The sequence below is a fragment of the Bacillus sp. EA-CB0995 genome (assembly GCF_055814245.1).
Map to the genome: position 1 here is coordinate 3,823,824 of NZ_CP169269.1, position 57,671 is coordinate 3,881,494.

The following is a 57,671-nucleotide window of genomic DNA, read 5'->3' on the forward strand; positions in this document are numbered from 1 at the left end:
CATCATTACCGTCTCCTTTTATGATAATTTTAATTATGGACAGAAAACTAATGCGCCGCTTAACGATTCATTTGCTCATTGTTTAATAGCTCAATCATTTCACACAACATTTCCTCTGTAAAAGCACCTGCGCTAAAGTTCACTAGTGCACGTAATGGCATATAGTTCAGCATGGCATCCATTAATTCGGAGGTATCGCTATCCCCTTCAGTCATACTAGCAAGCGGATTACCTTCTAATGCCTTTACCATAAGCTCTTTTGCAATTGGTGCTAAAATTGGATCCGCAAATAAGTCCCCAAGTAACGTATTACGGTGTACTGGTTTTCGAATGAAAGCCGTTGATTGAACATAAATGCTGTCATGTAAAACAATCTCTTTTGAAGACTTTCCTACCAAAATTTCAAACTCACCTGTTTCAACATGCCATTCCTTCAATTCAACGTTATAATAAGCAAATGCTCTTTTAGCTAACATAAAGGTAACCGTTTTTTCTTCGCCCGGCTGTAATTCCACTTTTTCAAATCCTTTTAGCTCTTTCTCAGGACGGATCACACTGCTTTCAACATCTTTTATATAAAGCTGAACAATTTCTTTACCTGCTGTACTACCAGTATTTTTCACGTTTACACTGACAGAAACAGTCTCCGTATCTTTTATTTCTTTCTTATTAATTGAAAGATTGCTATACTCAAAGTTTGTATAGCTTAACCCAAAACCAAATGGGAACAATGGCTCAATATTTTTCGTATCGTAATAACGGTATCCGACGAACACGCCTTCTTTGTATTCCACTTTGTCACCTTCACCAGGGAAGTTTAAGTAAGAAGGATTATCGTTTAAAACTTTCGGGAACGTTTCCGCTAATTTCCCGCTTGGATTCGCATCACCAAATAATAAATCAGCAATCGCTCCGCCCAGTGCTTGTCCACCTAAATAGCCTTCAAGTATTCCTTTTACTTTACCTATCCATGGCATTTCAATTGGAGCACCATTACTTAAAACTACGACAATATTACTTTGAACTTCTGCAATGGCTTCAATTAATTGCACGTGATTTTCTGGCATCTGTAAATGCTTCCGGTCATATCCTTCCGATTCATAACGATCTGGAAGCCCAACAAAAAGAACCGCTGTATCTGCTCCAGCTGCTACTTCTTTTGCTTCATTAATCATGTTTTCATCTAAAACATCGCTGGCAAGATCATAGCCTTGGGCAAATAATACGTTCGTATTTTTACCTGATACTGTTTCAATTTCTTCGAGAATGCTTTCAAGTTTTGTTGGGTTAATATGAGAGCTTCCGCCGCCTTGATAGCGAGGTGTCTTTGCGAATCCCCCAATCACTACTACCGTTCCTTCTTTTTTCAATGGAAGAATGTGATCTTCATTTTTTAACAACACCATGCTTTCGCGTGCGACTTCTCTTGCAAGCTGATGGTGCGCCTCCTTACTATACACAGCGTTTTCTCGTTGGTTATCAGCGGCTTTAAAAATAATGTTAAGAAGACGTTCTACTGCTTGATCAAGCTTTTCTACAGATAGCTGACCACAGTTAACCGCATCGACAATCTTCTTCTCACCAATTCCAAAGCTTGAAGGCATTTCTAGTTCCATACCGTTCGCTAAACTTGCAACACGCTCATTTACTGCACCCCAATCAGAAACGACAAAACCTTCAAATCCCCATTCATCCTTTAAAATATCATTTAACAAATAGTTATTTTCCGAAGCATATTCACCATTCACCTTGTTGTAAGCACTCATTACTGTCCATGGCTGTGCTTCCTTAACGGCATCTTCAAAGCTAGCAAGATAGATTTCACGCAATGTTCTCTCATCAATAATTGCATCCGTCGACATTCTGCGATGTTCCTGATTATTAGCAGCAAAATGTTTTAGTGATGTTCCAACTCCTTGACTTTGTACGCCGTTAATATGATTTGCAGCCATTTGAGATGATAAATAAGGGTCCTCTGAAAAATATTCAAAGTTTCTTCCACACAGCGGCGAACGCTTAATGTTTGCACCCGGTCCAAGGAGAACACCGACATTTTCAGCCTGACATTCCTCTCCTAATGCAACTCCTACTTGTTTTATTAATTCTTTATTCCATGTACTCGCTAATCCTACTGCTGATGGAAAACAAGTAGCTGGGACACTATTATAAATCCCCAAGTGATCTGCTCCCTCTGCCTGTTTCCTAAGCCCATGCGGTCCGTCAGTTACCATAATTGAAGGAATTCCTAATCGCTCAATCCCTTTTGTATTCCAAAAGTCTAATCCAGAACATAGACTTGCCTTTTCTTCTAGTGTCATTTGTGAAATAATTTGCTTAATATCCCTTTCCATGATAATCCTCCTAAATAAAAAGATTATTAAGTAAGCGCTTTCTTAAGACCATTATAGTTTTTATTTTTTGGATATTATGGTATTTTTTTTAGAATAATTGTAAAAATTTTAGCTGATGTTATATATTTGCTGAGTTTTAAAGAATGGAGGTTAAAATAATGAATTTCTCCAAACTAGAGGATTTATATTATATTTGTAATTTGGTCTTTGACATACATAAAATACCTATCTTTTTTATTGATAACAAGGGAGATTTAGTATTTGAACTCTCCCGTAATTTTCAGCATAACCCCTTGTATTCTTCAAAAGAAGAGATATTTCGTCAACTATTTAGGGAGGAAAACTTCTATCGTTTTCCAGTACTAAGGGAGACCTCCTGCCTTGAAAACTTTTTCTCAATTAACTTGCGTTCAAATGACCAACTTAGCGGAAACATCATTGTCGGTCCTGTCCTTTATTCGAGGCTATCAGAAGTATCAATTAAAGGAATCATCAATGATCTTCATCTAAAAATAAACAAAGATGAAATGGTTCACTATTATCATTCTCTCCCTGTTTTAAGCAATTTGAATTTTTTAAATGTGAGCATGGTTCTTTATTACATGCTGTATCAACAAAAATTGGACATGGTTGATATCCTGCAAAAAAATATACTGCTGGAAAATGAAAAATTTGAAATGGAACAGCCCGATATACATATATCGGAACGCCGTCAAAATTTACTGACTCATATCGATCCACTGGCTGAGAAGAAAATCTTTGAATGTATTAAGGAAGGGAAAAAGGATGATTTAATTCAAAACCTAAGGGGATTACTTGAATCAGGGAATCTGGGAGTGTTATCGAAAACGAGTCACCTGCGAAGCCAAAAAATTCCGTCATCGCAGCAATCACACTTGCGACTAGAGCTGCCGTAGATGGTGGCCTATTCCCTGAAATCGCATATACCCTTAGTGACTTACTCATCCAAAACCTCGAAGAAATAAAAGAAAGTAAAGCCATTAATCCATTTTTAGAGAATGCTTTACTTGAATTCTCGGAACGAGTAAAAAATGGGAAGATGCAAAAGTATTCAAAACCAATAAACACATGCCAAAATTATATATTCACTCATCTCTACGAAGATATTACACTTTCCCATTTAGCGAAAATAGCTGAACTAAACCCTAGTTATCTATCTGTTCTTTTCAAAAAAGAAGTAGGGATTTCACCAAGCGAATATATCCAACGTGCCAAGATAGATGAGGCAAAAACCTTAATAACCTATACAACACATTCTTTGTCGGAAATTTCCACGCTATTAAACTTTCATGACCAAAGTCATTTTACGAAAGTCTTTAAAAAATACACTGGTGTTTCACCTAAACAATTTAAAAATGGGTGTGTTAACTAGTTTAGAAAAGTTTATCATTTCTAAACTAGTTTTTTGTTTTTGCTGCAAAAAGCTCTAAGGGAAGTGTAAGTGTCATCTATTTCGTTATAAATCTGGACTTGAGAAGCTAACCCAAATGTATGATATTCTCCGTCTCTAAAGGATTTTGACGTGTACGAAGAAAGCATAAAAACGAGAAAAAATCTAACGTAATACTCTTTTAGTTACAAATAGTTTGTGCTTGTGACTTTACATAAATTCTCGGCACCCGCTTCCCAATCAAACAAACCACTTCGTAATTAATAGTCCCCATCAACCTTGCAATCTCGTCCACAGATTGAAACGAAGAACCATTATGTCCAAAAATAGTTACTTCATCACCGGCACTGCAGCCCTCAATATTCGTCACATCAATCATTGTCTGATCCATGCACACACGCCCGACGATAGGGGATAACTGCTCGTGCATCAAAACCATCCCTTGGTTTGAAAGCAGGCGTGAAAGGCCATCCGCATAGCCGAGCGGAAGTGTTGCGATAAGGCTTTCTTTTTCGAGTTTATATGTACAACCGTAGCTGATTGGCTGGGAGGCAGGAATAGTTTTCAGAGCCGCGATTTTTGTTTTGAAATTCATGGCTTGCTTGAGTTTGATAGAATGCCCTTCAAATGTCTCATTAGGGTATAAGCCATATAAAGCAATGCCGATGCGTACCATATCCAGATGCATGTCAGGGAAATTCATCGTGCCGGCACTGTTGCAACAATGCCTGATCGGTACATGAATATCGTGTGTTTCCAAAGATTCAATCACATCCAAAAAGTGCTGAAACTGCATGAGTGTATAGGCAGAGTCTTTACTGTCCGCATTGGCGAAATGCGTGAATATGCCTTCGAGATATACAGAGGGAGAGGTAGCCGCCTTTTGTGCAAGTTCCAAAGCTTCTTCCGCAGAAGTGACGCCGATTCTGGACATACCTGTATCAACTTTTAAATGAACGGAAGCTGTTTTTTGTAATAGAGAAGATTGGATGATGATTTCATCCAATACTTCGTGAGAGAATACGGTCAGCGTAATGTCTTCCGAAACGGCCTTTTGAACCGAGCGTACTGGCGTATACCCTAAAACAAGAATCGGATGAGAGATACCTGCATTCCGCAGCTGCAGAGCCTCATCTAAAAGAGCGACAGCCAAATAATCCGCCTCTGCTTGCATGAGGGTCTTCGCAATTTCAACTGCGCCATGCCCGTAGCCGTTCGCTTTGACAACAGCCATAATTTTTGTTTGTTCCTTTACATATCCCCTGAATTGCAAAAAATTGTGATGAATGTTGTCCAATACAATTTCTGCCCATGTGTCACGATAACTGTTACGTTCCATGTGCTTATCCCCTTTGTATGAAAACCCCCTCAAGAGCTGCTCTTAAGGGGAGATTGAAATCTTAATTAGATAGCGGCAACTTCTTTTGCGAGAGCGTCTTCTACGGATACGTAAGTATAGCCGAGGTCTTTTGCGACTACTTCGTATGTGATTTCGCCGTTCGCCGTGTTTACGCCAAGTTTCAATGCGCCGTTTTCAGAGATTGCCTTTTGCACGCCCTTGTTGGCGATTTGCAATGCGTAGGGAACTGTTACGTTCGTCAAAGCCATAGTGGATGTTCTTGGAACTGCGCCCGGCATGTTCGCAACAGAGTAGTGAAGAACGCCGTGCTTTTCGAATGTCGGGTTGTCATGCGTCGTTACATGGTCGCATGTTTCCACAACGCCGCCTTGGTCGATCGCTACATCTACGATTACGGAGCCAGGCTTCATTGTTTTTACCATTTCTTCCGTGACAAGCTTAGGAGCTTTTGCGCCAGGAATCAATACGGCACTGATTAAAAGGTCTGCTTCTTTCACCGCTTCCGCGATGTTGAACGGATTGGACATCAATGTTTTGATTTGAGTGCCGAAAATGTCATCCAATTGGCGCAGACGATCTGCGTTCAAGTCGATGATTGTTACGTCGGCGCCGATGCCGATTGCCATTTTCGCAGCGTTAGTTCCTACGATGCCGCCGCCGATGATGGCAACTTTACCGCGACTCACGCCAGGAACGCCCGCAAGAAGGATGCCTAGGCCGCCGTTCGTCTTTTGTAGAAATTGCGCGCCGATTTGTACAGCCATGCGTCCAGCTACTTCGCTCATCGGTGTAAGAAGAGGAAGCGTACGGTTCACTTCTACTGTTTCGTATGCGATTGCAGTAACGCCATTATCTTTAAGAGCTTGAGCTAAAGCAGGCTCTGCAGCCAAATGCAAGTATGTGAATAGAATTAAGCCTGGACGGAAGTATGTGTATTCGCTGGAGAGAGGTTCTTTTACCTTCATGATCATTTCCGATTGTGCCCATACGTCAGCGGCACTTTCAATAATTTCGGCACCAGCGTTTGCGTAATCTTCATTTCTAAATCCGCTTCCAATACCAGCGTTTGCTTCAACCAATACTTTATGACCAGACTTCACGAATGAGATAACTCCTGCAGGCGTAAGCGCAACACGATTTTCGTTATTTTTTATTTCCTTCGGTACTCCGATAATCATTAGATTTTCTCCCCCTTAATAACCTTTAATTTATCTTGTCGTAATCCGAGTATAGAATGTTCGAAATATTTTTTCATCGTTAAAAAAGGAGAAAAACGCATCATCCTTTTGTGGAATTCCACAAAAGGATGATGCTACATCTACATGAATTTTTGCAGCTTGAGATCCAAGTACAGAATCATTTTTTGGTTGGGGTCCTTTAAATTGATTTCACTGATTTCACAAATGCGTTTAAGCCTGTAGCTCAGCGTATTGACGTGAATATTCAAAGCCTTGGCCACGGCGCTGACATTGCTGTCTTTATTCAAAAAGACCTCCAGCGTTTCAACAAGATTGCAATTATACTTTTGGTCATACTCATGCAGCTTTTGCAGCGTCTGATTTTCATACTCTTCATGCTTTCTCTGCTCAAGCAGAAGATCAATCAGCTGATAAATCCCCATGTTTTGATAACTGTGAATACTCGCTGTTTCGGAAGGGAATTTTTCCTTGATGGATAAAACAGTCAATGTTTCTTTGTACGCTTTGCCGATTTTTTGATAGTCACAGTATATACTACTGAATGCCGGTCTGATAAATTTGATTCCGAATCGCTTTTCCATCTTGTGCACAAATGTCTCGACGAAGCGGTTGATTTCATGGAAAGGCTGATCGACATCATCCAATGAAGTGAGAAGGATCAGCTGGTTACAATCAATCGTATAAAGCAAAACTTTCAAATGCTGACTTGTTTTTAACAAATAAGAAATTTGTTTTTCTTCCTCACTCGTAATTTCTTGTTCAAAATGGAATACGGCGACGGCAAATAAGGAAGCGGGAGTAATGTGAAGCAGGTGAAAGTTACTAATAATTTCCTCGTTTATCTGCATATGACCGGTGAGCAGCTTCCAAAAAATTCTTGCGATCGTTCTTCCTGTTTGTTTTTGCGGGTTTGCAGCTGCAGCAGTTTGCTTTTCACAGCTTCCGCAGCTCTTTTCAGCAAGGTGCAATCCTGCTCAGTCAAAGATTTCTCGATTTCCAAAGCCCAAATGAACCCCAGGACGTCCTCTTTGTTCCAGATGGAAATCGCGACCCTGTCACCGAGACCGATATCATCTATCCTTTTTATGCGAATAGGCTCACAATCTTTTAAAAGAGCGGGAATAATTCCTTCTTTCCATAAGCTATTGATTACTTTTTCAGGTACGCGGCGTCCCATAATAGTCGCGATTCTCGCGGGTCTGTTCTTTCATCATGGGTGCTGTACGCAAGAAGGCGATGATTCGCATCCTCAATCGTAATCGAGCATTGCAGAACCTCACTGATCATATCAGCAAATTCTTCCAAACTATCGAAGGCGGCTCTAAAAGGATTGTTTTTCATATATGTCAAGATTCATCCCTCCCATTTGAAATGTATTTGCATATTTACTGCAGGCGACAATTTCCTTTGTGTAAATCAACAAAATAATCTCATAATTTTTTTAAATCTTATACAAAAAATAATTTTCACACAAGTGTCAAAATGCTGTAATATAATTTTTGTAATATTCTGATCAAAAGGCCTATTTATTGTAAGCGTCAACATCGGGAGGGCGGATCGACAAATTCTGTAGAAATGTCAATGGGTTTATATACATCTGCATTCCGAAAGACGCGGTATTCTTGCTTTATTGATAAAAATTAATATGTAACAAAAACGTTATATAATAGAAATGATCTTTCCTTTTTATATCAAAATGAAAAATGGGGGATTGGATATGAGTGAATTAATTGGGAATGAAACAGGACAAAAACTAGATATAGGTGGTATTGAATTATACTATGAATTGTTAGGAGAAAATAATGAAGGTCCAACTCTAGTTTTTGATTCTGGATATGGAGCCACTTTAGAAAGCTGGAATCCTATTAGAGATGAGGTTTCAAAGTTCTCAAAAATGTTTATTTATGATAGAGCTGTTATTGGCAAAAGTGGAATGGATGAAAGACCTCGCCATAGTCAACAAAGTGTCGAAAATCTACGTATCTTACTTAATAAAGCAGGTATAAAACCTCCGTATATATTAGTTGGGCACTCATTGGGAGGTTTGAATACAAGATTATTTGCAAGCACATATCCAGAGGAAGTAGTAGGAGTAGTTCTCTTAGACTCAACTCACGAGGATCAAAACAGAATATTACCTGCTCTATTTACAAAAGAAGTTCAGGAGGCTTATTATAACCAATTTACTTTGGAAGGTTCTCTTAATGAGGTAGAAGAAAGTTTAGAACAAGTTCGTACTTCTAAATCTTTTGGAAGTATTCCACTTATTGTCGTAACAGGTGGTTTGCAGCCTTTTCATACAGTAGAGTCTATGGCTGCTTGGATGAAATTCCAGAGAGAGCTTGCTAACTTGTCGACTAATAAAAAACATATTATTGTTGAAGATGCTGGACACACAATACATATTGATCAGCCTCAAGTTGTTGTTGATGTAATAAGGGATATATTAGATATGGTGAAAAATAATAACAAACACTCTACTCTGTAATAATTTAGTTTACATTCATATTAGGTATCCTATCGCCACATGTCCATCAACTTAAGAAATCGCTTGTTCCCCAAAATAAAAAAATGAACTGAATCTTCGTAGATAATTATGGAGAGATAAAGTGAACCTTCCATCAGGGGGTTCTTCATTCCCCACTGATGGAAGGTTGAACCAATCAATGCGGGATAAAACTTCCATTTTGGGGATACTCCAAAATATTAACTTGATAGTGATGTGTTGTGACTCCGTTTAGTAAAATAAGCTTATCTAACAATCCCTCATTTAAATGTATTGTTAACTAGTTCCTCCCAATCTACGAAGGACAACTTATCTGTAATATGTTTTAATTCATTAGGAACTTCAACATAACATATTAATTCTAAACTGTTACCATCTAGGTCATTGAAGTATACTGAAGCATTCCCTTGATGTGGGCGAATAAATGGCTCAATAGATTTTCTATTACCAAATGGGACAGCTTCAACTTGAATAGAATCTAGCCACTTTAAAGATTCTTTTAAATCTTCATATGAAACTCGAAAAGCAATATGTCGTAAGGAAGGGCGGTATCGAGTCTCATACTCATTTCCTTCCCATAAACCCAACCAACTTTTCCCCTCTTCAATCCAAAAGAAAGCCGTGTTTTCATCACACCAAGCAAGTTCCAATCCTAATTTCCGGTAAATTTCAATTGAATTTTGTAAATTACTAACTGGTAAGTGCGCTTCATATAATCCTTTAATCATATGGTTTCCCCCTACTCTCTATTCTTGAATATTAACTATATCAATGTAAAAACAATATTAAATCCACTAATAGTATTAAAGTTCTATACATCTTTAGAGGTAGTGTACTAGGGGCACCCAACAATTCAAGAATATTCACTACACCATCTTCTAATAATTTACTAAAATGTTGTGTAACTTCTCAGCAAACTCTTTATAATGCATTGTGTTATAGCCCACATGATGTCCAGGGAACTCCACAACTTCTGTTCCTAGTTGTTCCGTTAATGCGACTGTGCAGTGGTAAGCAAAAAAATCTCGTGATGCACTCCCTGCGGCTGGAAGTATCTGCATCGATGAAGACTTTAATGCGTTCTTCAATCCATCGATATCTAGCGAATAGTTAAGAATTCCTGGGATTTCATACTTAACGAAATACGTTGAATTCCCCAGAAGACGCTCTGTTAGTATATCCTTCGATTGACCGGGCTTCATAGCGTCCATTTCCAAATTCGACAATAATTTAATGACCTCACTTCGATGATTTTTCTTAAGATCTTCCATGAATTGCTCGGCTTGTTTTAACTCATTTCCAAATAAAAATTGCAATAAGATTGGTTCGTGTGGTATCAGTAACTTAATCTGTTCTGGATGATGTATGCACAGATCAATTCCGATGACAGCACCGGAGCTGCTTCCGAATACGTACACCGGTTCATCAGTCAGTTCGGCTATTAGGCGGTGAGCGTCGTCGCTGTGTGTTTCTACGCAATAATCCTCAGTGCGATTGGCGAGATCGCTACGGGAATGGCCACGGCGGTCATAGGTAACAACTGTATACCGGTCAGCAAGGTGGTTTGCAACCTTCAGAAACTTATCAGCATCACCACCTCCTCCATGAATGAAAAGAAGTACAGGTCCCTTTCCACGTACTTCATAGTAGATACTCGCTCCATGCACTTGCAATATTCCATTCTTCACTACAGTCATTTACAACCCCTCTCCTCTCTTCTTATCCATCATAATAATTATTACTTTTTAATAGATCCTAAGAATGGTCATACTCATAAATCGCTGGTTTCCTTTACTTTATATGATTTGTAAATTATATAAAATGCAGGAATTAACTAAGAAACAAAACCGCCATATTTAAAAGCACTGATCAAAATGTGATTGAATAGCATTTTGAGCAATCTTTTTTATAAATGTAGTGCTATCCTAAGGGGAAGTAAAAAATCCCTCTTGGTAATAGCACTATTTTTATACCGTAAACAGTTGTTTTGTGTCCTTTAAAACACTTACAGGAAATTAGTATTTTTTAAGTCTTAATCTACCCCTGTTTCAATTTAACGCGGATTGTTTGCTTTTCGCGGCTACGCTTTCCTGAACACGATAGCAGCACCAAGCGCCGAGCCCGCCGGTACGAAGAGGTCGCCCGAGTTCGTCTCCGCTATCGGTAAACCGTTTTCTTCGAGATAACTTCGAGTGTGGGAGATGTCGCTCACTGCTACCGCGTACCCGGCGAATCCCGGCATCGGGGGTGCCATCTCTCCTGGTAGCAGCTCTGACAACCGCGATCCGGGAACGATTGTGATACGAGCCGCCCCTTCCAAGTTGAAGATGTGTGTCACTCCATCCGTCCGAACCTCACAATCCAAGTATCGGCCGTATCGCCTAGTGAATTCGTCCAGCTCGGAATCGTCTACGCATAAGATTGATTCGACTAGATCCGTCGCCCCATTCGGATGGTTCGGAGGTATTTGCTCCTCCATTATGGCTGAGGGTGGGTTTTCCGCTGCAGCCAGACGACCTTCGTGCACGTTGTCCCCGTCAATTTCCAAATAGCGCACAGGAATAAGTTGAATTCCCCGGACATCTCAAGAGGTCGCTGCACGGTGTTAACGCCGCCATGACTGATTCCACTCCGTTGGAAACGGTCCGCTGTCTGGTCGGCATCCTCGGTACCGAAACAAAGAATATGCGCTCCTTCATAACGGGACAGACATCTGGAGACAGTATCGACAGTGCGTTTGATTTTTCCGATTATTGCTTGGAGCACATCCGGCGATGCCTGCAACGGAACGAGTTTTGCATTGATCGGAATCCTCGCACCTTTCTCGGCAACCGTTACGATTTCGATGAAGCTGCCTAAAAACTCGACATGCGAATTGGCTGCTCCGAATGGCTTCGGAGGTTCTCCTTCATTTTCGGCCATCGCCGGATAGGACGGCGGCGAACAGACAAATCCCAGTTTTCTGTACAGCTCGAGTGCAGCTTCCATATCGGAGACTATATGGCCGACGTGATGAATGAATTTGATTTCAGCATGCATCTGCATCCACTCTCCTTGAATTCAATAATTGTGACAAAAGAAAAGTTTATTTTAATTCCATTGAACAATTTGGGGTAAAGACACATAGCCATCAAGCTAAAGTTTTATTGCACCCCTAGAACGAAATTTTTAGGCTTTCTTGTAACGAAGAAGATTATTTATCATTTTTGGGGTGACTTGTTTTCTTAAGTTGATGGCAATGTGGTGGTACCCCAATTTATAATCCTTTGTTTAGTTGATTATTCTTATTTTTAAGAACCTCGATGCTTTACATCTGCGGATACGCCTCCCGCTATAGGCTGTGTCCTCCTCCAAAACCAAGCGCTGCTTTTTCCCATTATTGGTGTTTATCATATAAACATTGTATGAAAGTTTGTTATCCCTATTAAAGTAGAAACTTGCTATATAGAATAATTTTTTTATATGATAAAGTGGACTTATGCTTAAATGAAAAAAGGAGAGTGACCCAGATGACAAACCAAAATGAAACGAACGCTTTACCGCCAAAAACATGTACGATTGAACGTCTCATCACGATTCAGGAAGACATTGAAAAAGTGCTTGCAGGACAGAAAACGGCTACTCGCCGCAACGGGAGATATGCGGATGTTGGGGAAGTGATGGAGCTTCAAGATCACCGGTATGTTGTGGAGAAGGTCTATTCGCAGGCACTTGGCGAATTGACTGATGAGCATGCCCGTCAAGAAGGCTATGCGAATGTGGAGGAATATAAGCAATCTATCCTGTCTCTTCACCCTGGCATGCCGTGGCTGCCAAAGATGAGAGTTTGGGTTCATGAGTTCCGTCCCATCGAAGGTTAATGTGATATAAGGATGGACATGTTGTATCGACTGCTTCTGTATGTACATATTTTCAGTGTAATCTTATCCATCGGCCCGTTTTTTGTATTGCTTCCGCTCATCAAAAAACTGCGGGCTTCAGAGGCTCGAATACAGCAGGCTTATCTGGATGTATTCCGATTTTCGGTCAGGCTGGCCAAGCATGCCGGGCATGTGCTGGTTGCATCCGGGGTTCTGCTTGTACTGGCGGGCCCTTGGACTTGGAAGACCCCTTGGATAGTGATGACCCTTATTCTCATGGCGAGTTCATTATTTTTCCTGGCCCGCGCCTTTTCGCCGACCATTCGGAAATTCAGCGAAACGGGCCAAGACAAGGACGCCTTGATTCAATTGTTGCGGCGTTCTGTTTGGATTTACATTGTTCTTTTAATGGCGATGTTATGGTTCATGGTGACAAAGCCTGCGTTGTGGCAGGGGTGATAGATCTAAGGCGAATAGCGGCTTTGTGTGATTACCGTTTGAATTCGCCGGGCGGCTTGGAACAAGGACAAGCCAAAACTGGCTTGTCCTTATTGTAGTTACGCTTTGAAGAGGTGATGGAATAGCATTTTGATTAATCTCTGATAAACTAGAATTGTTTCTAAAGAATCCCCTCATCACCTATTCCCTTCCACAAACCGCCCGTACTCCTTCAAAAACCTTAACTTCACAACCCCAACAGGCCCATTCCGATGCTTTGCCACATGAATTTCTGTAACATCTTTGTCCTCTGTTTCCTTATCATAATAATCATCCCGGTACATGAGCATAATTACATCCGCATCCTGTTCAATCTGTCCTGTCTCTCGCAGATCAGATAAGAGCGGACGCTTATCTTGGCGCGACTCCACTGCACGGGATAGTTGCGACAGCGCTACGACGCACACATTCAAATCACGGGCCATCAGCTTCAGCTTGCGGGAGATTTCACTCATTTCTTGAAACCTATTTCCCCTGTGTTTTGAATCACCTGTAATGAGCTGCAAATAATCAATGATAACGAGCAGTTTTTTATTTGGATGCTTTCGTTTCAGCTTTCGTGCTTGCACCCAAATCTCCTGCGTTGTGACGCCCGCTTTATCATAAATCTCGAGCGGCAAATCGCCAATTTCCGCAAATGCTCGGCTTGTTTTCTCCCAGTCTTCGATCGTAAAACGATGCTTCGGATTTTTTAGCCTTTTTCCTGATACTTCCCCGATGCAGGAAACCATCCGTTTCAGCAGCTGTTTATCACTCATCTCCAAAGAAAACAATCCAACTGCCGCACCCGATTTTGCCGCATGAAGAGCGATGTTTAAGGCAAACGCCGTTTTCCCCATAGAAGGCCGTGCACCAACCACCACAAAGTCGCCTTCCTGCAAACCGCACGTCATCTTGTTTAAAGCAGAAAAGCCGGTCTCAATTCCTATAAGCTCTTCTACGTCCTGATGAAACTCTTCGTACAATCCAACTAAAGAATCCTTCAAATCAAAATCGAGCGTACAATCGTACTCTTCCAGTTCACAGAGTGCCGTAATCGTCTCCCCGATTACTTTCTCATCCTTCTCCGCCAGAAGCCGTTCACTCATGCTTTGTGCCATGATTCCCGCATGTTGCATTTTCCATGCGCTCCGAACAAGCCCCTCGTAATAGGAGAAATTAGCAGTATTCGGAACACTCTCGATGATATTTACAAAGTATTCAATGCCGCCAATTTGCTTCAAAAAAGAAGGATCCATTCTCGAAACAAGCGTAACAAGATCAAGCGGCTGTCCATCTTCCTCTATTTTCCGTATTAACTTAAATATCGCTTGATGCACAGGCATAGAGAAGTGCTGCTCCGTTAGCCGGCACTCCTTAATCAATTCACCATCGAGCAGTAAAGATCCTAATACGGTCTGTTCAGCTTCAACGTTTTGAATGCTCATGGACGCCACCCCTTTTCCTGCAAGAACTTCTGCAGCTCTTCTTCAGATGGTACGTTTTTCTCCCACTCTTCACACTCCTCCAGAAACTGCTCCGTCTCATGCACAACAGACGATTCCTTCTTTCGAAATTTCACTGTCGCTTCCTCTACTTCACTAAGTTTCGTATACCCTTTTCCGTGCCAATCTCGTAAAATACCCTTCACATAAGCAAGCGTCCGCTTGTTGTTTTCATGGGCAATCTGGAGTGCTTTGAGTACGAGCTCCCCTGATAGATCATCAATCCATCCACTCAGTTCCTCTGCCGTATACGGCGACAAGCTGCCGAAGTTTTGTTCATAAAATGTGAATACATTACGGTCGGAATCTATTTCTTCTACTTTTTCATCTATTTCACAGCTTTCAATATCTTCAGCCAGAGACTCCCCAGACGGCATGCCGAAATGCTCCAGCAATAGCGGAATGCTTAGCTCTTCCTCCAAGCATTTTTGAAGAAACATATGGACAAACTTTTTACTTTTCACAGTCTTTAGCTCACGCAACACACATTTCTCAATGTTCGTGTTCGTAACTGGGTTATAGCGCACCCAGTTCTGAATGTATATCTCCTTCGTTTCTGCATCATATAATATTTTTCCATAATCGATAAACCGCTGCAGCAGCTTCTCGACAGTCTCTCTGTTGTAGCCTGTTTCCATCTCCGCCAAACGCTTCGGCAATGGATAAATGCCGCACTGCGTAGTTTTAGAACATGTCAGTAAGTATATGTAAAAATATCGCTCCTCCGGCGTTAAGTCCAATACAAAATCATCCTGCCAAAAATTCACCTGTACATTCCGGTATACTGCCATATATATATTCCTCCTATCTTTGATGACAAATATGAAATCGCCGTTTCTTTCATATATATAAGGATGAGTGAGGAAATTTGGCATTTTAATTTTATAAAAAATTACTACTACGGTTTTATTTCCTTCGAAGCGATTCTTGTAGTAGTAGTTTTTTTGTTTTGTTTTTGTAATGATTTATTACTTGCAAGGGGCTTGGTAGGGGCTTGGTAGGGGCTGTTTTACATTCGTCATTCATAAAAAACGACATTTAATCAAATGATAATACCCCTTTCGAACCGCCTCTCCATTTCGTCATCAGCATTGTCGCGATTCATTTACTAATCTTTTCTTCATTATATTCCCACATACGCTGCTTCTTGCTTGCAGCGAAATGGGATGCTTATCTTTACTTCGTGTAGCATCCCTAACAGCAACACCACTTTACAACTTTTGTTAAATTTTAAAATTATTTAACAAATTTATTTATCATAAATTCCATACTCTAAATGTTGCATTACAGCTCAATATAGTCATAGAATTATAATTATCCTCTGGCCGAAAGGACGTAAAGAGCTGCTAGAATGAAGTAATAAGAATATGAAGAATGCAGCAAAGAAACGAAGTAAAAGCTAAAAAAATTAGAAAAGGAAAATGGAGAGATGAATTAAATGTTAAAGATAATAAAACATTTAAAACCTTTTACTGCCTCAATCATTGCAGTTATATGTCTTTTAACCGTACAAGCGGTATGTGACCTATCACTGCCAGACTACATGTCTAACATTGTCAATGTAGGTATTCAACAAAAAGGTGTAGAAAACGCAGTACCTCAAGTCATTCGTAAAAGTGAGTTTGACAAACTTAAGCTTTTTATGAATGAAGATGAGAAGAAAAAAGTAGATAACAACTATGTGCTTTTAGATAAGAAAGATCTTTCTCAAAGTGAGTTGCAAAATTACTTAAAAGATTATCCGCAGCTTGATAAAGAACCTCTTTATAAGCTACAGACAAAGGATAAAGATACAATTAATGAGCTTAACGACATATTCGGGAAACCAATTTTAATTACAGAGGGAATTGAAAAAGGTGGTACATCCGCTGCGCCAAATGGTAACAAAACACCGACGAATCTTCCGCCAAATACAGATCCTTTCGCAGTAATTGCTAAACTACCTCAAAATCAAATCGATGCAATGAAAGACAAGGCAGATGAAAAGTTTAAGAATATGCCAGGCAGCATGGTAACACAGTCAGCTGTTCCATTCATTGAGAATGAGTATAAGACGATCGGTATAGATACAGGTAAGCTTCAATCAAATTACATTCTTACTTCCGGTGGGAAAATGCTGCTTTTATCTTTAGTTAGTATGGCCGCTACTGTTATCGTTAGTTTACTTGCTGCAAAAGTAGCTGCTGGATTAGGCAGAGATCTTAGAAAGAAAGTATTCCGGAAGGTTACAAGCTTTTCGAATGCGGAGTTTGATAAGTTTTCCACTGCATCTTTAATTACAAGAAGTACAAATGATATTCAACAAGTGCAAACGCTTATGGTTATGATGCTTAGAATCGTATTCTATGCACCGATTTTAGGCATAGGCGGCGTAATCAAGGTACTTACTACAGACGTTTCAATGGGATGGATTATCGCAGTTGCAGTTATCGCGATTTTAAGCTTAGTCATTGGTTTATTTAGCGTCGCTATCCCTAAGTTTAAGAGTATCCAAAAGTTAGTTGATAAAATTAACTTAATCACTCGTGAATCTTTAACAGGTATGCTCGTTATTCGTGCTTTTAATAATCAAAAACATGAAGAAAAGAAATTTGAAAAAGGAAATCAAGATTTAACAAGAACGAATTTATTTGTAAGCCGTTTAATGTCATTTATGATGCCAATGATGATGTTTATCATGAATGCCGTTACTGTACTTATTATTTGGGTTGGAGCACACCAAGTGGATATGGGGCATATGCAGGTTGGTGATATGATGGCATTTATGCAGTATACAATGCAAATCATCATGGCCTTCTTAATGATTTCTATGGTATCCATTATGGTTCCGCGTGCTTCTGTATCCGCACAACGTATCGCAGAAGTTTTAAATACTGACATTACCATTCGTGACGTAGAGAAACCAAAAACATTCTCTTCAGACAAGAAGGGTTACGTTGAATTTAAAGATGTTAGCTTTAGATATCCAGGTGCGGAAGAAGATGTGCTTTCCAATATCACCTTTACCGCAAAGCCTGGAGAAACAACAGCTTTCATTGGAAGTACAGGTAGTGGTAAATCAACACTTATTAACTTAATTCCGCGTTTTTACGATGTAACAAGCGGAGAAATATTAATAGATGGTACTGATATTAGAGATGTATCACAGAAGGAATTAAGAGAGAAAATTGGTTATGTACCACAAAAAGGAGTTCTATTCTCAGGTACGATTGAAAGTAATCTGAAATACGGTAAGAAAGAAGCAACTGAAGAAGAACTAGTTAAAGCATCAGAAATCGCTCAAGCTATGGAGTTTATTAATGCGAAACCTGAAAGCTTCCGTACAGAGATATCACAAGGCGGTACGAACGTTTCAGGCGGTCAAAAACAAAGACTTTCTATTGCGCGTGCTCTTACTAAGGAATCCGAAATATTTATATTTGATGATAGTTTCTCAGCTCTTGACTTCAAGACAGACGCAGCATTGCGTAAGGCTTTGAACAATGAGATTTCAGGAAGTACTATGCTTCTTGTTGCACAAAGAATCAGTACAATCATGAATGCAGATAAGATCATTGTACTTGACGAAGGAAAAATAGTAGGAACTGGTACTCATGAAGAGCTTATGGAAAACTGTGAGGTTTATAAGCAAATTGCTTTATCACAACTTTCAAGGGAGGAACTTTCGTCATGAGTGATAGAAAAGTAGAAAATAGAAGACAAGGTGGCCCTGGCCCTGGTGGCGGCGGTCATATGGGCGGCGGTATGAGAAAGATTGAGAAGGCAAAAAACTTTAAGGGAACGATGAATAAGTTACTTCAATACTTAAAGCCATATAAGTTATCAATCATCATCGTCATTCTTTTTGCAATAGGTAGTGCTGCCTTTGCAATTGCAGGTCCAAAAATTTTAGGTAAAGCTACAACAAAACTTTTCGAAGGACTAGTAAGCAAGGTAACGGGAGCGCCAGGTGCTGCAATTGACTTTACCTATATCGGAAACATTGTCGTTATACTCCTTGGATTATATATAGTGAGCGCTGTGTTTGGCATTATACAAGGATATATCATTTCAGGAGTAGCACAAAAAGTATCTTATAACTTCAGAAAAGAAATTGATGAAAAGATCAACCGTATGCCGCTTAAGTACTTTGATAAAACGACACATGGCGAAGTATTATCTAGAGTTACGAATGACGTAGATACGGTGAGCCAGACTTTAAATCAAAGTATGTCGCAAATCATCACATCCGTCGTTACAATCATTGGTGTACTCATCATGATGTTCTCAATAAGCTGGCAAATGACATTAGTGGCACTTTTAATATTGCCAGTATCAATGATGCTTATAATGGGAGTCGTAAAGAGATCACAAAAATACTTTAAATCCCAGCAAGAATATCTAGGACACGTTAATGGTCAAGTGGAAGAGATTTATAGTGGTCACAATATCGTAAAAGCCTTTAACACCGAAGAAGACGAAGTTAAAAAATTCGAAGAGGTTAATGATACTCTTTACACTTCTGCATGGAAGTCTCAATTTTTATCTGGAATGATGATGCCGATTATGATGTTTATCGGTAATATCGGTTACGTAGCTGTATCTATTTTAGGCGGATGGCTTGCGGTCAAGAAAACGATCGCAGTTGGAGATATTTTAGCCTTCGTTCAATATGTTAGAAGTTTTACGCAGCCAATCGCTCAAGTAGCTCAAATCGCGAACGTACTCCAATCCACAGCTGCAGCTGCAGAAAGAGTTTTCGAATTTTTAGAAGAAGAAGAGGAAATTCCAGAAGCGGAAAATCCAGTTCAGCTGCAAGAGGTTAATGGAGAAGTTACCTTCAAAGATGTTCAATTTGGATATAATCCAGATAAGATCATTATCAATAATTTCTCAGCTCACATTCAACCTGGACAAAAGGTAGCAATCGTAGGACCAACCGGAGCAGGTAAAACAACGATTGTGAAACTTTTAATGCGTTTCTATGATTTAAATAGCGGTGCTATCTGTATAGACGGTCACGATATAAAAGACTTCACGCGAGAAGATTTACGCAATATGTTCGGTATGGTACTTCAAGATACTTGGCTATTTAACGGCTCAATCATGGAAAATATACGTTACGGCAGACTAGATGCGACTGACGAAGAAGTAATCGAAGCAGCTAAAGCAGCTCACGTACACAGCTTCGTAAAAACATTACCAAATAGATACAATATGGAACTAAACGAAGAAGCAAGCAACGTATCCCAAGGACAAAAGCAGCTATTAACAATTGCGCGTGCCCTTCTAGCGGATCCGAAAATATTAATACTCGACGAAGCAACAAGCTCTATCGATACTCGTACAGAAGTACTAATTCAAAAAGCCATGGAAAACCTTATGGAAGGCAGAACAAGCTTCATTATCGCTCACAGATTATCAACAATACGTGATGCAGATTTAATCCTCGTTATGAAAGAAGGGGATATTGTAGAACAAGGTAATCATGAAGAGTTATTGAAAGCTGATGGTTTCTATGCTTCACTTTATAATAGTCAGTTTGAAAGTGCGGATGCTTCTTAAGATGAAAAAGAACACTCCTCTATTTTATGAGAGGAGTGTTTTGTTATTTCTACTTCTTGTAACCATGCTTCATATCTTTTCCCTGTTATCTTTGGCTATTTGTTTTTCCATCACAATCTCCTAAAATCTTAATTGGACTTAGCGAAGTCCAAAAATGACCTAAATTATAAAGTTCATATAGTACAATTCTCGTTAATATGACTCAAAATTCTTATGAAGTCGCAAAAGGAGTTCAGAATGAGACCATTCCGAACCCCTTTTTCAACAACATGAAACTACTAGGATTCTAGTAGTTTGTTAGTTCTGTCTTTCATTTTTTTAGTTCCGATATAAGCTTATTCTCTATGTATTCATCGTATAGTACCCCTCAATTACTTTTTACCGACCATACAATTCTTCTAACTTAACTAAGTTCTTTTTATGGTTTGATAAACCAACTGTGAAACTATGCGGTTTCATTTCGAGTATCCCTTTGTCCTCTTTTAACTTTACAGTGACATTGGATTTAAGGATACCTCTCTTTACACTTACTTTCTCTACTTCATCTAAATCTAAGTGAGCAATATTCCCAGTAGCATTACCAGTTGCAGGACTTAACTCTATTAGTAAGATTCTCTTATTTGTGAACCCTACAAGGCAATGTGTATTTGAGCCAATTGCACCAACACCAAAAGCTAAGTATTGAGAGGGAGATGCCATTTTCATAACGTAAAAGTAATGAACATAAGTCTCACCTTCTACCATTAGTTTGTCGAATATCTTGTCTGCGTTTGAATTAGTTAGCATCTTTTATTCTCCTTTGTTTTATAGCGCAAATAATGGTTATTTTCCCCTTAAATCTTTGAAACAACTATAATTAAGCACTATATCTACCATATATTTCACAAATTTACATGTCAATTTGAACATGCAAAAAAGCACTCATTGCCTATAGTAGACAAGCAAGTGCTTTAAGTTCATGTGTTTTTTATTTTGGTTTTTTCAATTCTGGCGGGATATATAGTAACTCTATGTTTTTAAGTAGAAATTAGTGCAAGATAAATAAAATGTCGAAATTATAATAATTTTGTGATTTTTTGTTGATTTATGTTATTTTTAATGTTAAACTCATAATAACAAAGAAAGAGTAAACGAAAACCCTTAGTGATTAAATTATCAGAATTTTTAGTTTTATCGGTCAGTTTACTCCATGTGATTTACATGTCTGTGTATTGCTTTTCCACTCTTTCTTTGTTCCACTCTATAAAAGAAAACAACCTGTTTTTATCCAAGTTGTTTTCTTTTGTAAAAATTTAATTTGTTGTTTTTATAACAGAGTTGGGATCACTATTTTAAAAGTTATTATGATTTATGGGGGTGACAGCTAATAAATTGGACATTTAATGAAGCGTTTACATTACAATGGGGGTGAATCCAGAAAGAGGTGAAAACTAAGAAATTTGGATTTTAATTTTTGAAAAGGAAGAATAAAAATATAGTGGACATACAATTACAATAAGGGAATGCAGTATAGATCAGTATACAAGCATTCCCTTTTTATGTGTATGCTATTTTTTGTTTTTAGTTGAGTTTATAAGTATTAATAATCAATAAAGTCGAATATATCGTTTTATATAGAACATAATTTTGATAGACTTCGTCTTTTAATTGTGCACATACAATGTCATTTAGAAGAACGCGAATACTATTAGGGGTACCGCCCCATGCCCATTAAGCTAAAAATAACGATTTATCCCAAAACGAGAAAAATGTAAAAAATTTTCGTTCTGGGGTAGTTTCTATTGTTAGGTTGATAGCCATGGGGCAGTACCCCAATATGGACTATTGGGGGTTATTGTATTATCTCTTCTTTAGGTTGAGTAAAAAAGAAGATAAAAATAATTAAAGGAAGAGCTAGAAGAAAGACTCCACTTTTAGATGGATTAATAGAAGGAATATCGGTTAAAGCCATGTCATCATTCCTTTGTAAGTGTTTTTAATAAATTAGGATTAACATCAAAATGTTTGGACACAACCTTTTGAAAGAAAGTATAATCTCTTTTCAAGTAAGGAAGAGTAGGTTCAAGCTTAGGAACACCAAAAATGGGTCCACTAACATTAATGGTAAATCTGCCAGGTGCAATAAAGCTACCCGTAACACCAATCTCATCATTGAGTAATAAAACAGCGAGGATAACGTCTATTACATCAATAATCACATTCGTAGTTTGTTTTTCAAATTTACCTTCGATTCGACCTTCCCCTGTTAATGGTCCTCCTAATGAAACGCGAAACCCTCCTGGTGTCACAAAAACTCCTATAATGGTGATTTGTCCAGTTAACAATAGTGCGACTGTCACAATATTGAGATCGCGTTGGATAGACCGTATGACTTGTATATTTTTTGTAATTTCAATGTTTTTTTCCAATATTGTCACACCCTCTAGATACATATTATTCTGAGCGATGTTAAATGTGAGTAAGGATAAGTATGAAATATAGGAATTTATGTAGTAGTGAACTAAATTATCTTCAATAGACACATTAATTATAAAAATACATAATATAACTTTATGAATAAATGTGAATTAGGCCTCCATTTATTACAACCCGCCGTCGGCGGGTTATTTTTTTATAATTTCGTAGTACCAGGGGTAGTGACAGGCTTGCTGTCATAGACCGCAATGTATAACTCAATAAAAGTATAAAAAGGGCACCGTACACTTTTGGGAAATGTTTGTGGTAATCATTTTGGTAATTACTTTTGGCAACATCGTATTTCATTGAAATCAAACATCTTAATAGGGGTATCAACACATCGCCATCAACTTAAGAAATTGATTGTTCCCCAAAACGAAAAAAATGAGCCGAATTCTCATAAATAACTGTAAAAAGGTAAAATTTTCGTTATGGGGGTGTCTCAGAATCTTAGCTTGATGGTGATGGGACGGTACCCCTATTAAAGTGAATTATATTTTTTTACCTTTAAAGGAATAGATATAAAATACAAATCTATAGCATAAGTGGTAATCCAAATACCTTTACCTTCATCAGCAAACTTTGATTGAAAAAACTGTTCCGAAACTTTTCTTTTTCCCCATTTTTTTGGAAACCATTGAAATCCTAAAAACATATAATTAATCTACCTTTTCACTAGAATTTTGATAATTTATCTCTTAACTCTAATTCTTCAACTGTTTCAAAACCTTTAAAAAAGGCGGTCGATTTTTACTAAGTATTTTTTAATACTTTTTTTAACGTTTCAACTGTTTGTTCAAGCCATTCTATCGGAGTAAGTTTTAAGGAAGGGAAATAAATTTCAGTATAATATTCAATAAACTCTTCTTTTTCTTATGTGGATAAATCACTTTTTAAAAATACAGTTATCTCCTGTATAGATAAATAAATAATGTATCGTTATTTTGCTTAAGTTTTGCACATAATCTACATTACTTTAGAAAAAATTTAAATCCATCCTTTCCTATTAAGTACTTGGATATGACTCAACTTATTAGCCAGGTTATTCACTTCCTAATATAAAACCAAAAACACCAAACCTTTTTACAAGATTTGATCTATTTCCTAACCCAATCCTATTATCTCCCGTGTCCATGCTTGCTTCGTTTGTTCGTAAACCTGTTTTAAATCACAAAGTGAATGGGCGTTACACATGGCGTGTTCATAATTCTCATAAACAAAATATAACGTCAAGCATACCTGCTATCCCTTTTACTCTTAGAATCGCACCTTCAAATTGATTTTTAATCTTCCCTTCCACTTTCCACTATACTCGCATCACACCTCAACCGTCCCTGCCTCATTGTCAAACCCAACTGGAGCTTGTCCCCCGCTTATTCTGTCTGCTTCCATACTCTCATCGCCAATTCCCTCATTAATTCCCTTTACAAAGTGCATTTCTGTGCTTATCCCATACGTATGAATATAATGAAACCCCTTATTTAACTTGTTATTGAATGACCGAACTTGTTCAAGCCATACTTTGAAGGACAAATATACTAAGGCTGGTCCAACTGTTAGCTCGGTTATAAGAATAACGTAAAAATTTTGTTTCGAGTCGATGATTCCCTTTAGCTTCAAGTATGTAAATATAGCCGAGGCTATTGTTAAAAGGGCAAAATTACATGTTGCGGTTCTCGTTAGTCTAATCTTTGTCCTGATAGAATCGAGCAAGTACTTTTGATGGGCATCATTTGTTAAGTAATACAGCAGTCTGCCTGTATATTTCTTATCTTTTAGTATAGATTCTTTAATTTTCTTCTCTATACGTCTAAAACGGCTGTCTATAAAGTGATCTACTATTATTCCAATCGTATAAAGAAGCGGCAAAAAAAGTACCGCATATTTCAAAATATCCTCAAGTTTCAGCTTGGAAAAGAACTTGCTGCTTGCATCGCTCGCCAAATCAATATCGGTTGCGGAAAAAATAAGCAAAAATAAACCGAAAACAAACATAGTTCCGCTAATAATATGCTCCACTAACATAAGAGTTGTCTTCTCTCCCATTTTCTATCCACGCCCCTTTATTACATGTAAAAATCCCTTATTCCATTGTTCTATCGGCAAGTTGCAAATTTCTTCGGCGACAGAGAATATCCATCCTTGTACGTACTTGATCCCGTCCTCAATCAACCGCGACAGCTCCCATTCTTCCTCTACCCGCTCTACAATCAGTTTCCTGATATATTTTCTATCTATGTTGTTGATCAGTGAATAGTACTGTTCGACGTTTTCCATTGTCATTTTAACGAACTTCGGCTGCAGAACTTGTATCTCTTCCAAATCCCTGGCCGTCTGATCGCCGAAATCGTCTATCACAATATTCACCTGTTCTTCTTCACCAATCGTCTTCCAAAGGTGCGGATCTTTCTTCTCGTATTCTGTTATTTCAATAAAAACAGGAATATTACATTGCTTGAGAATGCGAATGCATTCTCTTATTATCTCTTCCGGTAAATCCGCTTCTAAATTGAAAAAGACACCTAATATATTCAGTTTCTCAAGATAACTGGAATCGCTAACCAGTCTTTGGCATGACAAAATAGTGAGTTGATTCAAAAGATCATTTCTTCTTGCTACATTGAACCAGTCGTTCGGAACTTTACTGTTGAATCTCGTGAAAACCTCTACAAAATCCACTTTTCCCGTCCGTGTGTTCACAATAGGCTGTGCATATAAATGAATCTTTTCTTCCCCCAATATTTGCAGCAATTCTTGTCTGTCCCCGCTATCCGGCCATGCCAATGGCAAAGATTGTTCATTAGGCAGTCCAATGCCAAGACATCTCATGAGTTCTCTCAGGTTGAACAACACATAAATAAAGGCAGCAAACCTTTTAACCTTGTCGATTTTCCTTCTTCTAGCGTAAATCAAACCAGTACAAACTCCCGCAAGATAATAGGAAGGAAGGTAATCTTGCAACAGCGGACCACCGCCGAAAAACTCAATATATTCTTCGCCAAAATGAGGTAAAATTTTATCAAACGGCGTAATTCCATCCGGTATTTCTATCTTTTGACTAGTCTCTTTCACAAGGTCTCTAGTCAAATATTCGCATACTTGCATCCATTTATCTTGATTCTCTTTCGACTCCAACGGATAGCAATCCAACAAAAGGTGGAGTTCCAAGTAACGGGTATCGTAAAACATATTCGTTTCTTCCCTAAGCTCTGCAAAGTCAATAATCCCCAAACTTGCATCCCTTTTATTTTTGACAATAATATTATTCCCATGGAAGTCCCCATGTCCATGGCAAAGCAATATATCCAATTTCGTTTCTTTCCAAAGATTTTTGTTGTACAAATAAACTAATGGATTCGGAAACACCTTACCGCCGTAAAACCCTAAGATTTTTTTGTCCGTGTCCACACCAAACTCCTTAATAGGACTTATCAGCGTCTCCCACCGCTGCTTTCCTAGTGTTTTGACAATCGCCTCATAAGGGCACATATGAAACTCTTCTTCCGAATCCCACTCGTAGGAAAACCGCAGCACCTCGGATATGATTTCCTTATAGTCCACTGCCATCTGCTTGGAAATAGCTTCATTGATTGTAAAGCTTTCGCTCGTACCGGCAAACTCGTACATGACCGCATGCATACCCTCAAACTCTTTTACATCTACAACATTCGGAATACAATCATCAAGTTCGTTTTTAATGGCTAAGTGCAATGCTTGTTTGTAGGCCTCTATTTCTTTAGTCCCCTCCTCCAACGATGTAATCTTGATAAGGGTCGGCAGCCTACGTCTCCTGCCGTCTTCCTTTTCTGTAATTTGGGCAATATAGATTTCCGCCCCCGATTTTCCTGTACTTATTCTCCTATGTATTTTCGGGCTTTTTTCAAACCTGAATTTGTCAAGTCGATTTTGACACTCTTTTAGCTCCTGTCTATCCATGCCGCTCCCCCCATAAATCTTGATTTCCTTATATTCATATTCTAAATAATCCTAACATTAATTTCTATAAAAATAAGCTGCCTCTTTAAGTCCACTTGCTGTACCCCTTTACATTCGTACTATGAAACTTAAGAAATATATAACTAAATACCTTTTTCGAGGCAGTGAGAATGGAAATTTGCACAAACAAAGCCGTTCCCACTTTCATAGCGTAAACGGCTTTTTGAATCTTTAGAGCAATAACTGCTCTCCTTGCACGAAAGGAAATGTGCATTTCGTACTGAATCAATACATTAACACCTATCTCTAAATTGGATACAGCTGAAATAAGATACTTGTAGATTTTTATCATCTTCAAATTCTTTCCCCTTAATAATAAAGAACTACGATGATATCATTAATTTATAAATACACGTACTGCATACTTGCTCCTACAGTTGGAGATTATTTCAAATGTACATATTTGAGTAATGAAAGAAGGGAATGCATTTTGAATAAAAAACTGAAATTAGCATTTTCTGGTGGTGGATTTCGGGCTTCATTTTATGCACTAGGGGGATATAAACGGCTAGTTGAATGTAAGTTAGATAAATATGTATCCAGTATCAGCTCTGTTTCTGGAGGTAGTATCACTGCTGCAGCTATTATGCTTGCCTTACATAAATGTGGCGAATTTCGAAATGTGATTGATTTTGAAGAGCGTGTTATTACTCCCTTAGTTAAATTAGGACAAATCGATCTTCGCACAAAATTGATTACAAATTCTTTTACAAAACAAGTCTTATCTTTTAAATCTCTTCGGGAGAAATGTAGTAATGCACTTCCAACATTACTTGATGAATACCTTTGTGAAGGAGTACGAATGGAGGAATTACAAAATCTTCCGATCACCTGGTATTGTAATACAACTTGTTTAGATACGATGCGGATGTTTTATTTTTCAAATGATCATATGTACGGAACATATATAGGACAAACAAATAATATAGATGACATTTCTGTTTCTTATGCTGTGGCTACTTCAGCAGCTTTTCCATTATTATTTTCCCTTTTTCTTTATCAGTAGCAGATAGAATCTTTAGCGACCCAGAAAATCGAATGCAAGGGAGTTCATTAGAAAAATATGACACCCTTTGGTTTTCAGACGGAGGAGTTTTCGATAATATTGGAACTGAACCATTGATATTATCGGATCAGGAAGTACCCGATAATAATAAACATAGATATCCTCCTCTTGCAAAACATAGAAAAGAACCTATGAAATTTATTCCCAAAAATTCCGATGAGATATACTTCGTCTTTGATGCCTCTGCGGCTGAAAAAGAGTGGAAAGAAGATGAAAAACCCACACATTTTGAATTAAACAAACGCATTTTAGATACATCTAATAGTCAAATTGTAATATTGAGAAGAAAAATGCTACGTAATCTAGATCCAGATACTTATCCAGGATTACAGCTCATTCTTAGCAAACCTATTCAAACTTTATTAGATCCAAACAGCAACCCTTTTTATACTGACCATGTTTCCTTACCAGACTACCAATTTTATTCGCCTCCTTCAGATCAAGAGAATATAGAAACATTATTAGCGGGGCTGCGTACGGATTTGGATGGTTTCCATGATAGTGAAATTCAAACATTGATACGTGCAGGCGAAATTCGAATGGACATTGCTTTACGGACGTTACTACCAGATTATATGAAGAGTTTACAAAACATATCGATTCCTACATTCGCATCGGAAAATATAAAACAACTTTCAGATATACTACGATCAGGTGGCAAACATCACTTTACTGGCAGTCTTTTTCAAAAACTTCATGATAGTAAGGAATCTTGAGAGAAGAAATACTTTATGGCTTGTATCATATTTTAAACATGATGGCCTCGCTATCCCTTTGGTGTGTTTATACAAAAAGGGATAGCGTTTTTTAAGAACAGAGCATTTTAAAGTTCGAATTATTATGACGTAGAATAGTATTCTGCGTCATTTTATATCTTTGTTTTATAAATAAACATAAAATAATAAGAGGGAATCTCAAAAAAGAAACCGCCCTTGCAGACGGTTTTACTTTACACTTATATGTTTACTTTCTTTAACTCCATTGCCATGTCATTTGACACCTCATGTTTAATTTTGTCTCATTATAATCCGTGTCTACTATTCAGTCTAACATCACAATTCATCAATTCTCACACAAGACATACCTCGGCTTGATAGTTCTTTAAAGACATCTTTTAATGCATGAATCGTATTCATAGGAGCATGTTCATCCGCTCCAAAGGTTTTTCCACAATCATGCAAGAGGATGACATCCCCATTTTTTATATCCCGTAATAGTCTTTTTTAACTTTTTCACTGCCGCCTTTACTGCGCCAATCCTCTGCCATTACCGACCATAGGATGATCTTATACTTTTTCATTAGAAAAAATCGAATAAGTTTAATAACCCCCACGGCGGACGATAATAGACGGGACGTTCCCCAGTAATTTTTTCAATGATGGAAGCACTCTTCCTTAAATGCCGCCTTATCGTCCAAGGGGCCATAATCCAGTTGGACTTGTGCACGTAATTATGCATTCCTATTAAATGCCCCTCTGCTTGCATTCTTTCAATTAACTCAGGGTATTGTTCCGCTTTCGAACCAACGACAAAAAATGTCGCTTTCATATTATTTATTTTTAACAAGTCCAATAGCTGCGGAGTATAAATAGGATTTGGACCGTCATCAAAAGTAAAAGCAATTTTTGCAGAAGAATCTTTCCTTTTTAATACCCCGATACCGAGACCGGTAGTAAGAATATATGGAACAAACCAATATAATGCTAATAAGAACAACACCAGTAAAATAACTTTAACCATTTCCTACACGATCTCCTTTCTATAATTTCTGTTCTTGCAGTGTTCATTTTAGAAGTGCTTGATAAGAGCCTTAATCCATTTTTCTTCGTAGGACAATACTTAAGATAAAAGACAAGATAAAAAGTCCGCCGCCAAGTACAAAAGGAATGAATCTTCCATAACGCACCCCTGCAAATAGGCTGCTTACCGATATGGTATAAGGCAATATCCCGAAGGCGGTCGTCCATATAAAAGCCCTTCTGTTTACGCCCAATATACCTGCCGTATAGTTGACGAAATGATAAGGAACCAACGGTACAAAACGCAGAATCAAAAGCCCTGTAACTCCTTGTTTTTGTAACCAACGATCTATTTTTACCAGGTAAGGTTTAGCCAATGATTCAATGATTGGACGAGCGAACCAATTGGATAGATGATACGCAAGGACTGCTCCTAAGATCCCGCCAATCCACGAATAGAATCCACCTGCAACTGCACCGTATATTTCTATAAGAAAAAGAGAAACAAATTCGCCAGGCACAGGTATTACATTGACAACCGTTTGAATCATAATACCTAACAATATCCCGAAAACACCGAGATGACGAATGGATTCAATCCACACCTTTGCCGATCCTGTATGAAGAAAATATAAATATATTCCTATAAGAAGTAAGAAGATAATTAAACTTCCAATAGATAGAGAGCGAGCTGCTGGTTTCTTGAACTTGTATGACGTAAACATTAAAATTCCCATATTTCACCTTATTAATTAATTATGAACCAAACGAATACATTAGGTCATGCCCATTGTAATTGTTTTCTTTTGTATGAATAATTACTTCTACTGATGCAAAAGCAGATTCTTTAGGATGAAATTGTTTCGAATTCTCCCTCATCTGTTGAAGTAGTTCTACATTGCTCAGTAATTTAGATAAATGATCGGTTAAATCCCGATCCGTTTTTGCTTGAATCGCCACGCCTGAATGAACTAAAAATGTAGCATTATCCTGTTCTTGACCGGGAATAGGTTTATAAAGAAGTATAGGCAACTCCATGGCAATCGCCTCAAAAGTAGTGACTCCTCCTGGTTTTGTAATCATTAGATCGGAAATAGCCATTAACTCATGAACGTAATTGATATAACCAGTGAGATGGATGTGATGTTTGGAATCCTTTAACTTTTCCTTTAATTGCATACGGAGTTTTTCATTATGTCCACAAACAATGATGAATTGAATAGGCTGCGATAACGTATCAAACTCCTGAAATGTGGAACTTCCAGCACCAATCATGCCATAACCGCCCCCCATTACTAACACTGTAGGAATATGAGGATCTAAACCATATTTCTCGAAAATTTCCTCTCGTTCAAAGGACTGAGAAAATTGCTGTCGAATGGGAATCCCTGTATGAGCAATCCGATTCTCTTTAACGCCTAAGTTAATCAGAGAATCGCGGACAATACTTGAGCCGACGATATATTGATCCGTAAAAGGATAAATCCAGCAACTATGATCTGTATGATCAGTAATCGTGGTTACAGTAGGAATATCGGTTAAACCATAGGATTTCAACCTTGACATCACAGCTGCTGCCAAAGGAAACGTACTGACTACGATGGTTGGCTGCACTTCTTCAATCAATTTTAGCAATCGTCCGAAACCTGTAGAGAAAATCGCCTTTATCAAATTGGATAAAGTGTTCACTCTCCGTGTTTTTTGATAAATATACCCATACACCTGAGGGAACTTTTTTACTCCTTCAAGGAAAAGGAAACGGCTTACATGACTAGAATAGGGATGGACCCATTCCATAAAATCAAAAATCACCGGTTCTAATGTCGGAAATCGAATTTGTATCGCTTCATGTAGAGCTTGAGCTACTTGAATATGACCGTCCCCATAATTTCCGGTAAGGATTAAAATTTTTTCTTTACTTACTACCTCCATTGATCTCTGCTCCTTTAAAGTCTTAATATAACTTTTATCTATTGGTTTCGAGTGCCCCACATGATCCAGTGGTTCATCTCAACACTAATGGCTAAACTGAAAAAGATTTCTTGGCAACATGTTTTACTGTACGGTTCGGTAATTACAACCACCTATACACAAGCTCTACCATTTTAAATAAACATTCAACCAATACAATGACGGTTATAACATCCATAATGACATGTTGTTTTATAAATAAAAACCATCTAATCTAACAATTAGATGGCTTTTTCTATACATAATATTCTTATGTTATTTTTAATGGTATAGTTCTTTCTTCACATTCTTTTTTAGTATCTTGTTTGTCGCATTTTTAGGCAAAGAATCTACTGATATTAAGTAAAAAGAACGCATCAACCTATTCTTAACTTATCATTGTATATGGTAATCATTACGTCACATAACTAAAATATTCCTTTTTCGGATTTTATATTAAAGACATAAAAACAACCATTATTTCATGGAATATCCATAAATAATGGTTGTTTTTGTTTAAATTTATACATAATCTTAGCTTGATAGCTATGGTATTTATAACAATCAATAAATCTCCCGCCTACACAATAGAAAACACCAGATAAACTCCAATAACAACGAAAACAGCTAACGTCTTAATCAAAGTAATCCCGAAAATCTCTTTATAAGCTTCCCGGTGCGTTAAGCCTGTAACTGCAAGCAAAGTTATAACTGCTCCGTTATGAGGAAGAGTATCCATACCTCCTGCCGCCATTGCGATTACACGATGCAGCACATCTAATGGAATACCAAAATTGGTTGCCGCTTCAATATATTTTTCTGCCATCAAACCTAATGTAATGCTCATTCCACCTGATCCTGAGCCTGTCAGCCCGCACAATATATTTGTCATGACCGCTCCGCCGATCAAAGGATTTGAAAATGTCCCAGTCAAATAATTTTGAATCATGACAAAGCCGGGTAAAGCTGCTATAACAGCACCGAAGCCAAACTCAGCTGCAGTGTTCATGGCAGCTAGAATAGAACCACTTACACCCACGCTTGTAATAGATTGAAAATGTTCTTTTACCGCTTGGAAATTTAATAATACAGCAGTCAGTATGCCGATAAGAAGCGCCATTTCCACTGACCAAATGCCTACGACTTGCGCCATATCAATTTTTCCGTAATCCTTCAAACCTATAGTCGCAAAATCAAATCCGTTTGCATACCAAACGGGGATGAATTCTGTAAAGACTTTATTCATCACACCGACTAGCACAAGCGGAAGGAAAGCTATCCAGTGACCAACTGTAATAGCATCTCCTGAAACAATCGGCGTTGGCGCAGCTTGACTAATGCTAGTTGTAGCAGCCATTTCAGAAGTGGCACCGTTTTTCCCGAAATAACCCTCACCATTAGCAGCGGCCTTCTTCCTGCACCTTTCCAAATACAGCATGCCGCATGTAAAGATAAACAATGCACCGATGATTCCTAATGTCGGGGCTGCATAAATATTAGTTTTAAAGAACGTAGTCGGAATTACATTTTGGATTTGAGGAGATCCAGGAAGTGAATCCATGGAAAACGTGAATGCACTAAATGCGATTGTCGCCGGAATGAGACGTTTCGGAATATCAGCTTCGCGGAATAACTGCGCCGCAAATGGATAAATTGCAAATACTGCAACAAATAAGCTTACACCGCTGTATGTAAGAATCGCTCCCATCAGCACGATGGAAAGAATCGCTCGTTTCGCGCCTATAAAACGGACGATGATTTTCGCGATTTTCTCTGCTATACCAGTGACTTCAACCAATTTACCGAATATCGCACCAAGCAAAAACACCGGAAAATATAATTTTATGAATCCGACCATCTTCGTCATAAAGACATTGGAAAAGAACGGAAGAACATGCCCAGGCTCTGTCAAAAACACAGCCAGCAAAGCACACAATGGAGCGAACAGAATCACGGAGAACCCCCGATAAGCTAGAAATATAAGCAGGCCGAGCGATAACAACACAATCAATAAATCCATAACTCCAATCCCCCTCAATAAAAATGGATTTTCTTAAATTCTTGTATATATCGTTAGATGCCTGTCCCTAACAGGCATCCGGGTATGAAGCTGCTTTCTGCAAATTTGCAGCCGTACCTTTTTATTTATGATGAAAAAGCGGCATCCTTTTTTCTATAAAAGCTTCCACTCCCTCTTTTACATCACTCGTTTGAAATACGTAGCCAAAATTTTCGGCTTCCACTTTAAGCCCTTCCTCAAGAGAAAGGGACAGCCCCTTATTGATAGATTGCTTCATTAAAGATAGAGCCGGAAGAGAAAAACGAGCCATCTTCGCGGCCAACTCCTTCGCCTTATTCAGTGCTTCACCACGGGGAACAACATGATTCACCAGACCGGCTTGCCAAGCTTCTTCAGCAGTGAGCGGTTCACCGGTGAACATAATTTCTTTTGCCCTTGCAGCCCCTATTAAGCGAGGCAAACGCTGCGTTCCTCCCGCCCCTGGAAACAAGCCCAGCTTAACTTCCGGAAGCCCGATTCGGGCATGTTCTTCCATAATCCGTAAATCACAGGATAAAGCTAACTCACACCCGCCTCCAAGCGCTAATCCGTTAATAACAGCGATTACAGGCTTCGGCAGTCTTTCCATTTTATTTAACGGGTTCTGAAGCCACAATGACTTTTCCTCTGCATATTCACTTCCTTTTCCAATCCATTCTGGAAATGACTTGATATCCCCTCCGGCAACGAAGGCTTTTTCTCCAGCACCGGTTATCAATACAACAATCACTTCATCATCCCGTTCAATTTCATCGACCACTGCCGACAGTTGTTCAATCACAGCATAGCTCAATACATTAACAGGAGGATTATCAATGGTAATGGTCGCAATCCCTTTTTCTTTGGACCATGAAACAACCTGCTTATTTTCCAATGCGATCCCTTCTTTCCAACATGTAATTAGAAAACAATCATCTTCAGCTTGTTCTTGTGATTACATATCCGGCCTGCTCACGATCCCAAGCAGCACCGATTCCTTCCTCCTTCAGCTTGAACTTCTGAATCCGTTCCGTCGCGGTTTTTGGGAAAGATTCACTGAACTGAACGTATCGCGGTACCATAAAATAAGCCATGCGTTCTTGACACCAATCTATAATCTCTTCATGGGACATCGTTTCTCCTTGCTTCAAAATCACATATAATTTGACATCCTCTTCCCCTACTTCCGACGGAACGCCGATAGCTGCTGATTCAAGAACTTTCGGATGATTGTTCACGACCTTTTCAATTTCCCAAGAAGAGATGTTTTCTCCGCGCCTCCGGATACATTGTTTGATCCGATCGCAAAAGTATAAGTAACCTTCCTCATCCCGATAACCGCGATCTCCTGTATGGAACCATCCTCCTTCCAACGCCTCCTCCGTTTTATCCGGCATTTTATAGTAGCCTTCCATGACTGCCTGTGAGGAACGGATGATAATCTCCCCGATTTCACCAATCGGCACTTCGTCTCCCTCCTCGTTGACGACTTTCGTCTCTACGTAGGAATACGGTTTTCCGATAGAAGGCGGCTTATTGGCGTTCAATGGATTCGTTAAACAAAAACCGGTCGTCTCCGTTAATCCGTAGCCTTCAACGATCCGAACGCCGAATCTCTCCTCAAACGGCTTCCAAAATTCTTTAGGCGTAGCGGCACATGCCGTCACCCTTGCAGGATTTTCATGATCGTTCTCCTTTTCCGGCTGCTTGCAGAGAATCGGAATCATGGATCCTAAAGAATTAAAAATCGTTGCGCCATGATAGCGGATTTCATCCCAAAAACGAGAAGCGCTAAAACGCTTACCAAGAGCGATCGTCGCATTGGAATGCATAGCACCGAGCACTGTATGGGCTTGGGCATTAATATGGAATAAGGGCAACGCTGTAAATAAAATATCTTTTGAACTCGCGCCAACCATATGATCGGCGAATGACTGTGCGGAATTTACATAAGCAGAATGACTTAACATGACCCCTTTAGGCAATCCAGTCGTTCCAGAGGTGTAAAGGATACTGTTGATAGAAGAGGAGGAAACAGCTTCATTTGGAAAATGGTGATAATTTGTATTCAATACATCTTTCAATCCGATTACCGGTCGTTCTTCACCATCCCTCATCATGATGACGCTTTCATTATTGCCGTAAACGACAATTTGGATTTCTCTTTGTATAAATGACAAACAAGAAGCAATTTGAGAAACAAAGTCCTGATCAACGATAATCAACTTACAATCGGAATGGGATAAAATATACTGCAGGCCTTCTCCTTTTAAATGCACATTAAGAGGCACCGCGATTGCTCCCATAAAAGATAAAGAAAACCACACATCCAGATATTCAGGAGCGTTATGTAGCATAATACAAACCTTGTCACCTTTTTGGATGCCCAGCTCACGAAATCCCGCTGCGGCCCTAGTGATCCGATGATAGAGATCTTCATAAGTGACCCTTTGTTCTTCGAATTGCAAATACACTTTATTTGGTGTCTTTTCGATACTTTGCATAATAAAATGTGGCAGGCTGTAATTCTCCATCATTGGCTTCTATTCCCCTTTCTGCTAAACTCTTTTTTATCCCCAAAATTACGAGGCTTTTATTTTTATATAGCAAGAGGTATGCCAAAACTCTAATCATTACCAAATTCCTTATTTCTTCAGGGACATGCTGCCAAAGCCCTTATATGTACACCTGCATGTGTCGCATTTATGCTACAAATGATAACGATGACTCTTTTATGAATGTCGCATATGTAAGACACCGTCGCAAAAACGCGACGGTGAATATTGCTGTACACTCTATCGACATCCACAGCCCAAACAAAAAAAGGGCCTGTTTGCCCTTTCCATTTCCTCATTGTATGCCATATCTGTCTATTTTCCGATATAAGCTGGCCCGGTGAATTCCTAAAAGCTCGGCTGCCTCTTTTCTATTTCCAGATGTTTTTTCCAAAGCTCTCGCAATCACCCGTTTTTCAGCTGATTCCACTTCCATGTACAACGAATAATTCATCTCAATCTCATCTTGATCCACTGCAAACATTTCATGATACAGCTCCTCTTGCAAACCCTTTTTCCGCAAGTAGACAGGAAGGTGATGCACTTGAATAATCGTTCCTTCAACAACATTCATCGATCGTTCGAGCACATTCTCTAGCTCCCTAATATTCCCTGGCCAATCATGCTCCATGAATATATCTCTCACTCTCTCATCCAATGAAATGACACTGCTTCCAAACTCCTCATTCAATTTCTGAATTAAAAATTTTGTTATATGTATAATGTCTTCCTTTCTTTCTCTTAACGGAGGAATATCAATCGCAAAAACATACAACCTATAATATAGATCCTCTCTAAATTCCCCTTTTTGAACCATTTCAATGAGATTTCGATGTGTCGCCGCAATGAAACGGACATCAATCTTGCGAATGTTCGTGCCGCCAATTCTTTCAATCTCTTTCTCTTGAAGAACGCGAAGCAATTTCACCTGCATGTCCAACGGCATATCGCCGATTTCATCCAAAAACAACGTTCCATTATGGGCCAGTTCAATCTTCCCGGGCTTTCCGCCTTTTTTTGCTCCCGTAAAGGCGCCCTCTTCATAACCGAACAGTTCAGCCTCCAAAAGATCCCTCGGAATCGCGGCACAGTTCAAACGAATAAATGAACCTGCAGCACGCGGACTAGCATTATGAACCGCATGGGCAAAGAGCTCTTTCCCTGTTCCGCTCTCACCTCTTATCAAAATGGTAGACCGGCTTTTTGAAACCTTTAAGGCCATAGCCTTCACTTCGTTCATTTTCTCGCTCTCTCCTATAATACTTTGAAATGAAAGCTTCCCCCGTTGCAGCCGTTTTAATTCAGACTCATAGTATGACAGCTTCGATTCCATCGTGCTAATCTGATCCGCCAAAGCCTTAAACTGCTGTATATCATGGAACATAATTTTGCCTATGGCACCAATGATTTTCCCTTCCTTAGCAATAGGTATGCGAATTGCAATAATATTCCGATTGTTTATTCGCTGAATATGCCCGATTTCCGCATTCCCCGTTTTCACGATAATATGCATCCTCGTATTCTCAACAACCTCCGTACAATGCTTTCCGATTGCTTCCTTTGGGTCATTGATTCCCAAAAATTGCGCATAAGAACCGCTTATGAAATTGATGATTCCTTGCTCATCCACCCCTAAAATACATTCAGACAGCAAATTCAAAGCATTTTCATACTGACTGATGATAGTTTCCAAGGACTGTACGCTTTTTTCCTTACTGTGCTTGTTTTCCAGTATTACAATCGATTCTTGTCTTTTCTCATTCTGATATACCGGGGATTCGTTCACGATGAACAATTGATTGTCGATCTTACACTCATACTTATACAGATTATCATTTTGATTGACTAACAGCTTTTTACTGTCGGGAATGATTGTTGATATGCGCTTGCCCACTATGTCGTTTTCTGTTTTGTTTAACATACTGCAGAATGATTGGTTGCTGAATGTGATGATTCCATCATGACTTATGACGGCAATTCCGTTATCCATTAACTGAAGAGCATGGCCGATTAATTGCAGATTTACCCCTTCATCAACATGCATTTGAAAACCTCCCTATCAAATAACGCTCTTTCTCTTATGTAATATATATCCATTTTACAACACCTTGTAAAATACTTGGAACTCCTAAAATTATTTAACAGTTCATTTAGTTGATTAGTGGGCTTATAGGCGAATTACAATTTTAGATGCACAATTATCTTCCTTATAGCCGTTCATGACTTTCTTGAAGTTTAGTTATGAATATAATAAAACGCCGACTCAGCTAAACATTCGCTTGTTGAGTCGGCGTTTTATATCTATGATCCTTAATGTTTCGCATTGGGTTTCAGAATGTACAACGGAATGCGTAGTTTCTCCTCTAAACTTGCTACCATTTCATCTAACACGTTTTTCTTTAAATAAAGAAAGGCTGCTTCCTCTTCTTTCGTCATCCTACGAAAATTCTGTATACCATCTAATAGTAACCAATCCGTATCATCTATGATATTACGATAACGTTTCTGTTCTACCTCGTTATCTATCATCATAAGCATTTCTTTAACACTAGTAATATTAAATCGACGTTGATTTCCATCAATAAAGTATACTGAAATATAATCAATTGCTTTATTAATTTCGAAATGATACGTATTATGACCGCGTTTCACTTCTGCTATATGCGCTATTAATTCCTGTCCTTCCGATACTGATATCTCGCAAATTTGCACCTGTTTCATTTTCTTCGTCTCCTCTTACTGTATTTAATTACATGTAAAATTTTAATAGATAAATATTGACGAAGTGTAAAAATAGCATAAATTTTCCATTAACACTTAATAGACTCTCTTTTGATTAAATCTTTATCAAGTGGTAAATAAATGAAGTTACCCCTTCTAAAAGAACATAAGTTCGTATATAATAAGAACAAACGTTCTCAGTATTAGGAGTGATTACTTTGTATGACTATTCTCTTTTACCAAAACGGAACATCTTATGTGTAGATTTACGAAGTTTTTACGCTAGCGTTTCCTGCATCAAAATGGGTCTCGATCCATTGCGCACAAAACTAGCTGTTGTTGGCGATGTGAATAGACAAGGTTCGATTGTGTTAGCTGCAGCCCCTCCTCTCAAAAAAATAGGAGTTAAAAAGATGAGTCGGTTATATGAGATTCCACAGCGGTACGACGTACTTATTGTCAATCCACAAATGGAGACTTATATAAGGTGTTCGAATTACATAACAAAATTGGCCCTACAATACGTTACTTTTGAAGATTTTCACCAGTATTCCATTGATGAATTCTTTATGGACATTACAGCAAGTTTACATCTGTTCGCACGAACTCCATACGAATTTGCTATGAAGTTCAAAAGAGAAATATATCATAAGACACGTATTGATAGCACAATTGGAATTGGTCCTAATTTATTAATGAGTAAGGTTGCCCTTGATGTAGAAGCGAAAAAGAACGCTGACGGGATCGCATATTGGAGTTATGAAGATGTGCCGGAAAAACTATGGCCAATTCGTCCACTCAGCAAATTTTGGGGAATATCGAGTAAAACCGAGGCGAAGTTAAATCGAAAAGGTATTCATACGATCGGCGATCTGGCCCATTACCCTATCAAGTACCTAAAGGACTCATTCGGTATCATTGGAGAAGAACTTCACTTACATAGTAATGGCATTGATTTTAGTCTAATTTCTGAAAAGTATATACCGAATGAGACTTCAATCGGTAAAAGTCAAATACTCATGCGAGATTATAAAATAGATGAGGTTCAGCCAATTCTCTTAGAACATACCGAAGAAGTTTGTTATAGATTGAGGCGAAAAAGAAAATTGGCAAGGACTATACAGTTTTCCATTAGCTATAGCAAAGACTATCCAGGCGGATTCAAAAAATCTTGTACATTGGAACGACCTATAAATTTAACTTTAGATATATACCGTGTTTGTTTCATGTTTTTAAAGCAACTCCATACAGGGGAACCGATTCGTACAATAAGCATTGCACTAACTAATTTAGTGAACGAGGGTGAAGAACAAATTAGTCTTTTCGATGACATACGAATGAGAGAAAGAGAAATTATACTAGCCAGAACTATGGATGAAATACGAACAAGGTTCGGTAAGAATAGCATTTTACGAGGTGTGTCTTATACTTCTGCAGCAACAGGAAGATACAGAGATACGCTTATTGGAGGACACAAAGCATGAGTGCGAGACGTTATCGGCTAAGCGAAACGTTGGTATTACAACGTTTTCAGCGACAAACGATGACTGTTCTTTAAAGAAATAAGCCAAGGCTACAAGAACAGGATAACTGTTCAGACAAGTGAGAGGAATGAAGGAGTAACGACCCGAAACTCTCCCAGTGAGATTCCCGACAGCATACGCTAGGCATAGCGTGATGTTGGAAGCAGGGTGAAAAATGCAATCACTATCCGAAGTACCCTATAGGGCAACCGAAAGCCATTCGGAATAATAAACCAAATGGAACTGATAAAGTATTGTATGCTGTCAACCGACATGGTGAGAATGTGTAAACACTGACGAACTTGCGAATGTACGCCTCGATATTGTGACGGGTCAGAAATGATTCGGAGTCTGAAAATAAGACTTGTCTAACGGATTGAAATAATTCATGCTGTAACAATCCTAACGTTGTTATAGGCAACGGAGCTAGACACGTGGTATAGCAAGCACCTAAATCGGAGGTCTTATGACCTTTAAAACAATGATAGTCTGAACGGAACGTCGAAAGCTACTAACGTTGAGAGCAATCTCTATCGGCGGATATAGTTGAATACGAAACGGACAACCGAGGGAAGTATTCTTAATAGTAGTGAGAGTAGTGGCACGACCCGAGAAGGTTCTGTAATGGAACTGGAGGAACAGCCACAAGCCTATATTGGAGGAACTGAACTTTCATCTAATCTTGCATGGATTCTGGTAAGACTCAAAAGGTCACCAAAAATCAATATAAGAGTAGGTGATAGACCATGAATGACAAATCTAAGCCCACGCTAAAGGATAAGAAACTTAGACACAACGAATACTACGGTATTCAAACTGTCCTAGACGACTTATACCAGAAAGCAACCAAAGGAAATTCTTTCAAGAAACTGATGCCTACTATCACATCAGACGAAAATATACTCCTCGCTTTTCGTAACATAAAAGGAAATAAAGGGAGTAAAACATCCGCCTGTGACAACATAAACATCAAGGATATTGAGAGAATGGAACAGAGCTATTTCTTGAATGAAGTGAAAAGACGCTTTCAAAACTACCAACCACAAAAGGTAAGACGGAAGGAAATACCTAAGCCCAACGGAAAAACAAGACCTCTGGGAATACCAAGTATGTGGGATAGAATTATCCAACAATGTATTCTTCAAGTTTTGGAACCTATTTGCGAAGCCCAATTTTGTAATAGAAGTTACGGATTCCGCCCGAACCGAAGTGCAGAACATGCCATAGCGGATAGCACTAAAAAGGTAAACCAACAAAACCTTACTTATGTGGTAGACGTGGATATTAAAGGATTTTTCGACGAAGTAAATCATGCCAAACTCATGCGCCAAATATGGACACTGGGTATACGGGACAAACAATTACTCGTCATTATCCGAAAAATATTGAAAGCACCAGTGCAAATGCCTGACGGTACAACAATGTTTCCAACAAAGGGAACTCCACAAGGAGGAATCCTTAGCCCACTACTTGCAAACGTCAACCTTAATGAATTTGACTGGTGGATAAGCAAACAGTGGGAAACATTCAAAGCCCGAAAGGTACAACCAAGATACAAAGATGGAATCTGGAGTAACGACTGCGTAACAGGAGTCCTATCCAAATACTCTAATATGAAACCTATGTATATCGTAAGGTACGCAGATGATTTCAAAATCTTCACAAACACACGAAGCAATGCAGAGAAAATATTCAAAGCATGCCAAATGTGGCTAGAAGAACGCTTGAAATTGCCTATCTCAACCGAAAAATCCAAGGTTACCAATCTGAAAAAGCAAGAGAGTGAATTCTTAGGCTTCTCTCTCAAAGCTGTAAAGAAAGGAAAACGGAAAAACGGAAACACACGATATATTGCAGAAACACACGTATCTCCAAAAGCACTGGAAAAGACGAAGCAAGATTTAGCAAAACAAGTGAAAAAAATACAGAAAACCCCGAACTCTATTGAAGCAATCAAAGGAATCAATTTATACAATAGCATTGTCATTGGCAAGCATAACTATTACAGAATAGCAACGCATGTCAGCCTAGACTTCAACAAAATGGGTCTAGAACTCGACTATATGATGTATAACCGTTTCCCTAAGCCAACAAGAAGAGGAAAAAGCAACACTAATGGATACACGAATATAGGAAAATATGAAGGAAAAGACAAAGGTATCAAACCATATCTAAAGTCAAAAATGATGAGATATCTCATGAAGTGTCCTATCCTACCAATCTCTTATATTTCACACAAAAGTCCGTTGATGAAAAAGCAAGCTATTAACAAGTACACCTTAGAAGGGCGAGCCTTGATACACAAAAACTTGGCAGACATAACCGAAACAGAACTAAAATGGCTAAGAGAAAATCCAGTCATAAATGGACGGACAACCGTTGAATACAATGACAATCGAATTTCTCTTTACGTAGCTCAAAAAGGTAAATGCAGTGTAACAGGCGAGAAACTCTTGCCCTGGGATATCCATTGTCACCATAAGCAATTATGGAGTGAAACAAAGGATGACAGCTACAAAAACCTTATCATCATCAAACCAAGTGTTCATAGACTAATACACGCAACCAAGAAAGAAGCCATAAACCAACTACTCAATGAACTAAAACTCAATGGGGAACAGTTAGACAAACTTAACAAATTGCGAAAGCTAGTCAAAAACGAGGAAATCTGTATTGAATCACAAATTGAAGTGGGATTAAATTATGAACAACTAGCGTTGTTTGCTTAGAATTTATCATTATTAGATGGAAAGAAAACTACAGTATAGGTGGACCGCGGTATGCCGTGAAAGTGGCACGTACCGTGCGGATCGGGGGAAAAGTTAGAGATAACTTCAAAGACTTACCTATCGATATACAATACAGGAGTACCGAAAATGAAAGGTCGTGGCATGGTAAAATGGCAGCCATTTGCGTCAATGCCGGAACAATTCGCTGGTATAAAACAAATCGTTGAAGAACAGACAAAAATACCACGCCCTATTATTACACAAGATGCAAAAGAAGAAATCGAAAGAGCACTACTTGAATCAATGAAATTACAAAAAACAATTATGATTTCTTACTACCAAAACGGACAGATTCTACATGAGACAGTCGTTACAAAAGTGATTGCACGCCAAACAAGAATAGTGTTTTTTCAAGACTTGTTTGGGTTTACATTACGGTTAAAGTTTGATGATATTGTAGGTGTTGATTAAAATCTATTAACGGCTATTTTAGTTGTACATACGCTGCGCTTATGGATTATACAAACTACTTCGTAACGCAGACCAGCGTATGACAAAGCCCCATTCGCTGCAAGATTTCCAAGCTGGTTGACTGGTACCCTTCTTTCCGAAACCATGTGGCAACATGAGCAAATGTAGCAAGATGTAGAAGTGTATGAACGCCACACAAATGAGAAAAGTATGGAAATTCCTGTAGATATGCCCTAAGTTTTTTAATTTTCATTAGACCAAATCCATTAAAAATTGCTCATTAATCAATCCATGAGTTCTAGCAAATTAATTAATAAAAATAAACCCTCTAACAAATCTTGTATTAATTATAAGATTTGTTAGAGAATAAGAGCTTCTCAATAAAGTTGAAAATAATGTAATCAACAAATAGATGATCAAAGAAAGAAGACCCTCTCAAAAATGGCTTTCGAGAGGGTCTATTTTATTGTTTAATCTGCTAATTTCCTTTAAAAAGCCCTATTTTATATTTGTCTTGTCTCATTTAAATTCGGGATGGAGGCTTTTCCCCTTATTTTTTTAACAGCTTCTATCCCAAACCACATAAAAGGAATGCCCCAGGCTAACACTGAATAGTTACTTAAAATTGGTACAAAGTTAATAATTGGTGCCAAGATTAACACAATGGCCGGGACAGCAGAAAAAACTTTTGTTTTTAATGAAGCAATGCCCAGCAAAATCATTGAAAGCATAATGGTCACCATCATGAAAGGACCTGCTATCATAATTGGAAACGGCGGTGTATCCATCTGCAACACCTTTGGATCATAGACAGCAAACACTAACGACGTAAACACCATTCCCATCAAAATAAAGCTTCCAATGGCATAGAGGATAAACGCCGTAAATCCTAATTTTCCAAATTCCTTTTGATGAGTGAAATACAGTCCAAAAATTCCTAACCCCATAAATATAGTTCCTAGGACACCTGCTGTTAACTCTTGCGGACTGTTTGCCCCCCATACTAATGCGAGCGGACACATTAACGCCCGAAAAAATCCTCCGATGATACTAAAAACCGCCAATAAACGAATCACCCTACTATACGACATTTTATCAACTTCCTTTCGTTTTATTAATTTAAATTTATCAATCCCGATATCCCGGAGTCATGTGACCTCTGTCCCGACCAACCGGGAACTTTTTGTTCTGAAATAAGAAATACGCAAGTGTTTGGTTAGCCCTAACGAGCAATTTTTTTCTTTTATGTCTGATGGTTATTTGACATCGAGGGGGACTATGCTCTGGGGCTGGACAGTTATCGAAATTCAAGATGCATTCTGAACATAAAAAAAGGCTAAAACCCTAGCCTTTTTGTAACAATCACACCATATTCATCTTACTAAGCAAAAATTTTTTCACTGTTTAATTACGAGTTACGGGAGAAAATCCTTTCATAATCAAGGGTTACAATTATGTTTTTTCAGTTTTACAAGGTTTATCGCTTCCCTTGTAACCTTCAACACCTGCTCTTAAGCACTATTCAATCCTAGGCTATTCTTCTTTTCCCATCCCGGCTTCCCTGGCCATGATGATCGCCTGTGCGCGGTCGGCTGCATGCAATTTACTTAATATATTCGAAACATGATTTCGTACTGTTTTTTGGTTTAAGCCCAATACTGAAGCAATTTCCATATTGTTTTTTCCTCTGGCAATATGATCGAGCACCTCTCGTTCCCGGTCGGTCAATTCGGGAAATACCTTGGCTTTTACATGCTTTGTTTTCGCTTCGAAATAATACATCATCCGTCGGGCAATTGCAGGACTAAAGATCGCTTCACCTTCACCGACGGCTTGAATCGCCCGTACAATCTCATTCCGATTGGCCTCTTTTAAAAGATATCCTCTCGCTCCTGCCCTGATGGCTGCGAACACAGAGCTATCATCATCATACATCGTAAAAACAAGAATTCCAACATTTGGAATTCTTTGAATAATATGCTTGGTTGCTTCAATCCCGCTTATTTTAGGCAAATTAAGGTCCATCAAAATGATATCCGGATTTAATTGTCCGGCCAATTCAATGGCTTCCTCCCCTGTTGCCGCTTGACCCACTACCTCAAATTGCTCAACAGTCTCCAACATTCTAATTAACCCTTCACGAAACATTGGGTGATCCTCCACGATCAAGATTCTCACCTATTACTCCTCCCTTCCACAACGGTAATCGTACTTCTATTGAAGTTCCGTTCTCATTTTTTATCAAAAATTCCCCACCTATTTCTTCCGCACGTTCTCTCATCGAATGAAGCCCAATCCCATTTTTCCGGACAGCTTTTATCCCGCGCCCATCGTCCTTTACCGCTATAAACAAAGATTGATCCTTTATTTCAAGCGTTACATGACAATTAGACCCTCCCGAATGTTTGACGGCATTCGTAATGGCCTCCTGAACAATACGATAAGCTGCCACTTCAATGGCTGCATGCAGTTGAAGGGTTTCTTCGGGTGTCCCAACCGATACGTTAAGCGATGTATCTTCATATTGATGGCATAGCTCTTGAATGGCAAAAATCAACCCTAATTCATCTAATGCTGGGGGTCTCAAGTTATAGACCAACTGACGAATATCTCCAATGGCAGAGAGGAGATTAGTCTGTATTTCAAGGATTCTATTTTTCACATGTTCTTCTATATCTTTTTGAAAAATCAGCGTATCCATTTTTAACGAAATGCTAGCCAGGCTTGCCCCTAAACCATCATGCAAGTCCCTTCGCAGCCTCCGTCTCTCTTCCTCCCGTAAACTAACAAGTTTGATTCTGGAGCGTTGGAGTTCATTAGCGACCCGAACTGTCTGTACAGCTAATGTGACTTGTCGCAACAAATCGGCTAATAAATAGATTTTTTCAGGTGGGAGTGTCTCCTGTAAGGAACGTGCCCCAACCGTGAGAATTCCAATACACTCTCCTTGCAAAGAAAGAGGAAGCTCAGATTTAACAGGAATTTCCTCGCCAAATGAGGCAATTCGCTCAAACTTCTCTCCCATTTTTATATCAATCGCTGCAAATGTAAGCTTGAGTGCTTTGGCCACTTCCTCCACAATGGTCGGCAGGACAGAGGAATTCGTCATCGTTGATTCCAGTCGCTCGGTTAGGGATGACAGGATATGATAGGGATCCTCACGGTCTCCATAGACTAATCGGTTAACGGATTGCTGTACCTTTCCCCGTAAAGGCTGAAAAAGAATCGCAACTATCCCAGTCGCAAGAAGGAGATAAAGATATTATTCTGATTATTCACCATAATCCCTAAGGATCCAACGATTAGTACATAACAACCCATGACAAAGATGGTAACGAAGGAATAAACGATCGTCCTGCTGAACAATGTGGATAAGTGCTGCTGCCGTTGCTCTAAAATGGCTATCCCAATAGAAAATGGCATAAATAAAAGGGCCATGTAGTACAAAAACCACATGCATAATTTCACAAGGCCGTTTTCACCGAAGCCCGAATATAAAAGCAGCGACAAGACAGACATAATAAACCCGCTCATACTGACAGCGAACCAGCGGATCTGCCTTTTGAGCTGTTTTGTTTCGGCATGGCGATAGCGATATATTTGTGAAAAAATAACAAGGAGATGGAGGGATACCCATGTGCCAGTCCGAGCAAATATCGGCCATGCAGCCGGATCGATAATGGAACCAGATAAAAAGTAGGCGCCAATATTCCCGGTTAAACCAATAATAGCAGGAATCATCAGCCACCTTGGCCGAAACCTTCCATCTGGAAACATAAAGAAAAAGAATAAATATAAATCGCCAGCAAAGCCTTCAATAGGAAGTATCTGCTGCAAATGGGGAGCCTCGTTAATAATGGGAGTACTAATGCTTAAGATGGTTCCAGTTGCAATCAGCATGATAGAAGTATAGATACAAATACGATCCTTCATCCCATATACGTAAAGAAGGCAGCCTACTGCAAAAAAAGATAAAAATTGAATCAATAATAAGACAACAAGAATGCCGCTATAAAACGCCAACGAAATTCCATAGGATTGTAAACTGTGAGCTTCCTCGACACTCAAAAGGAAAAGATCCGAGCAACGATTCTCCTTACATATGGTTAGAAGCAAATCATAAGCTTTGGTTTCAGAATAGATAAAAAGCGCAAGCGAAATAACTGTGATATACCACCAGGCACCGTGAGAAACCAAGTGCACCAGCCAATTAATCTTTTTCTTCATAACACTCCTCTTTTTAATGAAATACTATCTCCTAACTTTTATTCTATTTCAGCATCTGATTCAAAAGACCTCTATCCATCAAAAAAGCTTCTTTTATTCAGGAATCAGTGAAAATTTGCCAGAATCCAAAATGCCCGCTTCCTATTGTAAAAGTAAAAATGAAACAATTTGGTGATGATGCATGCAAACAGGAAGCTTATAGAATAAGAAAGGATGCTGCTTAAACCTTCCTATAACATAAATGACATGTTGTTTGTTTCTAAATAAAACTGAAGGAAGGATATTAATTTGGCTAAATTCAAACAACGAGGAAAAAGTGGAGTTATCATGTTTATTTAGGAACTGCCCCACTAACAAAAGAATGAAAAGAAGTTTCAAAAGGAAATGCGGGCTTTAAGACCAAAAAGAAGCTCAAGCCGTAGCACGCCTTGTTGAACCCTAAAAAGAGAATAGAACTTTTATAAAAGAATCAGATTTCTGCCCTCTAAAAAATCCTGAGAAGAAATTTTAACCACATAAAAAAGCCTACTTCCTTAAAATTTAGGAAGTAGTCCATACTTTAGAAAAAAATCATTTACATAACTGGTTCTGATGTATTTTTCACATCATGCCGCCCCTAAGATGAGGGTGTGTAATATCTTTACCGTTGCATGCTAAAAGTGCGATATATTAAGGTTTTTGCAAATCAGAGTTGCAACATTTTTTACAAGAATTTACCATTTTTCGTTTGATTGCGTTAGCAAAATGTTAGCATTTCAAGCAGATAGTCTGTTACCGTTATTCATACACCCTAAATGGCTTAGGTTTTTAAGAAATTCAAAATATCCTTACTTAAAGACCCAATATGATGCGCTACGAAATACCTTAGCATGGTTCTTTAGTCTATCACTAAGTTAATCTGATAATTTCCTTTGTACCGGAGGGCGAACGACAAGTGCCAGGCACAATACAGAAATTTGGAAGGTGCCTGGCACTTGTTCTTCTTTAAATACAAAAGTTAAACTTATTATTAAGTTAGTTAAGAACGCCCCTTACATTTTATATTTTTTAAAACCTCATTTACTTATGGTACGGTTCTGCTTAATTAATCCTAAATGTCCTTAAATAATAATTATTTATCAATAGCAAAAGGCCTTCTCCTAGCTCTGATGTTACTCTTTGAACATATTAAAACACCTGTTTGTTAATGACATCACTACTATACTGCATAATAGTATACGGACTACGTAATTTTCTTAAAGAGAACATAAAAACAAAAAGCTCCCAGTATCTACTACCGGAAATGTTTAGCACTTTTAAAGTGTTTTACTACCTCCCCAGCTCCTCCAAAACCACCTTAAACAGCACCGCTGAATTCCTCACAACCAAATCCAAAGGCAACTCCCTAAATGTCTCCTCTTTTCCAATCATCACATTTCCCAGTTCATAATCAATCTTTATATGAACATCCTGAATATGATAACTCTTAATGACAGATGCCTGATCCAAATATGAATGATCTAACTCAATTCTAACTTTCTTCGTAAACCTGCGAAGTGTTCGCCAAAGAATACGTTCTTCGTTTGATTTCATAAACAACTCTGGTAGTTCCTGCACTTCTTTTAATAATGACATGTTCGTTAGTGTGTATACTTGAATGCCGTATCCTACTGGACGAATGAGATGATTAAGTTTTTTCCATGGAGATAGTTCGAAATAAACGTAATCATTTGTTTTGTCGCTAGGTAGTTCATGAATTTGGTTTCGTTTTTTGATTTGGATATTATTAATTTTTGCGAAGTACTGAATGCCACCGTTTTCTCCGTGCCACTTTTTCGATGCATATAGTGCTACGTATTTTGCTTCTTGCCAGCCTTGTTTTAATTGTGAAACGGGAATATGATAGAAGCCTTCTTTCATATGTACTTCATAATGTTCTTTGTTTTTTACAACGCCGACGAGTACCTTTTCATCTAAAGAAGATTGCCATTCTTCTCTTGTTCCCCTTGGAAGAATTCCTTCGTTTATAATCTCTTCAGGGCTTTTTTCAATCAAGTGATCAAGAAATTGCTCTACTAGTCTCGTTGCATTCGGCAAGAATGGGAATCCGCCAATATTTACTTTTTCAATACTTTTATAAAAAGGATGATGTTCGTATTCTTCCTCTTGATTCCATGGAAATAGTACGTAAGCACCGTAAGCTGTTCGCTCAAACGGGCCTCCTTGGTCTACGACTAAGGCATCCCGGTAGCGGTGCATCGTATTAATGTCTTCTTCCATCGGACCAGGCGTTCCGTACTGTCTGTTATAATGCGAACCGTCCTTCGCGAAATCAATTCGATATTTGGCGTCAAAAATGTATTGATATTGATAGTTTTTTCCCTTCTTCTCAATAGCAAGCATTGTATCCGGTTTTTGCGTGACTGTTGGTAATGCTTTACTTCTCTTTTGAAAATAAAGTTCAATTGTTTCATCTGTTTCAGGATGAATAAACATTCGTTTTGCAGTGGCGCTTTCATCAAGTGTCACATACAGCCCATCTTGCCGCACCTTAATAATATCTTGCTGGACCGTTGCATATTTTCTAGATAAAATTTGACCAAGCTTTAAATATGTCCAATATTCATACAGCCTTGCAACGTCTTTTACAGACATTTTGAAAATCTGTCCTCTTAACGTTAGTCCCCTCGATAGCATTAGGAAAATTTGATACGCATCCCGGTAACCAGGTGCCATTTGAATGACAAGAGAAAAGACGGAACGATCCATCTTCCCAATGTCACTCCAAAATGGGTCATGTAACTCATTTTTCAATCGGGACTTCATCTTTCTTACGTTTTGAAGGAGATCTTCGTCAATTGACAATCGCTTAAATGTAGAACCTGGTTCCAAGGTTTTATATAAATCATCAACTTTATGTAACACTCTCTGTATCATCCACTTCACAAAGCGATTTTCTAGTGTATCGTACGACACTTCTTTACGAGCCGTAATTCCTTTAGATGGAATCATCTTTGTTCCTTGAAACAAATGTGGTCGTTTGCGTAAGTAATTCATTCCGATAGAATCAAGGCGACGAATTTTTTCTCCTTGCACGAGCTGATGTTGGATAACAAGTGCATGATGTGGCTGCCTTTTAATATGAGAAATGGCCTTCATAAATCTACTAAAAGAGTCATTTAAAATGCGATAAAATTCACTCTTAGAAGGATTAGAAGCCTGAATCGTTGATGCCCCTAAATACGTTCTTTTCAGTAAATGAAACGCCAAATTATAAATCTCATCATTTACTTCTTCCAAAAGCGCTCGGTAATCCTCTTTATAATCAAGCTTGGATGGAAAAACTTCTAATGTAACTGTTAATAAAGAATCTTTTTCATCTCGAATTTCAAAGGTTGTATATCCTACTTCATTTGGAAATGAGAGGTTTCCCATTAATACCTTCAATGGGCCCATTTTAGTAGAGCTAATTGCCTTTCGAAGTAATGGATGCTCATGATAAAAGAATAGCTCTTTATTATGTTTCGGAATAACAACTAACTGATAGCTTCTATTTTCAAAAAATATAGGAGGATGCTCCGCCCAATCTACTAGCTCTTTTGCCCGAACATCGTACACCAAAATAGAATCAGCTGCTCCAGATACGTGAAAATGCATCATTTCATCGGAAGCGATTCCTTGATATTCTTTTAAACTCTCATATTTTTCATGATACGGATTTCCTTTGATGGTCAATGATAAATCTGCTGTCTCAATCTTAATGAGATCTATGTCATCATTAGATCCAGAAAGAGGTGAAGCCATCATATTCTAACCTCCTTAGCATATGAGACAGCTTTTTAGCAGAACGCACATACTTGGCATTTGAAACATCTTCACCGTCATATTCTCGGTTCGAGCATAGTTCATATAATTTCTTTAATGCCTCTTCTGTCCGTCCATCACTTCCCGTAATACGCGGTAAGATCTTTTGATACATTTGATAGTCTAACGCCTCATCAAACGATAGTAATTCACTTTTCTCATTGTAGGCCATGTAAAAACAAATCTCGTCACGTATCCGGTACCCAACTTGTGCTCCAATCGGTTCAAGAATTTCATTGATTTCAATTAAAATGTGAGATACTTTCTTCACGAGATCTTTATTAAGCTGAAAGCATTCTTTTAAATGAAGAAACGTGGCTGTCAAAGAACTGTTGGAAACACACTTTGCCTGCACTTCTTCTGCATCCATTAAAAACTCAAAAGAATCTAGTTTCACTTGATTAAATTCAATCGTATTCGCACGATCCAATACTTTTTTACTTAACGGATGTGTCGTTTCATCCATATTGACAGTTCCAATGACGTACACGTTTGACGGAATCGTAATTCGTTTCCCAACAATCGATTCTGGAAGAACAGCCGATGTAACAATCTCTCCCGCTTCCCATTTTCGGCTTTCAATCACACTTAGAAAATCACTGAAATAATACTCTACACGTGCTAGATTCATCTCATCAAGCACGACAAAATAAGGCTTGTCCGGATTCTTTGCCGCTTTTTCAAGCACTTGAATTAACGGTCTTTCCTGAAATTCTCCTTGAATATTCACATAACCAAGTAAATCAGAACTATCGCTCCAATCAGGGCGCACAGGAATAAGCGTGAACTGTCCATTTTCCTCAGTTGCGCCTAAGCTTTCAGCAAACCACTGAACAATTTTGGTTTTCCCTGTACCTGAAATACCAGACAAAATAACAAAGGGCTTCGTTTTTAAAGAAAGGAAAAAGTTAATAATATCTTGCTTATCGTAATAGAAACCTTTGCTTTTCATGTAAGACGATACATGATCTACAATTTCCTTCCCATTCAAATCCATTTCTTTTTTCTCCTCGTGAATCACTGCACGATTAGCCCCTTTCTCTCTAAAGCCAATGTATCCCTCATAATAGTTAAGCATTTCTTTTAAATCTTCCACTAATTCTTCTTCACTTGGCATTTTGTCAACATCATATGGAATGTATGCCGCTGTAGAGTTTGCATATCCCTTCGCTTTTGAACTTGTACCGAGGAAAATGTCATCATCTTTTTTTATTTTTTTAGACATATGTATATGTTGACGAATCTCAGACTTAATCTTTTCCATTTCCTCTTTAGAGGTTTCCGTTACTCCTTGCGCCATCGTTAAGTATAGTCGCTTCATATCTTCACTAAATAAATAAACGATATAATACCCTCTCTGGGTCGATGTCGTAATATCCTTATTCATAATAGCGAGCCATGGAACAGCTGCCCAATTTCCTTGTCCAACTGAACCTGTGACAATGTATTGGTTATAATCTACAAAAGGTAAGCGGGTAATCTCTGTTGTCATTTCATTTCTAACAAAAGAACCTAGTTTATGACCTGCGAAACCTTCTCTTTTCGCCTCTAAGTACTCATTCATAACAGTTAAAAACTTTTTACGTAAATTACTACTCATAGTATCTTCCTTTTCATTATTTACTGTTAAATATTGTTCAACCGGAATCCATTCATCATTAATTAACCCTACCTTTTCAAGCCACATTAGCAGGTTATGAGTTCGTTCCTTTGCTACTGACTCAACCATTAAGTTGTCCCCGCGTGAATTCCGGACAACTATCATTCCTAGACCTACTAGTGCTTCCTTCTTTTGGGTCTTAGAATAACCGCTTAAAAGATCCAGTACAAAGAGAGCAATGCGAAAATATTCATGCTTCAAAATCAAATTCCGAATAACTGCATCCTTATCCTTTAATTGATTATATTCATTTAACAGAATTGTATTGATCTCATGATCTTCATTTAGAAACCCTAGTAATCTTAAATCTTGGCGTCCTCTAGATTTAACTCTATATAAATTCCCATCTATTTGTTGACTCAAATTTTGTGGATCATATGTACCATTCATTATCTCTTCTAAAAACGTCATCACTTTCTCATATTGCTCACATGGTAAATCGTCCGTTTGAAATTCCTTGAATGTAATAGCTGCGGAATGATCAACCTTTGTAACATTCACAAAGGGAAGTTGTGCAAAGAAAGCCATCAGAAAGGCACTCTGTCCGCCTGCTTGTACAAGATCTTCAGCAGTTGCTCTGCGGACTTTTATAAAATCTTGCCATGCTTGCTGAAAAAGCTCAAAAGTTATCATAAAATACGGATATGAGGCTTCTCCTCTTTCGTACCTTTTACGTGAAGATTCTGTTTCAACATATAGTCCTTTATCATCTATCTTTGTGATCCAATTTGGTTTATTGGTGGTTATCTCGTTAATCTGTGTTATTCTTCTGGGAAATTCAATGAGTAGTTTCTCTAGCATATGCTTCCTCCGTGACGGTAATTAATGACAATTACTTTAAGTATTCCTTTTCATTAATAGCTTAGCCTTAGGTCTCTTCATATTATTCTATTTATATACAAGTATATAATTCCAAATGTAAATATTAAACAAATAAAGCACTATATTTTAAAAATATAGTGCCTTATAATCAAATACGATTCAATTTTAAAATCTCCATTACGAGAACATGAAACTTTCATCATTTAAAATTAAAAAGTGTGTTGTATATGATAGTGTTACTCTTGTAATCTTTTCATAAGTTGAAGTAAAATCGCTACACCTTCTGCAATTCACAACTCCACCCTAGTCCCCACACCATTCTCAACAGCCTTCTCATAAAAATACTTCGCCACTACAATATCCACAACGGCTAGCCCAACAGATTTAAATACAGTAATTTCTTGATTGCTTTCCCGGCCAGTTCTTTCACCGCTTATAATTTGTCCGAGTTCTGCGTGAATGTCGCTTTCTTTGAAAACTCCTTCTTGTATTTGGATTTGGAGGTCACCTGTTTCTTCTAGTGCTGCTTCTTTTGATTCGACTACTACTTTATTCGCTGAGGAAATGACATGAGACGGTAGTTCTTGCATTACCGGTCTGAATGAACCGACAGCATTTACGTGAACGCCAGGTTTTAATGTGTCTGTAAAAACTGGTGTTAAGGAGTTTGTTGTCGTAACAACAATATCTGCCTCGCGTACTGCTTCATTCGCATCTGTGTATATGTAGACAGGTTTATTAAATTTCTCTTTTATATACTCGGCGAATTCGGCAGCTTTTTGTTCTGTTCGGTTATAAAGCATAATGTTTTCAATGTCCCGCACAGCGAGCATAGCCTCAGCAAGCCCTTTCGCTTGTTCTCCTGTACCGATGATGCATAAGTTTTTCGCATTTTGACGAGCTAGGTATTTTGTTGCGACACCTGATAAGGCTCCCGTTCGAATCATCGTTAAATATGATCCTTCTAAAAGGGCAAGCGGTTCTCCTGTTTGAAAATCAGATAGCATGACAACTCCGTTGATTGTTTTCTTTCCTACTTTAGGATTATTGGGAGCTACTGTTACTACTTTTAATCCAAGTGCACCAAGGTCTTCAGCTACTGAAGGCATCATTAATGCGGTATTTTGCGAATTTGCAAATGGCAAAGAGTAGCGAATCGGAGTGATCGTTCTTTCTGCAGAAAACTCTTTTAAGGCAATCGCTGCATATTCAATTACTTCATTCATATCTACTAAACTTCTTTGTTCAGCTGCATTTATGACTAACATATTTATCTCGTCCTTTCCTGAATCTTTTTCCAATGCTTGTTTCCAGTATAGTAGTTACTTTGCCATTCCATCTTCAATCCCCTTGTTTTCTAAACAGAAAACAATTCCAAGCATTACGCCAATAAGAAGCCTTGTTTTAATGGATCTCTTGGGTCCATTACAAATTGGTGGAATCCTGTAATAAACGCCTGACCAGTAACTTTTGGAATGATTGCCTCGTATTCGCCCACTTTTGTTGATGACAACACTTCTCCAACAAATTGTCCGTCAGTAATGCATTCGTGGACGAAACTTCCGCCTTCTTGTAGAGCCCCATTTTCAACAAGCGTCGCAAGTCTTGCTGAAGTACCTGTACCGCAAGGAGAGCGATCTACTTGCCCGTCAGCAAAAATGGTTACATTTCGTAACATCGCATCTTTTCCATTTGGTTCATCTGAAAAGATAACGCCGTATATTCCTTTTAAATCTTCTTCGAGAGGATGTTTTACTTCCATTTGACTTTCAATGTAGTGCTTAATTTTCCCGCCCCATGTTTGAATCGCAGGTAAATCTTTAAAATTTACTTTCAAACCAAATTCTTTACTATCTACAACAGCATAGAAAGCTCCACCAAAAGCAATGTCTACTTGAAATTCATAGCCATCAATTTTTACAGGAACATCTTTCTTGTAAACAAAGGAAGGAACATTTTCAAATGTCACGGATTCCACTTGATTTCCGTTGTATTTTGCATACGCGATAACCTCTCCTGCCGGGCTATCAATAATGAATTTTTGTTCTTCACCTGTCACTTCAAACATGCCAGTTTCAATTCCTACCGTAATTACAGCAACAATTCCATGGCCGCACATTGTACTCCAGCCTTCATTATGCATAAACAATACCCCAAAATCAGCATGTGGACTTGCAGGCGGCGTAATAATACAACCGTACATACCATGATGTCCTCTCGGTTCATACATCAAAACCTCGCGAAGATGATCCAAGTGCTCCATACAATAAGCTCGTCTTTCTAGTTGTGTATTTCCTTTTATCGCAGGTAATCCGCCTGTAATAATACGTAATGGTTCTCCAGCTACATGTGCATCAATTGTTGTGTACATTTTGCTAATATTCATTTCTTGTCCCTCCGTTATTTGTATTCTCATATGAGACGCTTGTTATTTTAAGAGTTTCCTATATTTTTATTAGCAAATATTGTGCCGGAATTGAGGGACTAAATATTATCAATAATCAGTCAATTGCATTTGTACTTTTTCAAAAAAATTATACCCTTTGCATAACAAATTTTTATACACGTGTATACTTTCTTTTACACTATTTCATCTTCTCGTTTTGAATTTATACCGAAAGAATATCGTTTTTTCATTTTTGGAATATGATTTTGTCTCACCTTGATGGGCATGGGGTTAGACCCAAGATATACAAAACTTGCTGTAGTGGGCGATATAAATAGAAGCGGATCAATATTGTTAGCCGCGACTCCTCCTTTAAAAACGTTAGGTGTCAAAAAGATGGCTCGTTTTTATATTGATGTTCTTTTAGAGTTAAATTAAAATTAGCAATTATAATTTAACCTGCCATTTTTACTGTTATTTGTAATTTAGATTGACATTTTAGATATAGTTAAGACTTCTCGCTCTGATCTTTCATAAAAAAGTTCACCAAGCGGTTAGTACATTCGGTCAAAATATAAAACGGTACAGAAAAAAGTTTAGATTTAAAACAAGACGAACTTGCTCATGCAACAGGTTTAGTCATGGCCAAATAAAATACTGGGAAACTGATAGACATCAACCCAATCTCGAAAGTGTTAAAGTATTGGCCAAGTTCTTCAAAACGTCCACAGACGATCTCATCGGCTTCCAGAACGATGAGAAAGACGAATTATTAGCTTTATTAAGCGATATTAAAGAGCATATGAAGAACTAGAAGACGGCCGTCAGCAAGGCAAATTCGCCCGACAAGTATCTTTGTATGCGGAAATGCTTCGGAAAAACAATGATATTCTATGATGAAAATATAATGTTGTATTTCTGTTGATTTCATCATAAAAGAAAAGTTTTCCAATATCTAACGGTAAGATTTTATATAATTTTACCAATTTAACCAGTGAGAGCTACTGCTCTCTTTTTTTATTTTTATTCGACAAAATTCGACAATATACATATAAACACTCTGTTATTCTAATTTAGAAATCTTACATTTTTTCGATTAAAAAAGGAGAGAATCAAATGAAGTCTAAAGGTGTTGCATATTTGCTACATATTTTCTTAGGTTGGTTAGGAGCTGGACGTTTCTATGTAGGAGATATCGGTATGGGTATACTTAATTTACTTACAATTGGTGGATTTGGTTTCTTATGGGTTATCGATCTATTCTTGTTAAGTGGA

The 57,671-nt window shown here is 38.3% G+C and carries 41 protein-coding genes and 5 pseudogenes (1 of these 46 only partly in view); 14 read left to right on the plus strand and 32 right to left on the minus strand.

Annotation, left to right across the window (positions count from 1 at the left end; translation table 11 throughout):
* Window positions 1–59: 59 nt before the first annotated feature.
* Window positions 60–2,351, minus strand: a complete 2,292-nt coding sequence (locus ACEWFJ_RS19655) for a glycoside hydrolase family 3 C-terminal domain-containing protein (RefSeq protein ID WP_473689621.1) — start codon at window positions 2,349–2,351, stop codon at window positions 60–62.
* Window positions 2,352–2,509: 158 nt separating this feature from the next.
* Between ACEWFJ_RS19655 and ACEWFJ_RS19660 the strand changes: the two are divergent.
* Window positions 2,510–3,744, plus strand: a pseudogene (locus tag ACEWFJ_RS19660) (helix-turn-helix domain-containing protein).
* A 199-nt stretch (window positions 3,745–3,943) separates the two neighbouring features.
* Here ACEWFJ_RS19660 and alr read toward each other — a convergent pair.
* The 3 genes and pseudogenes from alr to ACEWFJ_RS19675 all read right to left on the minus strand — a co-directional run bounded on the left by alr (window position 3,944) and on the right by ACEWFJ_RS19675 (window position 7,662).
* Complete coding sequence (alr, locus tag ACEWFJ_RS19665) at window positions 3,944–5,101, minus strand: alanine racemase (RefSeq protein ID WP_473689622.1); 1,158 nt, start codon at window positions 5,099–5,101, stop codon at window positions 3,944–3,946.
* 65 nt (window positions 5,102–5,166) lie between these two features.
* Entirely contained in the window at window positions 5,167–6,300 is a 1,134-nt protein-coding gene (gene ald, locus ACEWFJ_RS19670; RefSeq protein WP_473689623.1) for an alanine dehydrogenase, read from the minus strand.
* A gap of 140 nt (window positions 6,301–6,440) precedes the next feature.
* Window positions 6,441–7,662: pseudogene (locus tag ACEWFJ_RS19675) on the minus strand (PucR family transcriptional regulator).
* A 376-nt stretch (window positions 7,663–8,038) separates the two neighbouring features.
* On the opposite strand from ACEWFJ_RS19675, the gene ACEWFJ_RS19680 reads away from it, so the two are divergent.
* Entirely contained in the window at window positions 8,039–8,809 is a 771-nt protein-coding gene (locus tag ACEWFJ_RS19680) for an alpha/beta fold hydrolase (protein ID WP_473689624.1), read from the plus strand.
* A 278-nt stretch (window positions 8,810–9,087) separates the two neighbouring features.
* Here the strand turns inward: ACEWFJ_RS19680 and ACEWFJ_RS19685 are convergent, their stop codons facing one another.
* The 3 genes from ACEWFJ_RS19685 to ACEWFJ_RS19695 all read right to left on the minus strand — a co-directional run bounded on the left by ACEWFJ_RS19685 (window position 9,088) and on the right by ACEWFJ_RS19695 (window position 11,872).
* Window positions 9,088–9,555: a VOC family protein gene (locus ACEWFJ_RS19685; protein ID WP_473689625.1), complete on the minus strand. Its 468-nt coding sequence runs from the start codon at window positions 9,553–9,555 to the stop codon at window positions 9,088–9,090.
* Window positions 9,556–9,705: 150 nt separating this feature from the next.
* Window positions 9,706–10,524 (minus strand): alpha/beta fold hydrolase, encoded by an 819-nt coding sequence (locus ACEWFJ_RS19690; RefSeq protein WP_473689626.1) that lies wholly within the window; start codon window positions 10,522–10,524, stop codon window positions 9,706–9,708.
* Between the two features lie 781 nt (window positions 10,525–11,305).
* Entirely contained in the window at window positions 11,306–11,872 is a 567-nt protein-coding gene (locus ACEWFJ_RS19695) for a VOC family protein (RefSeq protein ID WP_473689627.1), read from the minus strand.
* 464 nt (window positions 11,873–12,336) lie between these two features.
* Here ACEWFJ_RS19695 and ACEWFJ_RS19700 point away from each other — a divergent pair, with 464 nt between their 5' ends.
* Together ACEWFJ_RS19700 and ACEWFJ_RS19705 are read left to right on the plus strand one after the other, a co-directional pair.
* Entirely contained in the window at window positions 12,337–12,687 is a 351-nt protein-coding gene (locus ACEWFJ_RS19700; RefSeq protein ID WP_473692602.1) for an ASCH domain-containing protein, read from the plus strand.
* An 18-nt stretch (window positions 12,688–12,705) separates the two neighbouring features.
* Window positions 12,706–13,146, plus strand: a complete 441-nt coding sequence (locus tag ACEWFJ_RS19705; RefSeq protein ID WP_473692604.1) for a DUF2269 family protein — start codon at window positions 12,706–12,708, stop codon at window positions 13,144–13,146.
* A 176-nt stretch (window positions 13,147–13,322) separates the two neighbouring features.
* On the opposite strand, the gene dnaB is transcribed toward ACEWFJ_RS19705, so the two are convergent.
* Both dnaB and ACEWFJ_RS19715 read right to left on the minus strand, forming a co-directional pair.
* Complete coding sequence (gene dnaB, locus ACEWFJ_RS19710; protein WP_473689628.1) at window positions 13,323–14,612, minus strand: replicative DNA helicase; 1,290 nt, start codon at window positions 14,610–14,612, stop codon at window positions 13,323–13,325.
* Entirely contained in the window at window positions 14,609–15,460 is an 852-nt protein-coding gene (locus ACEWFJ_RS19715; RefSeq protein WP_473689629.1) for a DnaD domain-containing protein, read from the minus strand. The genes dnaB and ACEWFJ_RS19715 overlap by 4 nt, the downstream gene beginning before the upstream one ends.
* 647 nt (window positions 15,461–16,107) lie before the next feature.
* Here ACEWFJ_RS19715 and ACEWFJ_RS19720 point away from each other — a divergent pair.
* Window positions 16,108–18,342 (plus strand): ABC transporter ATP-binding protein, encoded by a 2,235-nt coding sequence (locus ACEWFJ_RS19720; RefSeq protein WP_473689630.1) that lies wholly within the window; start codon window positions 16,108–16,110, stop codon window positions 18,340–18,342.
* A complete protein-coding gene (locus tag ACEWFJ_RS19725; protein WP_473689631.1) occupies window positions 18,339–20,213 on the plus strand; it encodes an ABC transporter ATP-binding protein in 1,875 nt (624 codons plus the stop codon). The genes ACEWFJ_RS19720 and ACEWFJ_RS19725 overlap by 4 nt, the downstream gene beginning before the upstream one ends.
* Window positions 20,214–20,591: 378 nt before the next feature.
* On the opposite strand, the gene ACEWFJ_RS19730 is transcribed toward ACEWFJ_RS19725, so the two are convergent.
* From ACEWFJ_RS19730 to ACEWFJ_RS19755, 6 genes and pseudogenes are all read right to left on the minus strand, one after another.
* A complete protein-coding gene (locus ACEWFJ_RS19730) occupies window positions 20,592–20,999 on the minus strand; it encodes a PH domain-containing protein (RefSeq protein ID WP_473689632.1) in 408 nt (135 codons plus the stop codon).
* 1,169 nt (window positions 21,000–22,168) lie between these two features.
* On the minus strand, window positions 22,169–22,630 hold the full coding sequence (locus tag ACEWFJ_RS19735; protein WP_473689634.1) for a hypothetical protein: 462 nt from the start codon (window positions 22,628–22,630) through the stop codon (window positions 22,169–22,171).
* Between the two features lie 521 nt (window positions 22,631–23,151).
* Entirely contained in the window at window positions 23,152–23,325 is a 174-nt protein-coding gene (locus ACEWFJ_RS19740; RefSeq protein ID WP_473689635.1) for a hypothetical protein, read from the minus strand.
* A gap of 98 nt (window positions 23,326–23,423) precedes the next feature.
* Window positions 23,424–23,591 (minus strand): annotated as a pseudogene (locus tag ACEWFJ_RS19745) (contact-dependent growth inhibition system immunity protein); the annotation flags it as partial.
* A 396-nt stretch (window positions 23,592–23,987) separates the two neighbouring features.
* A complete protein-coding gene (locus tag ACEWFJ_RS19750) occupies window positions 23,988–24,716 on the minus strand; it encodes a hypothetical protein (protein ID WP_473689636.1) in 729 nt (242 codons plus the stop codon).
* Window positions 24,717–24,719: 3 nt separating this feature from the next.
* Window positions 24,720–26,606, minus strand: coding sequence for an EAL domain-containing protein (locus tag ACEWFJ_RS19755; protein ID WP_473689637.1), 1,887 nt, complete (start codon window positions 26,604–26,606; stop codon window positions 24,720–24,722).
* A 490-nt stretch (window positions 26,607–27,096) separates the two neighbouring features.
* On the opposite strand from ACEWFJ_RS19755, the gene ACEWFJ_RS19760 reads away from it, so the two are divergent.
* Both ACEWFJ_RS19760 and ACEWFJ_RS19765 read left to right on the plus strand, forming a co-directional pair.
* Window positions 27,097–27,672: a patatin-like phospholipase family protein gene (locus tag ACEWFJ_RS19760; protein ID WP_473689638.1), complete on the plus strand. Its 576-nt coding sequence runs from the start codon at window positions 27,097–27,099 to the stop codon at window positions 27,670–27,672.
* A 32-nt stretch (window positions 27,673–27,704) separates the two neighbouring features.
* Window positions 27,705–28,448, plus strand: coding sequence for a hypothetical protein (locus ACEWFJ_RS19765; protein WP_473689639.1), 744 nt, complete (start codon window positions 27,705–27,707; stop codon window positions 28,446–28,448).
* A 336-nt stretch (window positions 28,449–28,784) separates the two neighbouring features.
* On the opposite strand, the gene ACEWFJ_RS19770 is transcribed toward ACEWFJ_RS19765, so the two are convergent.
* The 9 genes from ACEWFJ_RS19770 to ACEWFJ_RS19810 all read right to left on the minus strand — a co-directional run bounded on the left by ACEWFJ_RS19770 (window position 28,785) and on the right by ACEWFJ_RS19810 (window position 38,735).
* Window positions 28,785–28,913 (minus strand): hypothetical protein, encoded by a 129-nt coding sequence (locus ACEWFJ_RS19770; RefSeq protein WP_473689640.1) that lies wholly within the window; start codon window positions 28,911–28,913, stop codon window positions 28,785–28,787.
* Window positions 28,914–29,031: 118 nt separating this feature from the next.
* The gene (locus ACEWFJ_RS19775) at window positions 29,032–29,472 is read right to left on the minus strand and encodes a polysaccharide deacetylase family protein (protein ID WP_473689641.1); all 441 of its coding nucleotides are present in this window, start codon (window positions 29,470–29,472) and stop codon (window positions 29,032–29,034) included.
* A 70-nt stretch (window positions 29,473–29,542) separates the two neighbouring features.
* A complete protein-coding gene (locus ACEWFJ_RS19780) occupies window positions 29,543–30,196 on the minus strand; it encodes a TVP38/TMEM64 family protein (RefSeq protein ID WP_473689642.1) in 654 nt (217 codons plus the stop codon).
* Window positions 30,197–30,227: 31 nt separating this feature from the next.
* Window positions 30,228–31,403, minus strand: coding sequence for an MGDG synthase family glycosyltransferase (locus ACEWFJ_RS19785; protein WP_473689643.1), 1,176 nt, complete (start codon window positions 31,401–31,403; stop codon window positions 30,228–30,230).
* A 598-nt stretch (window positions 31,404–32,001) separates the two neighbouring features.
* Window positions 32,002–33,441: a GntP family permease gene (locus ACEWFJ_RS19790; RefSeq protein ID WP_473689644.1), complete on the minus strand. Its 1,440-nt coding sequence runs from the start codon at window positions 33,439–33,441 to the stop codon at window positions 32,002–32,004.
* 121 nt (window positions 33,442–33,562) lie between these two features.
* Window positions 33,563–34,354, minus strand: coding sequence for an enoyl-CoA hydratase (locus ACEWFJ_RS19795; protein WP_473689645.1), 792 nt, complete (start codon window positions 34,352–34,354; stop codon window positions 33,563–33,565).
* 43 nt (window positions 34,355–34,397) lie between these two features.
* Window positions 34,398–35,996 carry an ATP-dependent acyl-CoA ligase gene (locus tag ACEWFJ_RS19800; protein ID WP_473689646.1) on the minus strand — a complete coding sequence of 533 codons (1,599 nt, stop codon included), beginning with the start codon at window positions 35,994–35,996 and terminating at the stop codon, window positions 34,398–34,400.
* A 313-nt stretch (window positions 35,997–36,309) separates the two neighbouring features.
* Entirely contained in the window at window positions 36,310–38,058 is a 1,749-nt protein-coding gene (locus tag ACEWFJ_RS19805; protein WP_473689647.1) for a sigma 54-interacting transcriptional regulator, read from the minus strand.
* 266 nt (window positions 38,059–38,324) lie between these two features.
* Complete coding sequence (locus ACEWFJ_RS19810; RefSeq protein WP_473689648.1) at window positions 38,325–38,735, minus strand: hypothetical protein; 411 nt, start codon at window positions 38,733–38,735, stop codon at window positions 38,325–38,327.
* Window positions 38,736–38,953: 218 nt separating this feature from the next.
* Between ACEWFJ_RS19810 and ACEWFJ_RS19815 the strand changes: the two genes are divergently transcribed.
* From ACEWFJ_RS19815 to ACEWFJ_RS19825, 3 genes are all read left to right on the plus strand, one after another.
* Window positions 38,954–40,219 (plus strand): Y-family DNA polymerase, encoded by a 1,266-nt coding sequence (locus ACEWFJ_RS19815; protein ID WP_473689649.1) that lies wholly within the window; start codon window positions 38,954–38,956, stop codon window positions 40,217–40,219.
* Window positions 40,220–41,004: 785 nt separating this feature from the next.
* Window positions 41,005–42,987: a group II intron reverse transcriptase/maturase gene (ltrA, locus tag ACEWFJ_RS19820; RefSeq protein ID WP_473689650.1), complete on the plus strand. Its 1,983-nt coding sequence runs from the start codon at window positions 41,005–41,007 to the stop codon at window positions 42,985–42,987.
* Window positions 42,988–43,134: 147 nt separating this feature from the next.
* Window positions 43,135–43,458, plus strand: coding sequence for a YolD-like family protein (locus ACEWFJ_RS19825; protein WP_473689651.1), 324 nt, complete (start codon window positions 43,135–43,137; stop codon window positions 43,456–43,458).
* A gap of 503 nt (window positions 43,459–43,961) precedes the next feature.
* Here the strand turns inward: ACEWFJ_RS19825 and ACEWFJ_RS19830 are convergent.
* The 8 genes from ACEWFJ_RS19830 to ACEWFJ_RS19865 form a co-directional block, all read right to left on the minus strand.
* The gene (locus tag ACEWFJ_RS19830) at window positions 43,962–44,549 is read right to left on the minus strand and encodes a hypothetical protein (RefSeq protein WP_473689652.1); all 588 of its coding nucleotides are present in this window, start codon (window positions 44,547–44,549) and stop codon (window positions 43,962–43,964) included.
* A 442-nt stretch (window positions 44,550–44,991) separates the two neighbouring features.
* On the minus strand, window positions 44,992–45,606 hold the full coding sequence (locus ACEWFJ_RS19835; RefSeq protein WP_473689653.1) for a response regulator: 615 nt from the start codon (window positions 45,604–45,606) through the stop codon (window positions 44,992–44,994).
* Complete coding sequence (locus ACEWFJ_RS19840; RefSeq protein ID WP_473689654.1) at window positions 45,596–46,567, minus strand: sensor histidine kinase; 972 nt, start codon at window positions 46,565–46,567, stop codon at window positions 45,596–45,598. The genes ACEWFJ_RS19835 and ACEWFJ_RS19840 overlap by 11 nt, the downstream gene beginning before the upstream one ends.
* Before the next feature lie 122 nt (window positions 46,568–46,689).
* Window positions 46,690–47,685 (minus strand): hypothetical protein, encoded by a 996-nt coding sequence (locus ACEWFJ_RS19845; protein WP_473689655.1) that lies wholly within the window; start codon window positions 47,683–47,685, stop codon window positions 46,690–46,692.
* Between the two features lie 1,308 nt (window positions 47,686–48,993).
* Window positions 48,994–51,468 (minus strand): DUF2357 domain-containing protein, encoded by a 2,475-nt coding sequence (locus tag ACEWFJ_RS19850; protein ID WP_473692606.1) that lies wholly within the window; start codon window positions 51,466–51,468, stop codon window positions 48,994–48,996.
* Window positions 51,443–53,989 (minus strand): MrcB family domain-containing protein, encoded by a 2,547-nt coding sequence (locus ACEWFJ_RS19855; RefSeq protein WP_473689656.1) that lies wholly within the window; start codon window positions 53,987–53,989, stop codon window positions 51,443–51,445. Before ACEWFJ_RS19855 ends, ACEWFJ_RS19850 begins: the two co-directional genes overlap by 26 nt.
* A gap of 311 nt (window positions 53,990–54,300) precedes the next feature.
* Window positions 54,301–55,278 carry an ornithine cyclodeaminase family protein gene (locus ACEWFJ_RS19860; protein WP_473689657.1) on the minus strand — a complete coding sequence of 326 codons (978 nt, stop codon included), beginning with the start codon at window positions 55,276–55,278 and terminating at the stop codon, window positions 54,301–54,303.
* Between the two features lie 113 nt (window positions 55,279–55,391).
* The gene (locus ACEWFJ_RS19865) at window positions 55,392–56,396 is read right to left on the minus strand and encodes a proline racemase family protein (protein ID WP_473689658.1); all 1,005 of its coding nucleotides are present in this window, start codon (window positions 56,394–56,396) and stop codon (window positions 55,392–55,394) included.
* 285 nt (window positions 56,397–56,681) lie between these two features.
* Between ACEWFJ_RS19865 and ACEWFJ_RS19870 the strand changes: the two are divergent.
* The 3 genes and pseudogenes from ACEWFJ_RS19870 to ACEWFJ_RS19880 all read left to right on the plus strand — a co-directional run.
* Window positions 56,682–56,807, plus strand: a pseudogene (locus ACEWFJ_RS19870) (Y-family DNA polymerase); the annotation flags it as partial.
* Between the two features lie 115 nt (window positions 56,808–56,922).
* Window positions 56,923–57,293, plus strand: a pseudogene (locus ACEWFJ_RS19875) (XRE family transcriptional regulator).
* A 219-nt stretch (window positions 57,294–57,512) separates the two neighbouring features.
* A protein-coding gene (locus tag ACEWFJ_RS19880; protein ID WP_473689659.1) for a TM2 domain-containing protein crosses the window boundary here: on the plus strand, window positions 57,513–57,671 show its start. 219 nt of this gene lie beyond the right edge of the window; only the first 159 of its 378 coding nucleotides appear in the window; the start codon lies at window positions 57,513–57,515; its stop codon lies off the right edge, out of view.

Coding starts and splice junctions, on each gene's coding strand:
- ACEWFJ_RS19655 (WP_473689621.1), bottom strand. CDS start 2,351: ATGGAAAGGGATATTAAGCAAATTATTTCACAAATGACACTAGAAGAA.
- alr (WP_473689622.1), bottom strand. CDS start 5,101: ATGGAACGTAACAGTTATCGTGACACATGGGCAGAAATTGTATTGGAC.
- ald (WP_473689623.1), bottom strand. CDS start 6,300: ATGATTATCGGAGTACCGAAGGAAATAAAAAATAACGAAAATCGTGTT.
- ACEWFJ_RS19680 (WP_473689624.1), top strand. CDS start 8,039: ATGAGTGAATTAATTGGGAATGAAACAGGACAAAAACTAGATATAGGT.
- ACEWFJ_RS19685 (WP_473689625.1), bottom strand. CDS start 9,555: ATGATTAAAGGATTATATGAAGCGCACTTACCAGTTAGTAATTTACAA.
- ACEWFJ_RS19690 (WP_473689626.1), bottom strand. CDS start 10,524: ATGACTGTAGTGAAGAATGGAATATTGCAAGTGCATGGAGCGAGTATC.
- ACEWFJ_RS19695 (WP_473689627.1), bottom strand. CDS start 11,872: ATGCAGATGCATGCTGAAATCAAATTCATTCATCACGTCGGCCATATA.
- ACEWFJ_RS19700 (WP_473692602.1), top strand. CDS start 12,337: ATGACAAACCAAAATGAAACGAACGCTTTACCGCCAAAAACATGTACG.
- ACEWFJ_RS19705 (WP_473692604.1), top strand. CDS start 12,706: ATGTTGTATCGACTGCTTCTGTATGTACATATTTTCAGTGTAATCTTA.
- dnaB (WP_473689628.1), bottom strand. CDS start 14,612: ATGAGCATTCAAAACGTTGAAGCTGAACAGACCGTATTAGGATCTTTA.
- ACEWFJ_RS19715 (WP_473689629.1), bottom strand. CDS start 15,460: ATGGCAGTATACCGGAATGTACAGGTGAATTTTTGGCAGGATGATTTT.
- ACEWFJ_RS19720 (WP_473689630.1), top strand. CDS start 16,108: ATGTTAAAGATAATAAAACATTTAAAACCTTTTACTGCCTCAATCATT.
- ACEWFJ_RS19725 (WP_473689631.1), top strand. CDS start 18,339: ATGAGTGATAGAAAAGTAGAAAATAGAAGACAAGGTGGCCCTGGCCCT.
- ACEWFJ_RS19730 (WP_473689632.1), bottom strand. CDS start 20,999: ATGCTAACTAATTCAAACGCAGACAAGATATTCGACAAACTAATGGTA.
- ACEWFJ_RS19740 (WP_473689635.1), bottom strand. CDS start 23,325: ATGTTTTTAGGATTTCAATGGTTTCCAAAAAAATGGGGAAAAAGAAAA.
- ACEWFJ_RS19750 (WP_473689636.1), bottom strand. CDS start 24,716: ATGGGAGAGAAGACAACTCTTATGTTAGTGGAGCATATTATTAGCGGA.
- ACEWFJ_RS19755 (WP_473689637.1), bottom strand. CDS start 26,606: ATGGATAGACAGGAGCTAAAAGAGTGTCAAAATCGACTTGACAAATTC.
- ACEWFJ_RS19765 (WP_473689639.1), top strand. CDS start 27,705: ATGCAAGGGAGTTCATTAGAAAAATATGACACCCTTTGGTTTTCAGAC.
- ACEWFJ_RS19775 (WP_473689641.1), bottom strand. CDS start 29,472: ATGGTTAAAGTTATTTTACTGGTGTTGTTCTTATTAGCATTATATTGG.
- ACEWFJ_RS19780 (WP_473689642.1), bottom strand. CDS start 30,196: ATGTTTACGTCATACAAGTTCAAGAAACCAGCAGCTCGCTCTCTATCT.
- ACEWFJ_RS19785 (WP_473689643.1), bottom strand. CDS start 31,403: ATGGAGGTAGTAAGTAAAGAAAAAATTTTAATCCTTACCGGAAATTAT.
- ACEWFJ_RS19790 (WP_473689644.1), bottom strand. CDS start 33,441: ATGGATTTATTGATTGTGTTGTTATCGCTCGGCCTGCTTATATTTCTA.
- ACEWFJ_RS19800 (WP_473689646.1), bottom strand. CDS start 35,996: ATGATGGAGAATTACAGCCTGCCACATTTTATTATGCAAAGTATCGAA.
- ACEWFJ_RS19805 (WP_473689647.1), bottom strand. CDS start 38,058: ATGCATGTTGATGAAGGGGTAAATCTGCAATTAATCGGCCATGCTCTT.
- ACEWFJ_RS19810 (WP_473689648.1), bottom strand. CDS start 38,735: ATGAAACAGGTGCAAATTTGCGAGATATCAGTATCGGAAGGACAGGAA.
- ltrA (WP_473689650.1), top strand. CDS start 41,005: ATGAATGACAAATCTAAGCCCACGCTAAAGGATAAGAAACTTAGACAC.
- ACEWFJ_RS19825 (WP_473689651.1), top strand. CDS start 43,135: ATGAAAGGTCGTGGCATGGTAAAATGGCAGCCATTTGCGTCAATGCCG.
- ACEWFJ_RS19830 (WP_473689652.1), bottom strand. CDS start 44,549: ATGTCGTATAGTAGGGTGATTCGTTTATTGGCGGTTTTTAGTATCATC.
- ACEWFJ_RS19835 (WP_473689653.1), bottom strand. CDS start 45,606: ATGTTTCGTGAAGGGTTAATTAGAATGTTGGAGACTGTTGAGCAATTT.
- ACEWFJ_RS19840 (WP_473689654.1), bottom strand. CDS start 46,567: ATGACGAATTCCTCTGTCCTGCCGACCATTGTGGAGGAAGTGGCCAAA.
- ACEWFJ_RS19845 (WP_473689655.1), bottom strand. CDS start 47,685: ATGAAGAAAAAGATTAATTGGCTGGTGCACTTGGTTTCTCACGGTGCC.
- ACEWFJ_RS19850 (WP_473692606.1), bottom strand. CDS start 51,468: ATGGCTTCACCTCTTTCTGGATCTAATGATGACATAGATCTCATTAAG.
- ACEWFJ_RS19855 (WP_473689656.1), bottom strand. CDS start 53,989: ATGCTAGAGAAACTACTCATTGAATTTCCCAGAAGAATAACACAGATT.
- ACEWFJ_RS19860 (WP_473689657.1), bottom strand. CDS start 55,278: ATGTTAGTCATAAATGCAGCTGAACAAAGAAGTTTAGTAGATATGAAT.
- ACEWFJ_RS19865 (WP_473689658.1), bottom strand. CDS start 56,396: ATGAATATTAGCAAAATGTACACAACAATTGATGCACATGTAGCTGGA.